Origin of the sequence: Aquabacterium sp. OR-4 (genome assembly GCF_025290835.2) — a bacterium.
Classification (GTDB): Bacteria; Pseudomonadota; Gammaproteobacteria; order Burkholderiales; family Burkholderiaceae_C; genus Pseudaquabacterium.
Genome location: NZ_JAOCQD020000001.1, coordinates 1595727 through 1650778, shown reverse-complemented (window position 1 = coordinate 1650778; position 55052 = coordinate 1595727). Strand labels below are relative to the sequence as shown.

The window sequence follows — 55052 nt, the reverse complement described above, 5'->3', positions numbered from 1 at the left end:
GTGGGCTGGGCCCCGGCCGGCTTTCTGGGCGATGAGCTGCCGAGCGAGCGCTACCCCAATGTCCAGCTGCTGCAGCGTGCGCTGCACAGCATCCGCAGCGGCGACATCCTGGTGGCGCACCTGGGCATCTGGTCGCGGCGTGATCCCTGGGCGCCGGCGGTGCTCGAGCCCTTGATCGTGGGGCTCAAGGCGCGCGGCCTGTGCTTTGCCACGCTGCGCGAGCATCCGCAGTACGGCCGTGCCCCGGCAACGGCGGCGCTGCCGCAGGCGCGCTGAGATGGGCACGCCGGGCGAGCTGTTCGACGCGCTGCAGGGCTGGCTGTTCGAGCGCGCGCTGCAGCCGCTGATGTTCGAGCTGGGCCTGGGCAATGTGCTGGCCGATGGCTACCGCGCCACCGCCTGGCTGCTGGTGGGGCTGCTGCAGCTGGCGGTTCTGCTGCTGGTGTTTCGCGCGCTCGAGCGCTGGCGGCCGGTGGAGGCGGTGACCGACCGCGCCGCGGTGCGCACCGACATCGTCTACACGCTGATCCACCGCCTGGGCCTGGTGCGGGTGGCGATGTTCTTCAGCATCGATCCGCTGTGGGACTGGCTGCGCGGCCAGGCCAGCCTGCAGGGCATGGCCGGTGTCGAGCTCGACCGCCTGTGGCCCGGCCTGACCGACCAGCCGCTGCTGAGTTTCGTGCTGTACCTGCTGCTGTTCGATCTGGTCGACTACCTGTATCACCGCAGCCAGCATGCGCTGGACTGGTGGTGGCAGCTGCATGCGCTGCACCACAGCCAGCGGCAAATGACGATGTGGAGCGACAACCGCAACCACCTGCTCGACGACCTGCTGCGCGACGCGGTGTTTGTGCTGCTGGCCTTTGCGCTGGGCGTGCCGCCAGGGCAGTTCATCGCGCTGGTGGCGGTGACGCAGCTGGTGGAAAGCTTCTCGCACGCCAACGTGCGCCTGAGCTTCGGCCCGCTGCTGGGCCGGCTGATTGTGGGCCCCGATTACCACCGCCGCCACCATGCCATCGGCCTGGGCCATGAATCGGCCGGTGCCGGCACGCTGGGCGGCTGCAATTTTGCGGTGCTGTTTCCGGTGTGGGACATGCTGTTCGGCACCGCACGCTTCGACTTTGCGCTGCAGCCCACCGGCATCCGCGACCAGCTCGAGGGCCGCGACTATGGCCGCGGCTTCTGGGCCCAGCAATGGCTGGGGCTCAAGCGCCTGGCCGGCCGCGACTGACGACGCGGCGGCCGCGCAGCACAACAGCGCCGTGCGGCTGCAGGCTGCAGGCTGCAGGCTGCTGGCTGCGGCACCGGTCGGTGCCACGCCATGCCGCTGGCGCAACGCGCCGCCAAAAGACAAGGGCCACGCATGCGTGGCCCTTGTCTTTTGAGGCCGGCCTGCACGGCCGGCCGGGCCAGCGCAGCCGGAGGGCTGCGCTGGCCAGTACCGCGTTAGCGGTTCATCTTCTGCGTCGCTTTGGCCAGTTCCTTGGCGCCGGTGGACGTGGCCACGCTCACCGTGGGCTGGTTGTCCAGGTACAGCGCGGTCTGGCCGGTGGCTTCGCCGGTGCCGGTGCTGAAGTGCACCGTACCGAAGTAGCGCTGGCCGGCCGGCACGTTCCACAGGAAGGCCACCGTGCCGCTGCCGGCCGTGGCCACCGTGGCGGGCACGCTGACCTTCAGCGAGTTGGCGATGCCCTTGCCGGTGCTCACCAGCCAGCTCGACAGCGTGTAGTCGAGCTTGCTGACGGCGCGTGCGGTGCCAAAGCCGATCACGCAGAGCGAGTAGGTGCCTGCGGCCGGGGCGCGCAGGTTGACCAACTCGTTGGTGGTGCTGCCACCGCTGGAGGCCACCACCGTGCCGGCGGCGTTGCGCACCTCGAGGTCGAGGTCGTCCAGACCCTGGCCTGCCGAGTCGGCGTCAAACATCGCCACGCGCAGCCACTTGGCGCCGGCAGGCACCGTCACCTTGGCCGAGCAGTTTTCGTTGCCCACATCGACACTGCCTGCCGTGCGCGTGGCCGGCACCAGACCGTCGGTGATGGCACGCATGGCGCCGTCGTAGCCGGTACCCACGGTGAACATGCGGTTGGCACGAACACGGGTGTCTTCCAGCAGCGCCGGGGTGGCCAGGAACAGGGGCTTCAAGGTCAGCGGGCTGCGCACCGTGCTGGCACCGTCGGACCAGTCGAGATTGCCGAAGGCCCAGCTGCCGATGGCCGCCGTGGTGCGGGTGGCCGTCACCGCGAAGCTGCCTTGCGCGCCAGGGGCCAGCGTCAGCGTCGACGGTGTCACCACCGCCGAGAAGCCGGGCATGGTGGCCGTGGCGTTGAAGGTCTTCGTGGCCGTGCTGACGTTGGTGACCGTGCGGTAGAGGGTCTGCAGACCCACCACCTCAGCGGTCAACGAGGCCAGGTTCAGGTTCCACGGGGCCAGGAAGCCGACCGAGCCGCAGACGCCGCTCGCCGGATTCAGCGTGCCCGCGCCGCACAGGAAGGCCAGGTAGTCGACCAGGTTGGCGTCGTACACCAGCGGCACACCCGAGGCGCCGTTGGGGTTGGCATGGCCTGCACCGTAGCCGAAGCGGTCGTTGTCAGCCGCGCCACTGGCCAGCTTGACGCCGGTGGTGGTGGTCATCAACGCCGACTTGATGGCTGCCGGCGACCAGGTGGGGTGCGCCTGCTTGAGCAGGGCGCCCATGCCGGCGATGTGCGGGCTGGACATCGAGGTGCCCTGCAGGAAGTCGAACTCCGGGGCCGGCCAGGTGCCGCCCGCGATCTGCGCGGCATAGTGCGTGGCCAGGGGCGGCGTGTAGGCCGCCAGGATCGACACACCCGGGGCCGTGATGTCCGGCTTCAGGATGTTCGGGTTGGCCAGGCTGGGGCCACGCGACGAGAACGAAGCCATCTGCGGTGCCACCACGCCCGAGGCTTGCGCCCCGGCCGTGATGTAGCCGGTGCCGGTGCCGGTGGCCGCATAGCTGCGGATGGCCGTGCGCACGGTGTGCGACAGGTGCACGCTGGGCACGTGGTGGGCGTCGTCGTTGAGCGTGTTGCTGCTGGTGTTGATCAGCACCATGCCGGCGCCGCCGGCGGCCATGATCGCCTCGCTCTTGTTGACACGGGCGTTGGAGCCGCGATCGCAGACCACGATCTTGCCGGCCACCTTGGCCGGATCGAGGGCCGCGTCAGACCCGGCCGCAGCACCCAGCAGGGTGGCATCGGCCAGGTCGGTGGCGTTGAAGCACAAGCGCAGGGCGGCCTGCTGCGTGGGGTTCAGGTCGGCCAGGGGCTTGATGCCGGCGTTCACCGACAGCACCAGCGGCAGCGGGCCGGCTGCACTGGCCAGGCCCGAGGTCTGCAGCGAAGCGCCCGCGTAGGACGTGCCGCCCAGCACGGCATTGGCCGCGAACAGACGGTCGTGCGTGGAGGCTGCCACCGTGGTCAGCCAGGGGCTCATGTGCGCCACCGTGTTGCCGGGGCCGCTGTTGCCCGCCGAGGCGGCCACAAACACGCCGGCATCGGCCGCGAACAGGAACGCCACTTCGACCGGGTCGAGGTAGTTGGTGCGGGTGCCGCTGATCGAGTAGTTCAGCACGTCCACACCGTCGGCCACGGCCTGGTCGATGGCCGCCACGCTGTCGGTGGTGATGCAGGTGGCCAGCGCCGAACCCTCGTACAGCCAGCACACCTTGTAGGCGGCGACACGGGCGCGCGGGGCGATGCCCGAGATGTTGCCCACGGCACCACTGTTCACGGTGGCCGCCACATTGGCGTTGCCGCCAGCGGTGGAGGCGGTATGGCTGCCATGGCCGTCGGCATCGCGCGGCGATGCAAACTCGACCGGCTGTGCCACGTAGCCGGCGGCGTCGAAGCCGGTGCGGAACCAGCGTGCGCCGATCAGCTTGTTGTTGCAGGCGCTGGCGGGAAAGCCGGGCCCGGTTTCACAGGCACCTTGCCAGCGGCCGGGGCGGGTGGTGGCGATCGGGTCGTAGACCACGGTGCCGGCCTGGTGCGAGGACACCGGCTTGCCGCTGCCGTCGACCTTGTCCGAGAACGACGGGTTCTCGGGCGTGATGCCGCCGTCGATCACGCCGATGATCACGTTCTCACCGGTGACGTTCTGGCTGTACAGGCCACCCGCAGCCGAGAGGCCCAGGAAGGCCGGCGTGCGGCTGGTGTCCATGGTGAACGCCGAATCGGGCGTCACCGACAACACGGCGGCATTGGCCTGCAGCTTGGCCACCTCGGCCGCGGTGAGCTTGGCGGCAAAGCCGTTGAAGGCCACGTTGTAGCGGTGCGTGACCGGAGCGCTTCCCACGGTGGAGATCACCGTGTTGCGCTGGCTGTTCAGGTAGCCCAGATAGGCCTGCACATGCGAGGCGCGCATGTTGAGCTTCTGGCCTGCGGCGGGCCTGGTGGCGGCAAAACCGGCCACCTTGCCGTTGTAGCCGGCCACCGGCAGATCGGCCAGTTGCACGATGTAGCTCTGGCGTGCCGCCTGCTGCGCGCTGGCCGAGGCGGCCGCGAGCAACAGGGTTGACGCCCAGATCCAGGGGGTCTTGTTCATGTAGGGATGTTCCTTCTGCGTTTGTGGGCAGGGTTGGATCAGCGGGTGCTGCGGCGGCGGGTGGCCACCAGTGCACCCAGGCTCAGCGCCGCCAGCCAGATGGCCGAAGGCTCGGGGATCGACATGCTCAGGTTGTCGACCGAGAACTGCAGATCGCTGGGCAGCAGGAAGTCGGCGGCCAGGCCGGCGGCGTCGGTGATGCAGCCGCCGCCGGTGATGTAGCAGGCGCTCAGCGTGAGCGAGGTCAGGCGGGTCATGTCGGCCGCGCCCGTGTAGCTGCTGAACTCGAAGTCACCGGGCAGCACCGCGCTCTCCACCAGCTCGAGCAGTTGGCTCACGCTGCCACCGCCCAGCGTGGTGCCCGACAGCAGCAGGCCGAAGCTGTAGCCCGACAGGCTGAGCGAGGGCGAGGGCAGGAACGAGGCGTCCAGGCTGTGCAGCTGGAACCACTCGTTGACCGGCCTGATCGTGACCGAGGCACCGTTGAGCGCCTGCAGGTGGGTGCTGCTGTTGCCGGTGGCGCAGTACTCAACGCCCACGGCACACGACGAGGTGTCGATCAGTGCATCGCCGCCGGCCGGCGTGAAGCTGAATCGCTGCTCGGTGTACTGGGTGTTGGTCTGGCCCGGACCGATCAGGTCGAACGCGCCTTCAAAACCGACCGTGGCGACCGGAGCCGCAAGGGCCGCGGTGGACGCCGTGAGCGCGATGGCAGTGGCCATGGCGCGGACTTTCCAGGACTTCGGGAACATCGGGGGAGCCCTTTCTCGGGTGGATCGGCAGGTTCGCGGACTGTTGGTCCGCCGCTGCCTTGGAACGGTGAAGCGCAAGTTGCCGGGGTGTCCGGCCTGTGCAAATACTTGCTGAAACTCAGGGTAGCAATTCACGGGCCGCGCACAGGTCATCGAAAGCCCCATGCACGCCCCCCCAAGCGTGGGGGGGTGGCGGAACTTGAGCCGTGCAGGCCCGACTGCGCGCCGCGTGCTGGCCGGCTGGGCCGGGCCATCCAGCCGGCGCAAGCCGGGGCGGCGCGTGGCGTTCAGGGCTGCGCGTCGATCACCGCGCGCACCAGGCGTGCACCCGGTGCGGCGAGCGCCGGCAGGCGGTCGATGCGGCCGCGTTCCACCGCATCGAGCACCCACTCGTGGATGCCGCCGACGATGGCCACCGCCTGCTCGGCGCCCAGTGCGGGCCCGGCGATGGCCACAATGAAATCGGCAAAGCGCTGGGTGCTGCGGCGCCGCGCCGCCAGGCCGGCCGGGCCGAGGGCCATGATGTCGACAAACAGCGTGGTCAGCAGTGCCGGGTTGCCGGCCAGGTGGGCCAGGTAGGCGCCGAGCGCCTGCTCGACCTGGGTGTGCCAGTCACGCCGCGCGTCGAGGGCCTGACGCAGCACCTGCAAGGAGTTGAGGCTGGCCAGCTCGTACAGCGCGATGAAGCAGGCGGGCTTGTCGCTGAAGTGCTCGTAAAAGCTGCGCTTGGAGACGCGCGCCTCGGCCGCCAGATCAGCAATCGTCACCGCGGCATAGCCCTTGGCGGCCACGCTGTGGGCCATGGCTTCGAGCAGTCGCTCGCGGTGATCGGTGAGCACATCGGCCATCGCGGGCGATGATGCCATGCACCCCGATGGGGAGAGGCGCGCGCCACCCTGGGGAACACCCCTGGCACCGGTTTGGTACGCATTGGTACCATGACCGCCATGCCACCGCCTGCGAAAGCCCCGCCATGACCGATCTGCCCGTGCGCCGCCTGCTGGTCGATCTGCAGTCGCCCTTTGATCGCCACTGGAACGGCGGAGACGCCTTCCGCAGCGCGTTCTTCAATGCGCTGTCGATGAGCTTTCCGTTTGGCGAGCAGTTCTTCATCGACTCGGTGCGCGCCGGCCTGGCGGCCTTGCCCGCCGAGCAGCGGCACGGCTTCGAGGCCGAGGTGCGCGGCTTCATCGGCCAGGAGGCCACGCACCGCCGCCTGCATGGCCTGTATAACGATCAATTGGAGCGGCAGGGGCTGAAGAACCACTGGGAGCCGCGCTCGCGCCGCCGCATGCGGGCGCTGGACGGCAAGGATCTGCGCCTGCACCTGGCGGTGACCGCAGCGGCCGAGCACTTCACCGCCATCCTGGCCGAGTACCTGCTGGCCAACGACGCGGCACTGGCCGGCGCCGACGAGCGCCTGGCGCTGCTGTGGCGCTGGCACTCCAGCGAGGAGAGTGAGCACCGCAGCACCGCCTTCGACCTCTACCGCGCACTGGGCGGCAACGAGAAGTGGCGGCTGCGCATCTTTCGCGTGGTGTCGTTCAACTTCGTCTGCGACGCGCTGCGCCAGACGCTCAACAACCTCTGGCACGACGGCAGCTGGAAGCGGCCCGCGACCTGGGTGTCGGGCTGGCGGCTGCTGTTCGGCCGCGCTGGCCTGGTGCGCGAGATGGCCGGCCCCTGGCGCCAGTACCTGCGCGCCGACTTCCACCCCTTGGCGCACGGCGGCCAGGCCGGCAGCGCCTGGCTGCGCGACAACGCCGGGCGTTTCAGCGTGGTGGGCTCGGCGCGCTGAGCGCGGGCCGGTGCCGGTGCATCAGCCGCGCGGTGCGGCGGCCGGGCGGCTGCGGTAGAACTGGATCGGCGCAGCCTGCTGGCTCGCGGCCTGCAGTTGCGCGGTGGCTTCGCGCAGCACATGCGGCTGCATGCGGCCCACCACATGCATCTCGCAGGGCTTGCAGTCGAAGCGCAGCTCGAGCGTGTCGTTGCCATGCTTGAGCACCAGCGCCTCGGCGCGGATCGTGCCCTGCACGCCGGTCACGCCCTTGGCCTGCTTGGGGCACAGGCTGAGGCTGTAGCGCACGCAGTGCTTGGTGATCATCAGGCTGGCGTCGCCCAGCACCTGGTGGCTTTCGTAGGCGGCCTCGATCACCTGCACGCCATGGCGGGCGTAGAAGTCGCGTGCCTTGTGGTTGTACACATTGGCCAGGTAGCTGATCGAGTCGTCGGGGTAGGGCGCCGGCGGCTGCACGGCCCGGGCGCGCGGCAGTGGCTGCCAGGCGGCGGTGCGCGCCGCTTCGAGCGCGGCCACGGCGTCGCGCCGCAGCGCATTGAGCGCACCCACCGGCACGAACCAGGGCGCGCTGAGCGCCAGCTCGACCTGGCGCGCGCCAAAGATGGTGGTGCCCAGCTTGCCCAGCGCCTCGCGCAGCGTGGCGTCGGCACGCGCGGCGTCGCGCGCCGGCTGCAGGGCCACGGCCACCTCGGCCTGGCCCATGTGGCCATCGGCATCGGTCAGGGTCAGCAGCAGGCCGTCGGGCAGCTCATCGAGGCGCAGGTCGACCTCGATGCGGCGCTCGGCGGTCTTGCTGTCGAGCGTGCGGTCCCAGGCCATGTCGCGGTTGCGAAACAGCGCCGTGCCGCGCTTCAGGTCCTTCAGGCTGGCCACCGGCTCGTTGGGCATCACGCGCCAGCGGCGCTGGCGTTCGTCGAGTGCGCGGGCGGTGTTGGCCTGCACGCCGTTGAGCTCGCCCTGCAGGTCCCACCAGGTCAGGCCATCGCCGTTGGCCAGCGAGGTGACGCCCTCGGCCAGCGCCACGTCCAGATGCTCGGGGCCGGTGGCGATCACCTCGCCCAGCGGCAGGCCGGCGTATTTGGGGGTGTCGAAGGCGCCGATGTCGTCCTTGCGGCCGCTGACGAAGTAGTCGGTGGTGCCGCGGTTGAAGTTGCGCTCTGGCTCGGGCGTGAAGAACAGCGTGGTGCGGCCGCTGGAGGCCGGCCGCAGGCCGCGCTCGCCTTCGCCTTCGAGCACGGCATCGAGCAGCTGGCGGTAGTGGGCGGTGACGTTCTTGACGTAGCCCAGGTCCTTGTAGCGGCCCTCGATCTTGAAGCTGCGGATGCCGGCCCTGACCAGCGCGCGCAGGTTGGCGCTCTGGTCGTTGTCCTTCAGGCTCAGCACATGCTTGTCGTGCGCAATGATGTGGCCGGCCGCGTCGGTCACGGTATAGGGCTGGCGGCATTCCTGGCTGCAGCTGCCGCGGTTGGCGCTGCGCCCGGTGAGCGCATGGCTGATGAAGCACAGGCCCGAATAGGCCACGCACAGCGCGCCGTGCACGAAGAACTCAAGCACCGCGCGGTCCACCTGGGCGCGGATGGCCTGGATCTGCGCCAGCGTGAGCTCGCGCGCCAGCACCATCTGGCTGAAGCCGGCGTCTTGCAGAAAGCGCGCCTTCTCGGGCGTGCGGATGTCGGTCTGCGTGCTGGCATGCAGCTGCAGCGGTGGCAGGTCGAGCTCGAGCAGGCCCATGTCCTGCACGATCAGCGCATCGGCGCCGGCGCCATGCAGCTGCCACACCATGCGGCGGGCGTCTTCCAGCTCGTCGTCGCGCAGGATGGTGTTGAGCGTGACGAAGATGCGCGCGCCAAAGCGGTGCGCATGGCGCGCCAGGCGCTCGATGTCGGCCACGCTGTTGCCGGCCTTCTCGCGCGCGCCGAAGCTGGGGCCGCCGATGTACACGGCATCGGCGCCATGGTCGATGGCGGCAATGCCGATGTCGGCATCACGCGCCGGGGCCAGCAGCTCCAGTTCGCGCAGGCGGTCGTGCATGGCAGACGCAGGCCGCGATCAGGCCTGGGCCTGGGCCAGCAGGCGTGCCGAGGCGGCGTCGAAGCTGGCCTTCAGCTCGGCATAGCTGTGGTGCACCGGGAACTGCGGAAACTGCAGCGTGATGCTCTCGGGCGGGTGGATGAAGAAGCCCGCGTCGGCGGCGCCCAGCATGCCGGTGTCGTTGTAGCTGTCGCCGGCGGCCATGACCTGGAAGTTCAGGCCCTTGAGCGCATTGACGGCATGCGCCTTCTGGTTGGGCTGGCGCAGCGTGTAGTCGGCGACAAAGCCCTCGGCGTCGATCACCAGCTTGTGGCAAAAGAGCGTGGGCCGGCCGAGCTGGCGCATCATCGGATCGGCGAACTCGTAGAAGGTGTCCGACAGGATGATGACCTGGAAGCGGCTGCGCAGGTCGTCGAGAAACGCCTTGGCACCCTCCATCGGCGCCATGCCGCCGATCACCGCCTGGATGTCGGCCAGCTTCAGGCCATGCTGGCGCAGCAGGCCGAGGCGGTAGCGCATCAGCTTGTCGTAGTCGGGTTCCTCACGCGTGGTGCGGCGGAATTCGGCGATGCCGGTGCGTTCGGCGAACGCGATCCAGATCTCGGGGATCAGCACACCTTCGAGATCGAGGCAGACGACTTGCATTTCGGGGGCTCCTGGCGAACCCGGCAGTCTAGCGGATCAGCCCGGCGCGGCGCCCTGGCGCGCAAGGGGCAGGGGCCCTGGCGCTCAGCCCCGGCGGCGGCGCACCGCGGCAGCCAGCAGCGCCAGGCCGGCGGCCATCAGCGCCCAGCGGCCGGGCTCGGGCACCACGCCGCTGAACTCGACCAGGTAGCCGTTGCGCTGCAAGGCGTTGCCCGGGCCGCCGTGGTCGTTCCACAGGCCCACCTGGTTGGCGTAGTTGGTCTGCAGGTAGTTCTCGCCGCCGCAGCAGTTGTTGGGCTCGTTGGCGTTCCAGTTGCTGTAGGTCAGGGCCTGGCCGGCCTCGGGCCCGCTGCGCCAGACCCACTGGCCTTCGACGCCGGCGTCGGTGGCGCCCAGCCAGGCCAGCTGACCCTGGGCCACGGTGACCGACGCGAACTGGTTCTCGGCGGCCGAGGTGATGGTGGCCAGGTAGCCGCTCAGGCCCAGATAGGACTCGCTGGCCGCCAGGCTGTAGGCCAGTTCGGCCAGCACCGGCTCGGGGACAAACTCGTACCAGTGGCCGTTGCCGCCCGAGGCCACGGTCCACTGCGTGGGCACGGCCTGGGCCGCGGTGGCCAGCGCGCTGGCGGCGAGAAGAATCGACAAGCTGCGGCGCATGTGGCCTCCACCGGTGGGTGCGGCCGAAGGCAGCCCGACCGCTGCGCCGCACAGTAGGCGAGGGCGGGGGGCCTCACATCCCCATGGCCGCGGGGGTCAGGCGGCTGATTCGATACAGACTGCAACACCGGACAGCACCGCATTGCCCGACAGCGGATCGGTCAGCCGCGCATCCAGCACCGCATTGAGATTGACGCCCGGGCGCTCGGCGGCCACGCGCAGCCGGGTGCCGGGCAGGCTGTGGCCCCAGCCATGCGGCAGGCAGGCCACGCCGGGCGGCAGGCTGTCGGTGATCTGCACCGGCGCCTGGATGCGCTGGCCGTCGCGGGTGATCGCGGCGATGGCGCCGTCGCCCAGGCCCAGGCGCTGTGCATCGGCCGGGTGCAGTTGCAGGGTGCAGCGCTCGGGGCCCTTGGCCAGCGTGGGCAGGTTGTGCATCCAGCTGTTGTTGCTGCGCACCTCGCGCCGGCCGATGATCAGCATGTCGGCGCGCGGCTCGCCCAGCGCAGCCCAGGCGCGCGGCAGGTCGGCCACCAGCATCGGCGGCGCCAGCTCGACCTTGCCGCTGGGCGTGCGCAGCATTTCGGGCAGGCGCGGCTGCAGCGGGCCGAGGTCGATGCCGCCCGGCTGCGCGGCCACCTGGGCCAGGCTCAGGCCGCCGCCCTGCGCATCGGGATGCTCGCCGCGGCGACTGGTGCCGAAGCCGTCGCCATACGGGCCGCTGCGCAGGGCCAGGTCGACCAGGCGCTCAGGGCCTTGCCAGGGTTGCAGCGCGGCCAGCACGGCGGCGGTGTCGTCGGTGCCGCTGCGGCGCAGGTCGTCGGCCAGCAGCTCGTCGTCGAGCGCCAGCACATCGGCCGCCGCGCCGCGGCCCTTCAGGATGGCGATCAGGCGCAGCAGGTTCTGCCACTCGGGCGGCTGGCCGGGGGCGGGCGTGAGCACCGGTGCGCTGTAGCGCGCGGTGTTGCGCCAGCTCAGCTGCGGGAAGGGCACGTCGTAGTGGCCTTCCTCCAGCGGCGACAGGCCGGGCAGGATCACGTCGGCGTGGCGCGCGGTCTCGTTGCAGTAGATGTCGAGGCTGACCATGAACTCGAGCTGATCCAGCGCCTGCGCCAGGCGCGCGCCGCCGGGCGCCGAGAGCACCGGGTTGGCGCTCATCACGATGGCCGCGCGCACCTGGCCCGCGCCGGGCGTGAGGATCTCGTCGGCCAGCTGCACCAGCGGCAGCTCGCCAAACACCTCGGGCGCGCCACTCACCCGGGCCCGGTGGCGTCCGGTGGCCACGCCGCGGCCGATGCCCGGCTTGCCCTGGGTGTTGGCGGCAAAGCCCGCGGCCTTGGCCCACAGCTGGCCGCCCGGCGCATCGAGGTGGCCGGTGAGGGCATTGAGCACATCCACCAGCCACGAGGCCAGCGTGCCGAAGGTCTGGGTGCAGCTGCCGATGCGGCTGTACACCACCGCGCGCGGCGTGGCCGCCAGATCACGCGCCAGCTGGCGGATGCCGGCCGCGCCGATGCCGCAGTGCGCGGCCACCGCCTCGGGCGTGAACGCCTGCACCGCCGTGCGCACGTCCTCCACGCCGTTCAGCCAGGGCGCCGCGCTGCCAAGCCGGACCAGGCCTTCGTCGAACAGCGTGTGCACCAGGGCCGCCAGCAGCTGCGCATCGGCGCCCGGGCGGATGGCCAGGTGCTGGTCGGCGATGGCGGCGGTTTCGGTGCGCCGCGGGTCGATCACCACCAGGCGGCCGCCGCGTGCCTGCAGCGCACGGGCCTTGGCGCGGAAATCGGGCACCGTCCACATGCTGCCGTTGCTGGCCAGCGGGTTGGCGCCGATCACCACCAGCAGCTCGGTGCGCGCGATGTCGGGCAGGCCCACGCTCAGCCAGTGGCCGTACATCAGGCCGCTGGCCAGCTGGCGCGGCATCTGGTCGAGCGTGCTGGCGGAGTAGACGTTCTTCGAGCCGGCGGCGCGGCCCAGGCGCGCAAAGTACAGCAGCAGGCCCATCTTGTGCGCCGACGGGTTGCCGGCCACCAGGGCCAGCGCGTCGCGGCCGTGTTCGGCCAGGATGGGCGGCAGCCGGGCCTCGATCAGCGCGAAGGCTTCCTGCCAGCTGGCGGGCTCGAGCGGGCTGCTGCGGCCACTGCGGCGGATCAGCGGCTGGCGCAGGCGGTCGGGGTCGTCGTGCAGGTCCTTGATGGCCACGCCCTTGGGGCACAGATAGCCGTCGCTGAGCGTGTCGCCGGCCCAGCCGCGCACCTGCAGCACCTGCTGGCCCTGGGTGCTGACCTCGAGGCCGCAGCAGGCCTCGCACAGCGGGCAGATGCGGTAGTGGCGCGCGGCCGGGGCGGTGTCGGTGCGGGGGGCGTCGTTGGGTGTGGACATGGCGTCTCCTGTGGCGCGGTTTATCGCTGCCCGCACGGGGCAGCGTCCGTCACCCGGGAGACGTTACGCCGATTCGGTGCGGGCGGCGATGACCTGGCAGGTCAGCGGGCCGGTGCGCCAGGTGCACGGCTGGCGCTGCGGCCGAACCTCACGTCGCCCTGCGGCCGAATGTCACGTCGCCCTGCGGCCGACCGTCAAGTCGCCCTGCGGCCGAGTGCCCGCAGCTTGGCCTTCCAGCGTGTCACGCCCTTGTCGCCCAGCTTGTCGACCATGCCGATCAGGGTTTCGTGCACCGGCGCGATGCCCACGAAGCCAAGCACGTTGCGCTCGAGCGAGCGCAGGCTGTGGGCGCGGAAGTAGAAGCGGTACAGCAGCGCCGGCATGCCCATGGTGACCACCACGCGGGCCGAGCGGCCGGTCAGGCCCTTGGCGGCAAACGGGTTGTCGGCCTCGCGCTTGAACGCAAAGCCGGGCCGCGCCACCTGCTCCAGAAAGGCCTTCACCAGCGCCGGCATGTCGCCCAGCCACAGCGGAAAGAAGAACACCAGGTGCTCGGCCTGCGCAATCGCCTGCTGGGCGGGCAGCAGCGCCGGCGGCAGCTCGCCGTGCATCCAGTCGGCCTGGTTGCGCAGCAGCGGAAAGTCGAGCGTGGCCAGGGTCACCGTGTCGACCGTGTGACCACTTTCGCGGGCGCCCTCGGCATAGGCGCCGGCGAGTGCATGGCACAGGTGCTGGTCGGAGGTGTCAGGGTGACCCTGCAGGATCAGGATGCGTTTGACTTCTTGCATGCCCCCATCCTGCGCGCCGCGTGTTGCCGGCGGGTTGCGCTGCGGCAAACGGCAGGATGCTGGGCGCGGCTCAGTCGCCCTGGGCCAGCACCGCCTGCACCTTGCGGCCGCGCCCGGCGCGCGAGACGTTCAGCGTCACCGAGTCGCCCGGCTGGCGCCGCTCGAGCAGGGTCAGCAGGTCGTCGAGGCTGGCCACCGGCTCGTCATTGACCGCGACGATGATGTCGCCGGCCACAACGCTGCCGTCGCGCCCACGGCTGAAGGGCTGCAGGCCGGCGCGTGCCGCCGGGCCGCCCGGCGTGACCTGCACCAGGGCCACGCCGTCGGGCAGGCGCAGCGCACGCTGGATGGCCTCGCTGGCCGCGCCGATGCCCAGCGTGGGCCGGGTGATGCGGCCGTCGCGGATCAGCCTTGGCACCACGCGGTTGACCTCGTCGACCGGAATCGCGAAGCCGATGCCGGCGCTGGCGCCCGAGGGGCTGGCGATCTGCGTGTTGACGCCGATCAGCCGGCCGGCCGAATCGAGCAGCGGGCCGCCCGAGTTGCCGGGATTGATGGCGGCATCGGTCTGGATCACGCCGCGGATGCTGCGGTTGTTGAAGCTCTCGATCTCGCGGTTGAGCGCGCTGACGATGCCGGTGGTCAGCGTCTGGTCGAGGCCGAAGGGGTTGCCGATGGCAAACACCTTCTGGCCCACCAGCAGGTCGCGGCTGCTGCCGATCGGGATGGCCGGCAGCCTGGCCGCCGCCGCGTCGATCTTCAGCACCGCCAGGTCGCGGTCGGGAAAGGCGCCCACCAGCTGGGCGCGGTGGGTGCTCTGGTCGGCCAGGGTCACGGTGGCCGCGCTGGCGCCCTGGATGACATGGAAGTTGGTGACGATGTGGCCGGCCGCGTCCCACACGAAGCCGGTGCCGGTGCCGCGCGGTGCCTGGCCCACGGCGCGGTTGAAGAAGTCGCGCTGCACCTCCAGCGTGGTGATGTGCACCACCGAGGGCGACAGGCGCCGGAACAGCTCGATCTGCTGCAGCTCGTCGGCGGCCAGCGGGCCGCGCGGGGTGACGGCGCGCGGTCCCGGATCGCCGCGCTGCGCCTGCAGCGTGGGTGCGGCCAGGGTCAGCAGCAGGGCCAGCGTGGCCTGGCGCCGGCTGCGCAGTGCGGGCCAGGGGCTGGCGGCCCGGGTCATCGTTGACACCGGGGCGGCGGGGGCAAGCTGGGTGGCGGGGGCGGGGGCGCGTCGGGCAGCAGGGCGGTTCGTGGTCGCGGGGCGGATCGGGATGGTGCCGATGATAGGCAAGCCGGGCCGGCTATCCTCGGCGCATGACCGCCAGCGCCCATCCGCCCCGCCGCAGTGCCGAAGAGCAGGCCATCGTCGACCGCGAGCTGACCGAACTGGTCGAGCAGCGCATCACCTTCAACCAGGTGCTGGGCCTCAAGGTGCAGCAGCTGCGCCCCGATCTGGTGATGCGCTTCGAGATGCGGCCCGACCTGGTGGGCCACTACCACTACGGCCGGCTGCACGGCGGCGTGATCTCGGCGGTGCTCGACGCGCTGGGCGGTGGTGCGCTGATGGTGGCGATGAGCGAGAAGCTGGCGCACGAAAGTGCCGAGCAGGTGATGCACCGTTTTCTGAAACTGGGCACCATCGACCTGCGCGTGGATTTTCTGCGCCCCGGCCTGGGGCGCTTTTTTGTGGCCACCGCCGAGATCACGCGGCTGGGCGGCCGGGTGGGCTCGACCCAGATGCGCCTGCACAGCGACGAGGGCGTGCTGGTGGCCACCGCCGCCGCGGCCTACATCGTGAGCTGAGCCACACCCACCGCGCGGCGGTGGCCGCCCGCCTCGCGGGCGGCTCAAGTTCGGCGGCGCAGCGCCGACATGACAGGGCATGAGCTGTCCCGTCCAACGCCTGCGCCCCGCTGGCGCCATGCCGCCATGCGCGCGCTGATTCACCCGCTGCTGCTGGGCGCCACCGGTCAGGCCTGCGGCCTGGCGGCCGTGGGCGTGGCCCTGCATGGTGCGGCCTGGCCACCGGCGCTGTTGTACGGCGGCTTTGGTGCGGCCGCCGGCCTGGCCTGCACGCTGCTGCAATGGGCCCACCACCGGCTGCCGGTGCACGAGGCGCTGCCCGACGACGGCCCCGGCGAGGCGCCGGCCGCGGTGCTGGCACGCGCCATGCTCGCCCAGATCGCCCGCACACGGCCGCCGGCCGCCGCGGCGCCGGCGCCGGCCAGCCCGGCCGCCGCGGCCCCGCCGCCGGCTGACGCACCGGCCACGGCGCGGGCCGAACCCAGCACGTTCGGCGCCTGAGCGCCGCCGTCAGCCCCCTGCAGCGAAGGCGACTGTCGATGATCGAAGTGAAGATGGGCCGCAATCTCACACGCGATGGCGTGGAGGGTGTGCGCTGGGTGCTGGTTGACCCGCTGGAGTCGCTGCCGGGCGAGCGGGCCGCTGCCGGCAGCGGCGCCGCGGTGGCTGCCGCTGGCAGCCGGCCGGTGGCGCCGGCCGGCGCCGGCACGCTGAGCGCCGAGATGCGCGCCGCATTGCTGACCGCGCCGCTGGCGGCGCCCGAGGCCGCAACCATCGACCTGCGCGGCGCCATGTCGCGCCAGATGTGGATGCTGGCGGGGCTCAAGACCCTGGTGGTGGTGGTGGCGCTGGGCGCCGCCATGGCCACCGCTTGGCAGGTGATCGGGCCGCCGCGCCTGGCCGGTGGCGGCAGCGGCGTCGCACCGTCGGGGGCGGCCACGCCGCCGGCGACACCGCTGCGGCCGGTGGCCTCTGCACCCACGATCACCGTGCTGCACCGGGAGCCGGCACGATGAGCGCGCCGCTGCCCTGGCATGACGAGGCCGAGCTGCTCGGCGTGCAGGTGCGTGTGCACTTCTTTGATCCGGCCGAGGTGGATGCGCGCAGCGATGCCGTGGCCCGCCTGCTGCCGGTGCTGGTGGCCGACGGCCGGCCGGCGCTGGCGCCGCTGCCGCTGGTGGCGCCGGGCCAGCGGCCGACCTGCCGCGCCGGGGGCCTGGTGGCCCAGCCCGATGCGCTGTGGCGCCATGGCGACGGCCTGCTGTGCCTGACCCACCACGCTGCCGACCGCAGCGGCGACGGCGGCAACGACGCCCGCCGCCTCGACCCCGTGCACTGGCGCAGCCAGCTGCGCATGGACCTGCTGCTGCAGGCCGTGGCCACCGCCATGGCCGTGGCCGGCCAGCACCAGCTGCCCACGCTGGCGCTGTGGCGCGGCAGCAATGTGCTGGCGCAGTTCGACCCCGGCTCGGCCGTGCTTGAGTGCATGGCCAGCCTGGTGGGCGCGGCGCGGCTCTACTGGAACGCGCCGGGCGGCGTCACGCCGGCTCAGCTGGCCAGCTTTTGCGAGCCGCGCTTGCGTGCATTGCCGGGCCTGGCCGAGCATGCGCCCATGCCGCTGCGCGCCTGAGCGTCATCACCCGCGCGCAGCGCCCAGCCCTCGGTGGCGGCCTGCGCATCCAGCCAGCGGCCGCCGCCCACCATCAGCCCGCGCTGGGCTGCGCGCTGCAGCAGGCGCTCGCAGTCGGCCGCGGTCAGGCGCAGGGCCAGGCGCTGCCAGCGGCGCTGCACCAGCGGGTCGGTCCAGCTGTCCTCGAGGGCGCGGCGCAGGTCGGCCGGGCCGGCGCCGGCCCCGGCGGCCAGGCGGCGCGCCAGCATCGTGTGCATGAAGATCTGGAAGGCCTGGCGCGTCTCGTGGCCGGGCATCAGCGCCGACAGCTCGAGCAGCCGGCGCGCATAGCCGCCGTGGGTGAACTGCAGCGTCAGCATCAGTTGCAGGCCCTGCACCGGATTGACCAGGCGCACCCGGTTGGGCGGCAGCACCACCAGCGGCAGGCTGGCCGCCTGGCCGTGGGGCAGCGGCGTGGCAAAGCTGGCCAGCAGCGCCAGGCGCAGCCAGGTGGCGGCGTCAAAGCCGCGCAGCGCGCTGCACTCGCCGGCCGCCAGGCGCTGGGCCTGGGCCCACAGCGCGTCGAATTCCAGCGTGCCGCGGGCTTCGGCCAACTCGGCGTCCAGCACCGCCAGATTGCCGCCGGCATAGGCCGCGGCCGGGTTCAGGCGGCTGATCCGGCCCTGGCCGGTGGGGGTGCCCGGGGCGTCCGGCGCCGGGCCGCTGGCCAGCAGGGGGCGCAGCGGGCGGCGGCTGGCCGGGCACTGCGCCGTGTCGAGCCGGGCCAGGAAGCCGGGCGTGAGCTGCACCGCCTCGAAGGCCTGGCCCTGCTGCCAGGCGCGCAGCCGCAGGGCCAGCCACAGGCGCTGTGCCGGGCGCGCCGGCAGCGTGCGCTGCCCGGCCACGGCCTGCGCGGCCAGCCAGCCCTGGCGCAGCGGGCTGCCCACCGGCAGCAGGTCCAGCGGCGGGGTCAGGCCGTGGCGGGCGTGGTCCCAGCCGAGCGCAAAGCCGGGCTCCTCGCGGCGCTCGGCCAGCGTGGGTGCGGCCGCATCGTGGCGGCCATCGGCCGTGGCGGCCGCGTCGGCGCCGTGCGGTGCCGCCGCCGGCCCGGGGGCGACGAAGGACAGGGCGGCGCTGCGTGCCGCGGCGGTGATGGCGGCCAGGGCATTGAACGGCAGCAGGGTCTGGATCATCGTGAACGCTCCGCAGGGTGGCGCCGGGAACGCCCCGGCCGTGTTCACAGTGTCGGCAGCCGGTGGCTCAAAGCATGAGCCAGTGAGCCCCCGCGATCACGGCCGTGCCGCGGTTTGCACTGGCTCATGTGCTGAGCCACCAGCGTGGCAGACTCGGCGGCCCGGCGTTTCGCCGCCAGCCGCCAGCCGCCGCGCCACTGCCCATGACCAAGACCGCACGCCTGTACAAGATCGAGCGCCTGATCCGCCAGCGCCAGCATGTCAGCTTTGCCGGCCTGCTGGCCGAGCTGGAGGTGTCGCCGGCCACGCTCAAGCGCGATCTGGAGTACCTGCGCGACCAGCTCGGCGCGCCGATCACCTACGACCGCGAGCTCAACGCCTACCGCTTCGAGGCCACCGGCGGCGGCAGCGCGCTGGCGCGCAGCACGGCGCGCCACGAACTGCCCGGCCTGTGGTTCAGCGAGCGCGAGCTGTATGCGCTGCTGATGGCGCACCAGCTGATCTCGGGCCTCGACAGCCAGGGCCTGCTCAGCCGCCATCTGCAGCCGCTGCTCGACCGCATCCACGAGCTGCTGGGCCCGGGCGGCGAGAACGACAGCAAGGCCTTGATGAAGCGGGTGAAGATCATCGGCGCGCTGCGCCGGCCGGTGGATGCCACCTGCTTCGAGCGGGTGGGCGAGGCGCTGATCCGGCGCCAGCGCATCGCCATGCGCTACCTCACCCGCACGCGCGGCGAGGTCAGCCAGCGCGAGGTCTCGCCGCAGCGCCTGGTGCACTACAAGAACACCTGGTACCTCGATGCCTGGTGCCACCAGCGCGAGCGCCTGCTGCGTTTTGCGCTGGACGCGGTGCAGGAGGCCACGCTGACCGACACCCGTGCCAAGGACGTGGCCATGCGCCAGGTGCAGGCCGAGATGGACACCGGCTACGGCATCTACGCCGGCGGCACGCGCCAGCTGGCGGTGCTGCGCTTCTCGGCCCAGGCGGCGCCCTGGACCAGCCACGAGGAGTGGCACCCCGAGCAGCAGGGTCGCTGGCTGGCCGACGGCAGCTGGGAGCTGACGCTGCCCTACGCCGACGAGACCGAGCTGGTGATGGACATCCTGCGCCAGGGCGAGCAGGTGCAGGTGATGGCGCCCGACAGCCTGCGCGCGGCGGTGCGGCGGCGGCTGGCGGCCGCTGCGGCGCTGTACGTCGGGGCCTGAGAGGGTGTCCCCGAAATGAGAGGCACCCGCGTGAGGCCCCAGAATGGCCTCGATCTAGGCGCAAAGCGCAGGCGTGTTGGACACCCGGCGAGCTTTGCAACGACGAGCGAGGCCATTCTGGGGCCTCACCCTGAGGGCCGGGGTACCCGAGGGCGCTGGCGTAGGCGCGCCGTGCAGCCCGGGCTGGTGGCCCGGGCCAGCGGCGCAACGCCCGCCAGCGCCCTCGGCCACCCCGGCGCGGGTGCCTCTCATTTCGGGGACACCCTCTGAGCCTCAGGCCGGCGGTGGCGCTGCGCGCAGCAGGGCCACGCTGGCCATGCCCAGCAGGGTCATCAGCACGCTGCCGGCCAGGTGCAGCGCGGCGGTGGCCAGGGCCCAGCCGGTGCGGCCGGCGCTCAGATTGGCCACCACCTCGGCCGAGAAGGTTGAAAACGTGGTCAGCCCGCCCAGAAAACCGGTGATCACGAACAGCCGCCAGGCTGGTGGCAGCGCCGGGTGCTGGGCAAAGAAGGCCACCGCCACGCCCACCAGGTAGCCGCCCAGCAGGTTGGCGATCAGCGTGCCCGGCGGCAGCGTGGGCAGCAGCGCATTGAAGGCATTGGCCAGGCCCCAGCGCACGATGGCGCCCAGCGAGGCGCCGGCGGCAATGGCGGCAAGAGCGTGCAGCAGGGCGGGCATGCGGCGATGGTAGCGGCGCGGGGCGTGGTGAAGGCCAGGATGGCGGCCGAAGGCGGCTGCGGGGCGGCGGCCCGGGCAGCGCAGGCCGGCGCGGCGCTGCGGCGGGTCAGCCGGCGGCAGCGCAGCCCGGCATGAAGGCCACGCGCACCGGCTGCAGCGTGACATGGGCGATGCCGAAGCGCGCCTGCAGCTGCTGCGTGGCGTGCTGCAGGAAGGCATCGTCGGCGCCGCCCTCGGGCATCACCAGGTGGGCGGTGAGGGCAGTCTCGGTGGTGCCCATGGCCCACACATGCAGGTCGTGCACCGCGGCCACACCGGGCTGGGCGCGCAGCAGGGCCTGCACCTGGGCCAGGTCGATGTGCTCGGGCACGCCGTCGAACAGCAGGTGCAGCGAGCGGCGCAGCAGGCCCCAGCTGCTGGCCAGGATCAGCACCGCGATCAGCAGGCTGGTGATGGCGTCCAGCCGCACCCAGCCGAACCACAGTGCCGCCAGGCCGCTGGCCACCACGCCGGCCGACACCAGCGCATCACCGGCCATGTGCAGGAAGGCGCCGCGGATGTTGAGGTCGTGCGCGCTGCCGCGCATGAACAGCAGCGCCGTGACGCCGTTGACCACGATGCCGATGGCCGCCACCCACACCACCGGCCAGCCCGGCACCGGCACGGGCGCGGCCAGGCGCTGGGCCGCCTCCCAGCCGAGCGCGCCCATGGCCACCAGCAGCAGCAGGCCGTTGGCCACCGCGGCCACGATGCCGGCGCGCTTCCAGCCATAGGTGTGGCGCAGGTCGGGCGACATGCGCCCGGCCGCGGCGCCGGCCCAGGCCAGCACCAGGCCGGCCACGTCGCTGAGGTTGTGGCCGGCATCGGCCAGCAGGGCCAGCGAGTCGACCCGCCAGCCGACCAGCGCCTCGACCAGCACGAAGCCCAGGTTCAGCGCAATGCCGATGGCGAAGGCGCGGCTGAAGTCGGTGGGCACCGGGTGGTGGTGGCCGTGATGGCCGTGGTGGCCGTGGTGGCCGTGGTGGCCATGACCGTGGCTGTGATCGTGATCGTGATCGTGATCGTGATCGTGATCGTGATCGTGCCGCGCGGCGGCCGGGGCGTGGTGCTGATCGGAACCCATGCGGCGATTGTGGAGCGGGCCGCGGCCTCAAGCCGGCGCCGCCGCGGCCGAAGACCCACCAGGGCAGTCGGCCATGCCGACGGCCCCGGCCACCCCGGCCACCCCGTCCGCCTTCGCCCACACGCCCCGCGCGCCGCCCCGATGCCCTCGAACCTGCCGATCCGCCGTCTCCTGTCGAGCCTGCTGCTGTGTGGCGGGCTGGCCGGGTGGCCGGGCGCGCAGGCCTCCGACCTGGTGCGGGTGCAGGAGATCGCCGAATGCCGCGCCGGCGAGATCGGCACCTGGGGCGATGGCCGCGACCGCCCGGCGGTCGACACCCAGCTGCGCGTGATGTACGACCACGATGGCGCGCCACCCTGGTTTGACGAGGCCCAGGTGCTGGGCACGCTGCGCCGCGCCGCCGATGCCTGGGCCGCTTGCGGCATTCCGGCCACGGTCTGGCCGCGTGCGCCCGGCGCCGAGGTGCCCGCCGGCGTGGTGCTGGTGAGCTGGGACGACCGCCTGGCGCGCGGCAACTTCGGCCTGGCCCATGTGGGCGTGCGCCGGCTGTGGCTGGGCGCGGCGGCGTTTCGCACGCTGCGCGCGCGCAATGCCGCCTACCCTGCGCACGAGACGCTGCAGATGGTGGTGGCCCACGAGATGGGCCACCTGTACGGCCTGATGGACCATTCGCGCCGCTGCGTGGACGTGATGTCGTACTACGACAACGGCCGCGGCGAGCGCTGCCACGCCCGCGACGGCAACGACCGCGGCTGGCGCGGCGACTACCGCGCGCTGCTGCCCACGGCCTGCGACATCCAGCGCTGCCGCGCCGCCAATGCCGCGCCGCTGACCGCGGCGCGCTGAGCCATCGGCCGGAGGTCCCAGGTCAGGGCACCTCGCGCCCGGCCGCGGCGGACCACAGCTGGTACCACTGCTGCGCATCGAGCGTGATCGACAGCGCGGCCATGGCCTCGCGCGCCACCTCGATGCGGCGCGAGCCCAGGATGGGCAGCGGCTGGCTCGGGTGGCGGCGCAGCCAGGCGGTGATCAGCGTGATGGGGGCCACGCCCAGTTCGGCGGCCAGGGCCTCGACCGTGGCACGCACCCGCTGCGCGCGCTCGTCCTGGCCGGTGAACACGCGGCCCCCGGCCAGCGGCGACCAGATCATCGGCCGCAGGCCCAGGTCGACGCACTGGTCCAGCGTGCCGTCGTGCAGCGGGTCGAGGTGCAGCGGCGAGCACTCGATCTGCGTGGTGGCCAGCGCGATGCGCCGGTGCAGCGGTGCCAGCTGGCTGGGGCTGAAGTTCGAGACGCCAAAGCTGCGCACCTTGCCCTCGCGGCGCAGGGCCTCGAAGGTCTGGGCCAGTTCGTCGGGGTCCATCAGGCAGTCGGGGCGGTGGATCAGCAGCAGGTCCAGGTGATCGGTACGCAGGTTGCGCAGCGATTGCTCGACCGAGGCGCGCACATGCGCGGCCGAGGTGTCGTAGTGCTTCACCGTGTGGCCGGGCCGCGCCGGGCTCACCAGCTTGATGCCGCACTTGCTGATCAGCTGGATGCGCTGGCGCAGCGCCGGCTGCAGCGCCAGCGCCTCGCCGAACAGGCTTTCCACCGAGTAGCCGCCGTAGATGTCGGCATGGTCGAAGCTGCTGACGCCGATGTCGAGGTTGCCCTCGATCCAGGCCAGGCGCTGCTGCGGTGTCCAGCCCCATTCGGACAGGCGCCAGGCGCCGGCAACGATGGGGCTCAGGCCGGCGGGGTTGTGCATGTGGGCCACGGGATGCTTCGCGGTTGGTGGAAGGAAGGGGCGGGAAGGCCGCGGGCAGGTCGGCGCGGTGCGGCGCTACAGCAGCCGCTCGGGCACCAGCAGCGACTGCAGCCACAGCTTCAGGCGCAGCCAGGCACTGTCGCCGGGCTCGTCGGTGGTGCTGGCCAGGCCCGGCGCTGGCGCGGCGGCCCGGCTGGCTGCGGTGGCTGCAGCGGAAGCAGCGGAAGCAGCGGATGCCGTGGATGCGGCCGGGAGGGCAGGGACGGCGGCCGACGAGGCCTGCCACTGCAGCGTCTGGCCATCGCCGGCCAGGGTGACGCGGTAGGTGGCGGTGCTCACCGGCGGGCCGCCGCGCGGGTCTTGCATCAGGCGCTGCAGCTCGGCGGCCAGCGGCGGGCTCTCGATCACCACGCCCAGCTCGGTGTTGCCCACGGCCGAGCGCGCGTCGAGGTTGACCGAGCCCACCAGCACGCGCAGCCCGTCGATGATGGCCACCTTGGCATGCAGGCGCGGCACCGAGCGCCCGAACTGGCCGAACTGCGGGCTGCGCTGCACCAGCGCCGGGCCGATCTCGTGCAGCTCGACGCCCATCTTCAGCAGCGTGTGCCGGCGCAGCGCATAGCGGGCATGCACCAGCGGCTCGTCGGTGGAGGCCAGCGAATTGGTCACCACCACCAGGTGGATGCCGTGGCGCCGGGCCTCGCGCATGTGGTCCAGCGCCCGCTGGTCGGGCACGAAGTAGGGCGACACGATGGCCACGTAGCGGCGCGCGGTGGCCATGGCGCGCAGCAGGCCGGCCATGGCCTCGCTGGGCTGCTTGCCGGGCTGGGCGATGGCCGCCTTCTCGGGGGGATCGGCGTGCACCTGGGCCTCGGCCCACAGCAGCTCGAGCCGCCCGGCCTGCAGCTGCGCACCCACCGGGCCGCGGCCAAGCGGGTCTTGGGCGTAGGCGGCGCGGGGCAGGCGGGTGTCGCGCACCGCGGCGTCGAAGGTGGCGCGGGTGGCGGCGTCGCTGGCGGCATCGGACGGCGCGCCCAGCACCTGGTGCAGCGGCCAGGCCTGCTGGCTGTTCCAGTAGCGGTCGAACACGGCCGAGAGGGTGGGCACCACGGCCCCGGCGGCCAGCAGGTCCATGTCGATGAAGTTGGCCTCGTCGTTGCCCATGTAGTACTCGTCGGCCACGTTGCGGCCGCCGAACAGCGCCAGCGCACCATCGGCCACGAACAGCTTGTTGTGCATGCGGTGGTTGTTCAGCTCGAAGTCGCCCGGCGACACCAGCAGCCGCCACAGCGGCGGGCCCCAGCGCAGCGCCAGCGGGTTGAACAGCCGCACCTCGACGCCCGGGTAGCTGGCCAGGCCGGCCAGCAGGTCGTCGACCTCGGCGGCATAAAAGTCGTCGATCAGCAGGCGCACCCGCACGCCGCGCAGCGCGGCGTCGCGCAGCGCGCGCAGCAGGCCGCGGCCGGCGTGGTCGCGGTGCAGGTGGTAGATCTGCAGGTCGAGCGTGTGCGTGGCCTGCTGCATCAGCGCCAGGCGCGCCTCGAACGCGAACTCGCCCGAGGGCAGGGGCCGAAAGCCTGAACTGGCCGCCGAATCAGCCGCCGACGCGGCGCCGGCCGGCCGGCTGGCCGCCACGATGCGGCCCAGCGGCGTGGCGGCCGCCTGCTCGGCCGTGGGCGCCTGCGTGGCCGGCACGGCCTGGCGCGGCAGCAGGCTGGCGCAGCCGCCCAGCAGCGTCAGCATCGCCAGCAGGGTGAGCAGCAGGATGAACAGCCGCAGCCGCCGGCCGCACCCGCGGGCAACTGCCGGCATGACGGCCGCGCGGTGGGCAAGGGAGGCGGTCATGGCGGCAGGCAGGCGTGCGGGTGGGCGTGCGGGTGGGCGGGTGGCCGGCGGCGCGCCCATGGTCGGGCGCGGGCCTCAGCTCCTGAACTGCATCGCATGCAGCCGCGCATACAGGCCGCCGGCGGCCAGCAGCGTGGCATGCGGGCCCTGCTCGACCACGCGGCCGGCCTCCATCACCACGATGCGGTCGGCATGCTCGATGGTCGACAGGCGGTGGGCGATGATCAGCGTGGTGCGCCCGCGCATCAGCGTCTCGAGGCCGGCCTGCACCGCGCGTTCGCTCTCGGTGTCGAGCGCCGAGGTGGCTTCGTCGAGGATCAGGATCGGCGCGTCCTTGTACAGCGCGCGGGCGATCGCCAGGCGCTGGCGCTGGCCGCCGGAGAGCTGGTTGCCGTTGTGGCCGATCAGCGCATCCACGCCCTGCGGCAGGGTCTGCACAAAGTCCCACAGCCAGGCGCCCTTGAGCGCCGATTCGACCCGGTCGGGATCGGGGTGCGGATCGCCCAGCGCCACGTTGTAGGTGACGCTGGCGTTGAACAGCACCACGTCCTGGCTGACCAGCGCGAACTGCCGGCGCAGGCCGGCGATGTCCCAGTCGGCCAGCGGCACGCCGTCGAGCCGCACCGTGCCCGAGCTGGGCTCGACAAAACGCGGCAGCAGGTTGGCCAGCGTGCTCTTGCCGGCGCCCGAGGGGCCGACCAGGGCCACCGTCTCGCCGGCGCCGATCTGCAGCGACAGGCCGTCCAGCGCCGGGTGCTGGTCGTCGCGGTAGCGCAGCGTCACGTCGCGCAGACCGATCTCGCCCTCGGCGCGGTGCACGCGGTGGTTGCCGCCGGTCTCGGCCGGGGCCTTGTCCAGCAGCTCGAGGCCGCGCTCCACCGAGGCCAGGCCGCGGGTGATGGGCGCCATCACGTCGGACAGGTGCTTGACCGGCGCCACCAGCATCAGCATCGCGGTGATGAAGGACACGAAGCCGCCCACCGTGGTGCCGGAGGAATTGCTCTGCCACAGCGCCACGGTGATCACCGCCGACAGCGCCAGCGCGGTGAAGATCTGGGTCAGCGGCGTCATCGCCCCGCTGGCGGCCACGATCTTCAGCATCACCCGGCGCAGCGTCAGCGCATGGGTGTCGAAGCGCCGCGCCTGCGTGGGCTCGGCGCCGTGCAGGCGCACGATGCGCCAGGCCAGCACGTTTTCCTCGACCACGTAGCCGAGCGCGTCGGTGGCCTCCTGGCCTTCGCGGGTGAGGCGGTGCAGGCGGCGGCCGGTGCTGCGCATCACCCAGGCCACGGCCGGAAACAGCACGCCGACAAACAGCGTGAGCTTCCAGTTCAGCCACACCAGGTACATCAGCAGCGCGGTGAGGGTCAGCGAATCCTTCAGCAGCGTGAGCACCGAGCTCACCAGCTGCTGCGCACCGCCCTGAACCTCGTAGACCAGGGTGTTGGTGAGGCTGGACGCCGACTGCTGCGTGAACATGCCCGGCTGGGCGTTCAGGATGCGCAGGAACAGCGCCTCGCGCAGCGCCTGCACGCCGCGGTGCGCCGCCCACGACAGCGCGTACTGGGCCACGAAGCCGGCGATGCCGCGCAGCGCGAAGATGCCCACGATGGCCACCGGAATGGCCCACAGCGGCAGCTTGCCGCCGGAGAAGCCCTCGTCGAGCAGGGGCTTCATCAGCTCGGGGATCAGCGGCTCGGTGGCGGCGCCGATCAGCGAGCCGATCACGGCCACCAGCACGCCCAGCCGGCCTTCGCGGAAATAGGGCGCGATGCGCGCAAAGCGCTGCAGCAGGGTGCGGGTGGGAGGTGTGGGCGCTGAGGATGACGACATGGGTTGAAACCGGCCGGCGGGGGCCGGGAGGCGCGATTATCCTGCCGGTGCGTGAACGGATTGGCTTGTCACGGAGACTGTATGGAAATACAGTATTCACGTGAACCTGACCCTGCCCCTGTTCGACCCGTCCGATCTTCCAGCCGCTGCGGCCGCACGGCCCGGTGCGGCCGTGGCCGGACCGCTGCCGGTGGTGCCGGTGGACGTGGCGGTGCCGGTGGACGTGGCGGTGCAGGCCGGTGCGCCGCGGTCTGCCACCCGCCGGCGCACCGGCCGGCAGGGGGCCGGCGTGTTGGGCGAAGTTGCCGAAGTTACCGTTGCAGGTGCGGCCGAGGCAGGCGCGGGCGCTGCTTGGGCGGCTGGGGCCGATCCCGTTGATGCCGTTGATGCGGCTGATGCGGCTGATGCGGCTGACGCCGCCGGCGCAAGGCGGGCTGGCGATCCGGCCGACGACGACGGCGTTGACGCCCTGGGCCCGTGCCCGGCCGATCTGCCCGATCCGCTGCGCGGCGTGCTGGCCGATCCGGCCGCCCTGCATCCGGCGCTGTGGCGCGCCAGCCAGGTGGGGGGCGGGCGGCGGCCGGTCACGGCCAGCGGCTTTGCCGCGCTGGACGCCCAGCTGCCCGGCCAGGGCTGGCCGCATGGCGAGCTCACCGAGCTGCTGCTGGCCGGGCCCGGCATGGGCGAGCTGCGGCTGCTGGCGCCGGCGCTGGCGGGCATCGGCGGTGCGGCCGCGGGCGGGGCGGTGGGCCACCCCCCGGCGCCGCCCGCGGCAAGTGCCGCGGCCGCCTTGGCCGGAGGGCCGCGCTGCATCATGCTGTTCGAGCCACCGGCCACGCTGTCGGCCTGGGCGCTGGCCCAGCAGGGGCTCGACCACCGCCACTGGCTGGTGGTGCGTTCGCGCAGCGGCCCGCGTGCCGGGCAGCGCACGCCGCGCACGCCCAGCGGGCTGTCGCCGCTGCTGCCCTGCGCCGATCTGCTGTGGGCGCTGGAGCAGGCCCTGCGCAGCGGCCAGGTGGGCGCGGTGCTGGCCTGGCTGCCCGCCGGGCTGCGCACCGATGCATTGCGCCGGCTGCAGCTGGCGGCGCAGGCGCACGACGGGCCGGTGTTCCTGTTTCGCGAAGCCCAGGCCCAGGCCCGCCACCGGCCCAGCCCCGCGCCACTGCGCCTGCTGCTGCAGCCGGCCGGGGTGGACGGCCTGTCGCTGCGCCTGCTCAAGCGCCGCGGCCCGCCGCTGGCCGAGCCGCTGCGGCTGCGCCTGCCCTCGGTGCTGACGCCGCACCAGCAGGCCCGCGCGCTGGCGCAGCAGGCGGTGCAGGGGGCGGTGCAGGGGGCGGTGCGCCTGGCCGAAGCCTGCGCCGGCCCCGGCGGCGCGCAGCGCACGGGCCGGTCCGGCAACGCCGGCCTGGCCCACGCCGAAGGTCTGGCCCACGCCGAAGGCCTGGCCCATGCCGCGGGCCGCGCCGCCCGGCCCGGCCCGCCGGCCGCGCGCCCCGGGCCGGGCTGAGACGGCGGCCTGGCTGCCGCGCCTTCGCTGCCGCATCCCCACCCGCATCCGCACCCGCATCCCCACCCGCATTCGCACACTGCATCCGTCATGTTGTGGGTGGCCCTGCATCTGCCGGCCCTGTCACTCGAATCGTGGCAGGCCTTGACGCCGTCGCGCGGCGCCCAGGCGCTGCTGAGCGCGGCGCCGCCGCCGCTGCGCATCACCCAGGTCGACGCCCAGGCCCTGGCGCAGGGCGTATTGCCGGGCATGACCCGGGCCACCGCGCTGGCGCTGCTGCCCGAGCTGCAGCTGGGCCAGGCCGATGCCCGGCGCGACGCCGAGGCGCTGCGGGCGGTGGCGCATGTGGCGCTGGCCTTCAGCCCGTCGGTGAGCTGGGCCACGCCGGCCGACTGGCGCCCCGGCGCCGACGAAGCCGCTGCCGCGCCGCCGCGGCCGGCGGCCTGCGCGGCGCTGGTGGGCGTGCGGCTCGAGGTGCAGTCCTGCCTGCGCTACCACGGCGGCCTGGCATCCCTGCTGGCACGGCTGCGTGCGCAGCTGGCGCCGCTGGGCCACCAGGTGCGCATCGCCACCGCGCCCACCGCCCTGGGCGCCGCGCTGCTGGCCGCCTGGCGCGACGACCTGGCGCAAGGCCCGCACAGCACCCAGCCCCAGGCTCTGCAGCCGCTGCTCGATGCCCTGCCGCTGCCGCTGCTGGTGCCCGATGCGGTGGCGGCCGAGGCCCTGCACGCGGTGGGGCTGCGCCGCGTCGGTGATCTGGCCGGTCTGCCGCGCGACGGTCTGGCGCGGCGCTTCGGCCCGGCGCTGCTGCGCGATCTGGACCAGGCCCGCGGCCAGGCCCCCGATGCCCACACCTGGCTTACGCTGCCGGCGCAGTTCAGCAGCCGGCTCGAGCTGTTCAGCCGCGCCGACACCGCGGCCCAGGTGCTGCATGGTGCCGGCGTGCTGCTGGCCCGGCTGGTGGCCTGGCTGCAGGCCCGGCAGGTGCGCGCCGCGCGCTTTGTGCTGGTGATGCACCACGAGCCGCGCCACCGCCGCCATGAGCGCCAGGCCGGCGAGCCGCCGGCCGACCGCACCGAGCTCGAGATCGCGCCGGCCCAGCCCTCGGCCGATGCCCGCCACCTGGCGGTGCTGCTGGCCGAGCGCCTGGGCCGGCTGCCGCTGCCCGCCCCGGCGCTCGAGTTGAGCCTGCAGTGCGCCCACAGCGTGGCCGGCAGCGTGCCCAATGGCGAGCTGTTTGCCAGCCCGGGCAGCCAGCGCGAGGGCCTGGCGCAGCTGGTCGAGCGCCTGCAGGCGCGCCTGGGCCGGGCCCAGGTGCAGCGCCCGGTGGCCCAGGCCGACCGCCGGCCCGAGCGCGGCACCGCCTGGCTGCCGGCCGACGCGGCGCGCCTGCACCTGGCCGACGCCGCCGACAGCGCGCAGGCCGATGCCGCCAGCGCCCGCCTGGCCCTGCCGCCGCAGCCGCTGTGGCTGCTGCCCGCGCCGGTGCCGCTGCTGCTGCGCGCCCAGCAGCCGCTGCACCAGGGCCGACCGCTGCAACTGCTGGCCGGCCCCGAGCGGCTGGAAACCGGCTGGTGGGATGCCGGCCTGGCGCTGCGCGACTACTTCATTGCCCGCGACACGGCCGGCGCACTGCTGTGGATCTACCGCAGCCGCAGCCCGGGCCGGCGCCCGGGTGGCCCATCAGCGGCCCCGGCCGATGCCGCCCACCGCGCCGATCAAGCGCCTGCGGCCGGCCCGGCCGGCCCCGGTGGTGCTGCCCAGGCCGCGGCCGACGAGGCCTGGTTTCTGCACGGCCTGTTTGCCTGACCGCCATCCCGGCCCGTCGCAGGGCGCAGGGCGCAGCCGCCGCCGGGATGCCCAGCCGCGCGGCGCACATGCCGCACGGGGTGTCCAGCCGCGCGGCGCGCACGCCGCACGGGGTGCTCAGCCGCGCGCGGCCGGATCGCCCAGCGCCAGCTTCAGGCCCAGCGCCACAAACAGCGCGCCCACGCCGCGGTTCACCCACAGCCCGGCGCGGGCCGCGCCCGGGCGCTGCGCCAGCCGCGCGCGCAGCGTGGCCACCGTCCAGGCCAGGCCCAGGTTGACCAGCGTGCCGTTGAGCACGAACACCGCGCCCAGCGCCACGAAGGCCGCCGCCTTGTGCGGCGCATCGGCCGCGATGAACTGCGGCACGAAGGCCAGAAAGAACAAGGCCACCTTGGGATTCAGCGCATTGGTCAGAAAGCCCTGGGCGAACACCGTGCGAAAGGCCGGCGGCGGCGCGCCGGCCGCGGCCGCTGTGGGCGCTAAGGTGGCCACGTGGCCATCGGGCAAGGCCGGCAATGCCGGCGCGGCTGGCGCGGTGGATGAAGCGGCCGCGGTGGACGAGGCCGGCAACGGCGACGAGGCCGGCGCCGCCCGCGTGCGCAGCATCGCCACGCCCAGCCACACCAGGTAGGCCGCGCCCACCCAGCGCAGCAGCGTGAAGGCGGTGGCCGATCCGGCCAGCAGGGCCGACAGGCCCAGCGCCGCCGCCGCGATGTGCACGCCACAGCCGGCGCCCACGCCCAGCGCCGCAGCGGCACCGGCGCGCCAGCCCTGGCTGGCGGCGCGGCTGGCGATCAGGGCCATGTCGGCGCCGGGGGTGATGTTGAGCAGCAGGCCGGCGGCGATGAACAGCGGCCAGTCGTGGATTCCGTCGAGCATGCCGGCCAGTGTGCCTCAGCGCACCGGGCCACCGGACACGCCAGCGATACCGGCGACACCAGCGACACCAGCGACACCGGTCGCATCGGGCGCATCGGGCGCATCGACTGCACCTGCTGCACCTGCTGCACTGGCCACTCCCGCCAGCCCGGGCCGCTAGCCTCAGCCTCTCAGCCTCTCAGCCTCTCAGCCCCTCAGGCCCAGCCGGCCAGGCCCGCCAGCGCGCCGCCGCCGATCAGCCACAGCGGCCCGATGCGCGTGCGCCAGGCGATCAGCGCGCTGGCCGCCACCAGCGCCAGGGCGCCCGGCCGTGGCCACAGCGGTGCGGCCAGCACCGCACCGGTGGACAGCAGCAGGCCCACGGTGAGCGGTGCCAGGCCCGCGGTGAACGCCCGCACTGCCAGCGATTGCGCGTTGCGCCGGCCATAGCGCCCGGCGGCCAGCGCCAGCAGCGACGAGGGCAGCAGCAGCCCGCTCATCGCCGCCAGCATGCCGGCCGCGCCGGCCGTGCTCCAGCCCACCAGGGCCACGAACAGCAGGTTGGGGCCGGGGGCGGCCTGGGCGATGGCCACGGCATCGGTGAACTGGCCATCGCTGAGCCAGCCGCGCTCGGCCACCAGCCAGCGCTGCATGTCGGGCGCCGCGGCCATGGCGCCGCCCACCGACAGCAGCGACAGCAGCATGAAGTGGCCCCACAGCGCCAGCAGATCAGCGGCGCCCAGGCGGCCGCCGCCCAGCAGTGCCGCCAGATCGAACCAGGCGGTCGAGGCCTGCGCCGCCACGACCGGCCCGCTGCTCATGGGCCGGCCCCGCGGCGGCGCAGCGCCAGCGCGGCCGCGGCCATCGACAGCCCGCCCAGGCCCAGCACCACCGCGGCCAGCGGCCAGCGCAGGCCACCCACCAGCAGCAGGGTCAGCGCGGCCAGCGCCAGGGCAGGCAGACGGCCCAGCGGATGGCTGTCGAGCGTGCGGGCCAGCTTCAGCGCGGTGGCGATCACCAGGCCGGCGGCCACCGCGCCCATGCCGCGCAGCGCGCCGGCCAGCCAGGGCAGGTGCTGCCAGTGCCGGTAGGCGGCGCCGGCGGCCAGCACGATCAGCGTGGGCAGCAGCAGCAGGCCGCCGGCCGCGCTGAGCGCGCCGCGCCAGCCAAACCAGCGGTCGCCGGCGATCAGCGCCAGGTTCACGATGTTGGGCCCGGGCAGCACCTGGCCGGCGGCCAGCAGCTCGGCAAACTCGGCCGGCGTGAGCCAGCGCATGCGCTCCACCAGCTCGCGGTGGGCCACCGGCAGCACGCCGCCAAAGCCCTGCATCGCCAGCCGCGTGAACACCCAGAACAGCTGGCTGCAAGAGCCGGGGCGGGTGGTGGCCTCGTTCGCCGCTGCCGCCGCACCCGCCACGCCGGCCGCACTGGTCGCACCGGTCGCACCGGCCACCCCGGCGCTGCCTTCGCCCGCGCGGCGCGCCGGCTCAGCCATGCGTGCCGGGCTGGCGCGCCAGCGCGCGTGCGGCCCACAGGCTGGTGGCCAGGGCTGCCAGCATCCAGCCCAGGCCGGCCCAGTGCAATTGCGCCCAGCCCTGGCCGGCGCCCTGTCCGGCGGCGCCGGCCAGCATCGCGCCACCGGTGGCCGCGCCCAGGGCCTGACCGGCGTACAGCGCCGAGCTGTTGAGCGCCACCAGCGCCGGCGCCAGGGCCGGCGCGGCGATCGACAGCCGCGCCTGCTGCGCCGAGTTGCTCGAGAAGCAGCCCAGCGCCCACGGCGCGCACACCGCCATCATCAGCGGCACGCTCAGCGCCAGCGGCCACAGCAGCATCGACAAGGCGATTGCCGCCAGCATCAGCGCCACCAGGCGCGAGGCGCCGTGGCGGTCGATGCGCCGCGACACCCACACATTGCCCAGCACGCCCACCGCGCCAAACCAGAAGAACAGCCCGCTCACCGCGGCCGGGCTGGCGCCCAGCACCTGGCGGTAATAAGGCGCCAGATACGCGAACAGCGTGAACTGCCCCGAGGCACTGAGCAGCGTGACCGCCACCGTGGCCAGCAGGGCCGGGTTGGTGGCCACCTGGGCCCAGCCGGCCCGCGACATGGCCGCCGGCCGCACGCCGTCGGGCAGCGCGCGCCACACCGCCAGGGCGGCCACACAGGCCAGCAGCGCCACGCCGCAAAAGGCCGCGCGCCAGCCCCAGACCTCGCCGATCCAGGCCGCCAGCGGCATGCCCAGCACCGAGGCCAGGCTCCAGCCCAGAAACACGTAGGTGATCGCGCGGCCGCGCTCGGCCGGCGGCGCCATCACCGCAATCGCCGCGGCGGCCTGCGGTGAAAACACCGCCGCCGCCAGCACCGCCAGCGCGCGCACCGGCAGCAATGCCGCAAAGCCGGGCATCAGTGCGCACAGCACATGGCCCAGCGCATACACCAGCAGCGAGCAGGTCAGCAGCCGCCGGCGGTCGAAGCCGGCCACCACCGCGGCGGCCAGCGGCGCACCGAGGGCCAGCGCCACCGCCGCCACGCTGATCAGCTGACCGGCCACCGGCACGCTGACCTGCAGATCGCGCGCCAGGTCGTTGAGCGTGCCGGCGGTGACCATCACGCCGCAGCCGATGGCGAAGTTGCCGAACAGCAGCGCCTGGCGCGAGCGGCCCAGCCAGCGGGCCTGCGCCGGGGTCTGGCCGGAGCCCGTGTCGGCGCCGGCCGGCGTGCTCACCGGATCACCTTCAGCGCATCGGGGTTGACGATGTTGCTGGGCGTGTTGCGGATGAAGTTGACGATGTTGCGGAACGCGGCTTCGAAGTACAGCTCGTAGCTGTCTTGCTCCACATAGCCGATGTGCGGCGTGCAGATGGCGTTTTCCAGGCGCAGCAGCGGGTGGCCCTGCAGGATGGGCTCGCTCTCGAACACGTCCACCGCGGCCAGGCCGGGGCGGCCCTTGTTGAGCGCCGAGACCAGCGCGTTGTCTTCCACCAGCTCGGCGCGCGAGGTGTTGACGAACAGCGCCGTGGGCTTCATGCGCGCCAGGTGCTCCAGGCGCACGATGCCGCGGGTGTCGTCGCGCAGGCGCAGGTGCACGCTGAGCACGTCGCAGTTTTCGAAGAAGCCTTCGCAGCTGTCGGCGGCCTGGTAGCCATCGGCCACGGCGCGCTCGCGCGACGCCTGGCTGCCCCACACCACCACCTGCATGCCGAAGGCGCGGCCGTAGCCGGCCAGCAGCATGCCGATCTTGCCGTAGCCCCAGATGCCCAGGGTCTTGCCGCGCAACACCATGCCGATGCCGAAGTTGGGCGGCATCGAGGCCGACTTGAGCCCGCTTTGCTGCCAGGCGCCGTGCTTGAGGTTGCCCACGTACTGCGGCAACCGGCGCATCGCGGCCATGATCAGCGCCCAGGTCAGCTCGGCCGGCGCCACCGGCGAGCCCACGCCCTCGGCCACGGCAATGCCCAGCCGGGTGCAGGTGTCCACGTCGATGTGGCTGCCCACCTTGCCGGTCTGGGCGATCAGGCGCAGCCGCGGCAGTTTTTCGAGCAGGGCGCGCGGAAAGCTGGTGCGCTCGCGGATCAGCACCAGCACCTCGGCATCGCGCAGGCGCACCGACAGCTGACCGATGCCCTTGACGGTGTTGGTGAACACCTTGGCGTTGAACGGCTCCAGCAGCGAGGCGCAGCGCAGCTTGCGCACGGCGTCCTGATAGTCATCGAGGATGATGATATTCAACGGTGTTTCTCTTTTTGCATCAACGACTTGGAGAGTGTTGTGCACATCTCACCTGCACAACGTTCGCTAAGTATTGTGCCCGCTTCGGCAAGGCCATGTCGCGGCGGCTAGCATGGCCGGCCCGTTGATCCACGACCTGCAGCAGGAGACCCACCCATGAGCCCGATCACCCTCTATTCGGCCAGCGTGCCGCTGTTCCAGAAGCAGCTGGGCGCCATGCTCGACTGGCTTGAAAAGGCCGAAGCCCATGCGCGCGAGCGCCAGTTCGAGCCCGACAACTATCTGCAGCTGCGCCTGGCGCCCGACATGCTGCCGCTGCTGGCGCAGGTGCGCATTGCCGGCGACATGGCCAAGGGTTGCGCTGCGCGCCTGGCCGGCCTGGAGCCGCCGCGCTACGAGGACGACGAGACCCGCTTCGAGCAGCTGCGCGGGCGCATCGCCAAGACGCTGGACTTCATGGCGTCGGTGCCGGCCTCGGCCATCGACGGCCAGGAGGGCCGCGAAATCGTGCTGCCGATGCGCAACCGCGAGGCGCTGCGCTTCAGCGCCGATGTCTACCTGCGCCATTGGGCGCTGCCCAACTTCTACTTCCACGCCACCACCACCTATGCGCTGCTGCGCCACGCCGGTGTGGCGCTGGGCAAGTCGGACTACCTGGCGATGGCCTAGTCAGCGCACGCCGTAGGGCAGCAGCTCGCCGGCGTTGGGAAACACGCTGTCCAGCGCGTCCTGCAGTTCGTTTTGCGCACGTTCGGTGGTGCGGCCTTCGCTGGCCAGGGCGCTGAACACCACGCCGCGCAGCAGCCACAGGTCGAGCATGGCCTGGGTTTGCCGCACCTGGTAGCGCAGCCAGTCGCCACGCGGCCCGTCCACCAGGGCGGTTGCGGCCATGAAACGCAGCTTGATGTCGACAAAGCTGCGCCGCGCGGCAATGCGGGCATGGCGGTCGTGGGGCAGCCCGGCGTCGGGCAGCAGGCCCAGGGCGGTGGGGGCCAGCGTGTCGGCCGCGTCAGGCATGAACTGACGCGGCGCCGTGGCCTGCCGTTGCAGCATTGGCATCATCCGTTGATCACCATGGCTTGGGGTGCAGTGCGCTGGGCGCGCACCGGAAAGTGCCGGTTCAGCCGCTCGATGCGGCGTTCGGCCTCGGATTGGTTCAGCGACACCGCCACCACGCCATACACCCGCGAGCGCAGGTGCCACAGCTCGCGCAGCGAGCGGGCGCGGGCGATGCGTTCGCCCAGATCCCACGGATCGTCGCCCGACAGGTCGGCCAGACTGGCAATGAATTCGCTGCGCGCCTGGGTCAGGCGGTCCACCGGCGGCGGCGCGCTGACGCGGCTGGCCCGCCAGCCCGGGCGGCGATCGAGCCAGCGGCGCAGCGTGCCACGCCAGCCCAGCGACGAGGGCCACAACTCGGGCGGACACACCTCGATGCGGGTGTTCATCAGGCTCGAACTGGGCGGCACGCGGCGGCTTACCAGGCGGTACATCCAGTCGGTCAGCGCGAATTTGGTCGAATTCATGGCGGGTACTTCGGCAGCAGATCGCGTGGTCTGAAGGCCTGCGCGCCGAGAAGCCGGCGAAGAAGGCCTGGCGCTGATTGTTCGGGGCCGGTCGCCGCGGCAGTGGCGCGAACAGCGCGGCGAAGCGCGGCCAGTTCGGCCCCGCGGCCAGGCTGCACAATCCCCGCCCATCTCCACCGGACCCTTGACACCGGGAAGGTTCACCGATGAGTGCACGCTGGTTTCGCCGCCTCCTGACCCTGCTGCTGTGGCTGCTGATCGCCGCGGCGATCGCCGGCTGGATCTACAGCCGGCGTGTGCTGCCGCAGACCGAGGGCAGCCTCAGCCTGCCCGGCCTGGGCGCCGAGCTGCGCATCGAGCGCGACGGCCACGGCATCCCCACCATCCGCGCGGCCAGCGTGCGCGACGCGATGTTCGGCCTGGGCGTGGTGCATGCCCAAGACCGGCTGTGGCAGATGGAGACCCACCGCCGCATCGGCGCCGGCCGCCTGGCCGAGGCCTTTGGCGAAGGCGCGCTCGACACCGACAAGTTCATCCGCATCCTCGGCGTGCGCCGCGCCGCGGCCGCGCAATGGGCGCAGATCGGCCCGGCCGGGCGCGAGGCGCTCACTGCCTATGCGGCGGGCGTCAATGCGGTGATCGCGCAGCTGAAGGCGCGGCCGCCCGAGTTCATGCTGCTGGGCCTGCAGCCCGAGCCCTGGACGCCGCAGGACAGCCTGTCGTGGGCCATCATGATGGCGCTCGATCTGGGCGCCAACTGGCAGGCCGAGGTGCTGCGCCTGCGCCTGGCGATGCAGCTGCCCAAGGCACGCATCGACGAGCTGATGCCGCCCTATGCCGGCGACCCGGTGCCGGCCACGCAGGACTACGCGGCTTTCTACCGCAGCCTGAAGCTCGATGCGCGCCAGGCCGGCCGCACGCCGCCGGACGCTCATGCGAACGCGCACGCGAGCACGTCGTTGAACGCCAACCCGAACGCGCACGCCGGCCTGCCCGGCCTGGGCGACGCGCAGCTGCAGCGCCTGCTGGCCCTGGCGCCCGAGAGCGAGATCGACGGCCTGGGCAGCAACAGCTGGGTGCTGGCCGGCACGCGCAGCAGCACCGGCGCGCCGCTGCTGGCCAGCGATCCGCACCTCAAGCTGTCGGCACCGGCGCTGTGGTACTTCGCGCGCATCGTCGCGCCGGGGCTCGATGTGGCGGGGGCCTCGATGCCCGGCCTGCCCAGCATCGTGATGGGCCAGAACGCGCACATCGCCTGGGGCTTCACCAACACCGGCCCCGATGTGCAGGACACCTACCTCGAACGCCTGCACGCCAGCGATCCCACGCAATACCAGACCCCCGAGGGCTGGGCGCGTTTCGAAACCCGGCAGGAGCAGATCGCCGTGCGCGGCGGGGTGCCGGTGAGCCTCACCGTGCGCAGCACCCGGCACGGCCCGGTGGTGTCTGACGCCGCGGCGGCCGGCGTGGCCGACGAGGCCCTGGGCCCCAAGGGCCGGCCTGGCTATGTGCTGGCACTGCGCTGGACCGGCCTGGACACCGACCAGGACATCGTGGCCACCTCGCTGGCGATGATGGCCGCCACCTCGGTGGAGGCCTTTGTGCAGGCCTCGTCCACCTGGGTGGCGCCGATGCAGAACATGGCCGTGGCCGACCGCGAGGGCCACATTGCGCTGGTGTCACCCGGCCGCGTGCCGCGCCGCCAGCCCGACAACGACCTGCAGGGCCTGGCCCCGGCGCCCGGCTGGGACGCGCGCTACGACTGGGCCGGCAATGTGCCGGTGGCCGAGCTGCCGCAGGTGCGCGACCCGGCCAAGGGCTATGTGGCCAATGCCAACCAGAAGATCACGCCGCCCGGCTACCCGCACTTCATCAGCCACCAGTGGGCGCTGCCGTTCCGCCACCAGCGCATCGAGCAGATGATCGACGCCAAGCCGCGGCACAGCCTGGACGACCTGGCGGTGATGCACGGCGACATCAAGTCGCTGGCCGCCGCGCGCCTGCTGCCGCGGCTGCTGCAGGCGCGCTCGAGCCACCCGCTGGCCGGCGCGGCACTGCAGGCGCTGCAGGGCTTTGACGGCACCATGGCCGCCGACAAGGCGGCACCGCTGATCTTCTGGGCCTGGAACCGCCAGCTCTCGCAGCGGGTGCTGGCCGACGAGGTGGGTGCGCCGATCTACGAGCGCATGCTGGGCCAGCGCGGCTACTTCGACGCGCTGGAAGGCGTGCTGGCCCGCGACGACGGCTGGTGGTGCGACGACAAGGCCACGCCGGCGGTGGAGGGCTGTGCCGAGCAGGTGAACGCCGCCTTCAGCGCCGCGCTGGACGAGTTGCAGGCACTGCAGGGCGCCGACGTGGCAGCCTGGCAATGGGGCCGGGCACACCAGGCGCGCAGCGAGCACCGGCCGTTCTCGCGCGTGAAGCTGCTGGCGCGCTGGTTCGAGCTGCGCCAGCCGGTGGGCGGCGACACCTACACCGTGAACGTCAGCCGCGTGGGCCTGCGTGCCGATGCCACCACCGGCGAGTTCTACCTCGACGAGCACGGCCCCAGCCTGCGTGGCCTGTACGACCTGGGCGACCGTGGCCGCTCGCGCATCGTCCACAGCACCGGGCAAAGCGGCATCCCGTGGTCGCCGCAGTACCGCAGCCTGGCCGACACCTGGCGCCAGGTGGGCTATGTGCCGCTGTTTCCGCCGGCTGGCGGCAGCGGCTGGCAGACGCTGGTGCTGCAGCCGGCCAGGTAGGCCCGCATGTGCCGCCATGTGCCGCCATGTGCCCGCGCAGCAGGTTCATTCACATTTTGTCAGGGCAGGGTGTAGTCGAAGCTGTAGCGGTGCACGCCGGCCTCGATCTGGATCTTGAACGCGCCACGCAGGCCGCTCAACTCACCGGTGCCTGAATCGGGCACCACGGTGATCGACAGCTGCTGCGCACCGGCGCTCATGCTGCCGCTGTGCTGGAACACGAAGCTGCCGCTGCGGCCATGCAGGGTGCCGCTGAAGCGCTCGATGGCCACATAGCCGGCCGAGCCCGGGGTGGCGGTCAGCGCGGTGAGCATGCGGCCGCTGCCGGTGCCGGCCAGGTCGCCGCTGAAGCGCTTGTTCAGCAGCAGCAGGCCGAGCTGGTGGCCTTCGGCGCCCTCGGGGCTGCCCTGGGGTGTCATCTGCACCTCGAAGCTGCCAGTGGCAAGGCGGGTTTCGGCCATGAGGCGGGCTCCGGTCAACAACAAGGGGCAGGCCAGCGCCAGGGCCGCCAGCGTGCGTGGGGTGAGGGCGCTGCGCGCTGGGCGCGCCGCGCGTGCAGGGCTGATCACAGGCTGCCGTAGAGCCGCTTGCGCTCGGCCGTGTAGGCCCACCACGGCGCGGGCGCCGCGCCGCGCATGAAATCGGTGGCGGCCATGAAGGTGTCGAGCACGCAGGGGTCTTGCCGCTTGCCGCTCAGCGAACACAGCGCCTGATAGAGCGAGAAGGCGTCGCGCTGGGCCAGATCGGCCGGCCGGGCAATGCCCAGCAGGCGCAGGTCGGCGGCCATGCTGGGGCCGATGTTGGGCAATTGCTCGAGCGCCAGGCACTCGGCCGCGCTGCCGGCCTTGGGCGCCCTCACCCGCGAGCGCTGGCCGTGGCGCGGGCTGCTGCGCGCTGCAGCCGCCCCGGGCTGGGAGACGAGGGCGCCAGCCATGGCTACATCAGCATGGTGTTGCGGATCAGGCCCACGGCCACGCCCTCGAGTGCAAAACCGTCGCCTTCGCCAACATGGATCACCGGGTAGTCGGGGTTCTCGGGCAGCAGTTCGATGCCCTGGCGGGTGCGGTGCAGGCGCTTGACGGTGACGTCGTCGCCCAGGCGGGCCACGACGATCTGGCCGTTCTTGGCCTCGCTGGCCTTTTGCACGGCCAGCAGGTCGCCGTCGAGGATGCCGGCGTCGCGCATGCTCATGCCGCGCACGCGCAGCAGGTAGTCGGGCTTGCGCGGGAACATCGAGGCTTCGACCACATAGCTCTGGTCAATGTGCTCCTGCGCCAGGATCGGGCTGCCGGCGGCCACGCGGCCCACCAGCGGCAGCGTGAGCTGGGCCAGGCTGGGCAAGGGCAGCGAGAATTGGCGACCGCGCGACTCGTTCACGGCGCGCAGGGTTTCAGAGCGCAGGCGGATGCCGCGCGAGGTGCCGCTGACCAGCTCGATCACGCCCTTGCGGGCCAGGGCCTGCAGATGCTCTTCAGCCGCGTTGGCCGACTTGAAGCCCAGCTCGGCGGCGATCTCGGCGCGGGTGGGCGGCGAGCCGGTGCGCTCGATCGTGCCTTGCACCAGATCGAGGATCTGCTGCTGGCGCGGGGTGAGCTTGGGGCCATCGGGCATGTAGGGCAGATCGGGCATGCGCGCTCCTGAGTTTCCATCCAGTGACTGTATTTTCATCCAGATGAGGGCCTGATGCCAAGTATTTCTCTCGCCGAACGCAGCACGCCCGCCACGGTGGTGATCCTGGGCACCGGCGGCACCATCGCCGGCACCTCGGCCCGCCCGGGCGACAACGTGGGCTACACCGCAGCGCAGCGCAGCGTGCAGGATCTGCTGGCGGCCGTGCCCGCACTGGCGGCACCCGGCGCGCCGGGCATCGAGGCCGAGCAACTGGCCCAGCTCGACAGCAAGGACATGGACCACGCCACCTGGCTGGCCTTGGCGCAGCGCGTGCAGCAGCTGCTGGCGCGGCCGGAGGTGAGCGGCGTGGTCATCACCCACGGCACCGACACGCTGGAAGAAACCGCCTGGTGGCTGCACAGCGTGCTGGCAGCGCCCAAGCCGGTGGTGCTGGTTGCCGCCATGCGCCCGGCCACCGCGCTGGCCGCCGACGGGCCGCAGAACCTGCTGGACGCGGTGACCGTGGCCGCCACGCCGGGCGTGGCCGGTGTGCTGGCGGTGCTGGCCGGCCAGGTGTTCGGCGCGACGGGGCTGCGCAAGGCCCATACCTACCGCACCCAGGCCTTCACGGCCGGCGATGGCGGGCCGATCGCCGTGCTGGAGGAGGGGCAGCTGCGCCAGTTTCGCGCCTGGCCGCAAGGCCCGGGCCGTGCGCTGGACCGCCTGCCGGCCAGGCCGCAGGACTGGCCGTGGGTGGAGATCGTCAGCAGCCACGCCGGTGCGCGCGGCGATGGCGTGCGCGCGCTGCTGGCGGCCGGCGTGCGCGGCCTGGTGGTGGCCAGCACCGGCAACGGCACGGTGCACCGCGAGCTGGAGGCGGCGCTGGCCAGCGCCCAGGCCGCCGGCGTGCCGGTGTGGCGCGCCACGCGCTGTGCCGATGGCGTGCTGATCGGCGCCGCCGCAGGCCCCGCCGCGGCGCTGTCGCCATGGCAGGCCCGGGTGGCGCTGATGCTGAGCCTGCTGGACTGAACGGTTGCCTGGGCCAGCCAGCCAGCCAGTTAGTCAGTCAGTCAGCGAGTCAGCCAGGCCGGTCAGGCCGCGGCGCGGCGCTGGCGGCGGGCCAGCGCGCCCAGCGCGGCCAGGCCGCCCACCATCAAGGCCCAGCTGCCGGGCTCGGGCACCGGCGCGGTGTAGCCGCTGATGTTGGCGGTGTAGGCGTGCAGCACCCCGGGCAGCAGGCTGTAGGCGCTGCTCAGCGTGGCTGCGCCACTGCCGTTGCTGAAGGTGCAGCCCGTGGTCAGGCCCACCGGGCACTGGATGGAGTTGGCGTTCGGGTTGCCGAGCGAGAAGTCGAACCACACGTCGAACTGCGTGCCGGTGCCGTTCTGCGTGACGCTGTAGTCGTTGTCGGTGCCGGCCAGGATCAGGTACTGGCCATTGGCCAGTTGCGGGCCGACGGCCAGGCCTTCCCACTTCTCGCCGCTCTTGCCACCCAGTGCGGCCAGGGTGTTGGCATCGAGGTCGATGACCTTGGCGCCCTTGGCCACCGTCACCACGCCGGCCGGCAGCGCATCGTTGGCGCCGGTGGGCAGTTCGATGTGGGTCACATCGGTGGCGCCGGCCAGGTCGATGGTGTAGACCGCCTTGTCGGGATCGCTCATCGAGGTGGACGGGTCGGTGCCCACGCCGCGGTTGTTGCGTTCGAGCACCATGAACTTGTCGTTGCCCAGCGCCACGATGGCCGAGATGCCCTGGCCCTGGCCATTGCGGTCGAGCTTGTAGGCGTACTGGCCCACGGCCAGGCCGGTGCTGGTGTCGTACTTGACGATGCGGGTGTAGACGCTGCGCGTCAGCGCGGTGCCGGCGGCGTTGAGCTGGCCGTCGACCACGGTGCCGTCCTGCAGCATGGCGTAGGCGTAATTGCCGTCGGGGCTGATGGCCAGGCCTTCGAGGCCGCGGTTGCCTTCGCGGCCGCTGGTCAGCGCGGTGGCGCCGGCGTTGTAGTTCACCGTGCCGCCCACCTTGGGCAGCAGGTTGGCCGGCACGGTGTAGGCCTTGACCAGCTGGCCGCTGCGGTTGAACTCGTAGACCGAGGGGCCGTACTCGTCGGAGACGAGGATGTTGCCGTTTCTGGGGTTGATGACCACGCCTTCGGGGTCGAAGGCATTGCCCAGCACGCTGCTGCTGCTGGGTGCCAGGCCGTTGAGCGCCACGCCGGCGGCGCTGCTGAACTGGATCGTCTCGACGACCTTGAAGTTGCTGATCGCGCCGTTGCTGGCGACATCGAGCGTGAAGCGCTGGATGCGGGTGTTGTAGTTCAGCGTGCCGCCGCCGGGGCCGCGGTCCGACAGGCCCCACCACTCGTTTCGGGCGCGGTCGTAGTAGAGGTCGGAGAAGAAGCCGACGCGGCGGTCAAAGCTGCTGCCGCTGCTCAGATCGGGGGTGTCGCCGGCGATGGTCAGGCCGTTGACGAAGCTGACCGTGGACACGGTCTGCGCGGCGGCGGGCGCCAGCGCGGCGCCGGCCAGGGCCAGGGCCGCGGCGGCGTGGGCGATCGGAGAAAGGGTCATGGGGGCGTCCTGCAGGTGGCGGGGTCAAGGCGTTCTTGCGCGAGCGTGTCGCGCGTGTGAACGCAAGCCCTGCACCCTAGGGGTGCCCGGTGACCGACCTGTGACAGGCCGCGACCCCATCTGCGGGGTGGCGGCCGGCCAGCGATCATGGGTGCCCCCGGTTTCTGGCGGGTGGCACCTGCTCGGCCTCAGCCCCGCCGGGCCGCCCCAAGGGGCTGAGCGCCCCCTCGGGGGCAGGAGCGCAGCGACGTGGGGGCGTCAGCTCAGGCCACGGTCAGCGTCACGTCCACATTGCCGCGGGTGGCGTTGCTGTAGGGGCACACCTCGTGGGCGGTGGCCACCAGGGCCTCGAGCTCGGCACGGTCCATGCCCGGCACCGAGATGCGCATGGCCACGCTGATGGCGAAGGCGCCGGCCTTGCCGGTCATCGGGCCGATGCCGACCTCGCTGGTGATGCTCACCTCGGCCGGCAGGCGCTTGCCCTGGCGGCCGGCCACGGCCTTCATCGCACCGATGAAGCAGGCCGAGTAGCCGGCGGCAAACAGCTGCTCGGGGTTGGTGCCGGCGCCGTCGTCGCCACCCAGGGCCTTGGGCGTGGACAGCGTGGCCTTCAGGCGGCCGTCGTTGCTTTCGATGGTGCCGGCGCGGCCGCCGGTGGCGGTGGCGGTGGCGGTGTACAGGGCGGTGTCGATGGCCATGGTGCAGATCCTTCGTGCAGGGGTTGGACAAGAAAGGCCGGGCTGGGCCAGGCTGACCGCCAGTGGCGGTGCAGCGCTGGCCTCAGGCCGCGGCGGGCGGAGAAACCTGGGGGGCGGGCGGGCGCGAGCGCTCGGGGGCCGGGCCGTGGGCTGCTGGCATGGGCTGGCCTTGCAACTGGCCATGCAATTGGCCATGCAGTTGATCGCGCAATTGCGTCAGGCGCGTGGTGAGCGTGGTGATCTCGGCCAGGTCGCAGGCCATGGCGCAGGCGATGGCCTGGGGCACGGCCACGGCCCGGGCCTGCAGCGCACGGCCCGCGGGGCTGAGCTGCAGCAGCACGCGGCGCTCGTCGGCCGCGTCGCGCAGGCGCTGCAGCAGGCCCTGGGCCTCGAGCCGCTTGAGCAGCGGCGTGAGCGTGCCCGAATCAAGCTGCAGCCGCTCGCCCAGCTGCGAGACGCCGAGGCCGTCGCCCTCCCACAGCACCAGCATCACCAGGTACTGGGGGTAGGTCAGGCCCAGCGGGTCGAGCAGGGGCTTGTAGGTCTTGGTCATGGCCAGCGAGGCCGAGTACAGCGCAAAGCACAGCTGATGGTCCAGCGCCAGCCAGGCCGCGGCGTCGGGCGTGCTGGCGTCGGGCGTACTGGTGGCCGCCGCAGCGGTGGGCTGCGTAGGGGCGGAGCGGTGGCGGCGCGACGGCATGGGCGTGAATGTAGCGGGCAATTCAATTGCACACAACCTAAATGGGCATTCAAAAGGCCGAGGCCCCGCGCTGGCGCGCAGGGGCGTCGGCCTCGGTTCGGCCTGTCTGCCGATCAGCCGCCCAGCGTGGCGTTGATGGCCTCGATCTGGCCTTGCAGCTCGAGCCAGCGCTCTTCCTGCATCGCCACCTCGGCGGCGATGTGGTTGAGGCGCCGGCCCATCTCGGCCAGGTCAGCGGCCGAGACGCCGGCGGCCGCCAGCCGGGTTTCGAGCGCGGCCTTCTCCTGGCCCAGCTTCTCGAGCCGCGCGTCGATCTGCAGCAGCTCGTTGCGCAGCGGGCGGGTCTTGTTGGCCAGCTCGCTGCGTGCCTGGGCGGCAGCCTTGCGGTCGTCGCGGCGGTTGCCGTTGTCCACCACCTTGGCGGCTGGTGCGGCAGTGGCGGCGCCCCCCTTGCCGCTGCCCTTGGGCTCGGCGCTGCCGCTCACCGTGCTGGCCAGCACCGGCCGCGGCGGCGGCGGCGGCTCCTGGCCGCGGGCCACGGCGCGGCTCACCTCGAGCAGCCATTTCTGGTAGTCGTCGAGGTCGCCGTCAAAGGGTTCCACGCCGCCGGAGGTGACCAGCCAGAACTCGTCGCACACCTCGCGCAGCAGTGCACGGTCGTGGCTCACCAGCAGCACCGTGCCTTCAAATTCATTCAGCGCGATCGACAGCGCCTCGCGGGTGCTCAGGTCGAGGTGGTTGGTGGGTTCGTCCAGCAGCAGCAGATTGGGTTTCTGCCAGACGATGGTGGCCATCACCAGGCGCGCGCGCTCGCCGCCCGACAGCGTGCCCACCTTCTGGTGAACCATGTCGCCGGTGAAGCGGAACTGGCCGAGAAAGTTGCGCAGCTCCTGCTCGCGCGCGCCCTGGCCGCCGGCGCCCAGCTCGCGGGCCAGGCGCACCATGCGCTGCAGCGGCGTGTCGTCTTCACTCAGCAGATCCAGCTCCTGCTGCGCGAAGTAGCCGATGGCCAGGCCCTTGCCCTCGGTGAGCGTGCCCTCGATCGGCTGCAGCGCATGGGCGATGGTCTTGACCAGCGTCGACTTGCCCTGGCCGTTGGCACCCAGGATGCCGATGCGCTGGCCGGCCAGCACCGTGCGGTTGATGTTGCGCACGATCACTTTTGCTGCCGCCGGAGCGACGGCCCCCTCGGCAGGCGTGTCGGCGGACTCGCCGACCGGGGGCGCCATGTAGCCGCAGACCAGGTCGCGCATGGTCAGCATCGGGTTGGGCAGGTTGCCGGGCTCGCGGAAGTTGAACTCGAACTCGCTGTCGGCCAGCACCGGCGCCAGCTTTTCCATGCGCGCCAGCGCCTTGACCCGGCTCTGCGCCTGCTTGGCCTTGCTGGCCTTGGCCTTGAAGCGGTCGATGAAGCGCTGCAGCTGGGCCATTTTCTCCTGCTGACGGCCAAAGGCCGCGGCCTGCTGCGACATGCGCTCGGCGCGCATTTCCTCGAAGGTGGTGTAGTTGCCGCCGTAGCGGGTGAGCCGGGCCTCATCCAGGTGCAGCGTGACCTTGGTGATGGCGTCGAGAAACTCGCGGTCGTGGCTGATCACGATCATCAGCCCGGCAAAGCGCTTGAGCCAGCCTTCCAGCCACACCAGCGCATCCAGGTCCAGGTGGTTGGTGGGTTCGTCGAGCAGCAGCAGGTCGGCCGGGCACATCAGGGCGCGGGCCAGCTGCAGGCGCATGCGCCAGCCGCCCGAGAAGCTGTTCACCGGCGCGTCGAGCTGCGCGATCTTGAAGCCCAGGCCCAGCAGCAGGGCCTGCGCGCGGGCGCGGGCGTCAAAGGTGCCGGCCTGCTCGAGCGCCATGTGCGCCTCGGCGATGGCATGGCCGTCGCCGCTGAGCTCGGCGGCCTCGAGCAGCTGGCGCGCCTCGAGCAGCGGGATGTCGCCATCGAGCACGAACTCGGTGGCCGGCTGCTCGGTCTCGGGCATGTGCTGGGCCACCTCGCCCAGACGCCAGGTGGGCGGGCGCTCGGCATCGCCGGCATCGGCCTGCAGGCGGCCGGCCAGCAGCGCGAACAGGCTGGACTTGCCGGCGCCATTGCGGCCGACCAGGCCCACATGCTCGCCGGGATTGAGGGTGACGCTGGCGTCTTGCAGCACCACCTTGACGCCGCGGCGCAGCGTGAGATTTTTCAACTGGATCATCGGGAACGGGTCCGCCGGGGCGGCCTCTGCGAGAAGGGGAAAAGGATCAGGTGACCTCAGCGCCGCCGGGCCGCGCCAAGGGCTGAGCGCCGCCAGGGTCACGAAGCGGCCCTTCGCAGGGCCGCGGGGGCAGGCGCGCTGCGAGGCGGGGCCTGCTCATGCCAGGTCGAGCACCACACGGGCGCTGATGCGGCCGGCGCGCATGTCGTCGAGCACGGCGTTCACCTCGGCCAGCGGGCGCTGCTGGCTGTGGCAGTGCAGCTGGCCGGCAGCGGCCATGGCCAGCGTGGCGCGGATGTCGTCGCGCGTGCCGATGCTGGAGCCGACGATGCGGAACTCGCCGCCCACCAGCTGCAGCGCGGCAAAGCTCAGCGGCTCGGGCGGCAGGCCCACCACGGCCAGCGTGCCGCCGGGGCGCAGCAGCTTGAGCGCCAGGTCGTAGGCGGCGCGCGCGGCCGAGGTCACCACCGCCACATGCGCGCCACCCAGCGCACGCACGGCCTTGGGCGTGTCGGGGGCGCGGGCATCGAGCGCATGCGCGGCGCCCAGCGCGCGGGCGCTGGCCAGCTTGTCTTCGGCCAGGTCGAGCGCAATGACCTCGGCGCCCATGGCGCGCGCGATCTGCACCGCCAGGTGGCCCAGGCCGCCCACGCCCACCACGGCCACGCGCTGGCCGGCGTGCACGCCGGCATTGCGCAGCGCGCGGTACGAGGTGACGCCGGCACAGAACAGCGGCGCGGCCTCGGCGTTGCTCAATGCCTCGGGCACCGGCAGCGCAAAAGCGGCCTTGGCGCGCATGTACTGGGCATAGCCGCCATCCACGCGCAGGCCGGTGATGCTGGTCACGCGGCACAGGTTCTCCAGCCCGTCGCGGCAGGCCTCGCACTGGCCGCAGCTCCAGTGCAGCCAGGCCACGCCCACGCGCTGGCCCAGCGCCAGCTGCTGCACATCGGCGCCGCGCTGCACCACCGTGCCCACCACCTCGTGGCCGAGGATCAGCTCGGGCTTGGTGATCGGCCTGAACGGCGGCGTGTCGCCGTCCAGGATGTGCAGATCGGAGTGGCACACGCCGCAGGCCTGCACCGCGATCAGCACCTCGTCGGCCAGGGGCACCGGCAGCGGCAGCTGGCGCAGGGCCAGCGGCTGGCCAAAGCCCTGCATCACGGCGGCGTTCATCTGGGTGGGCAGCATGGCGGGTGTGAGCTCGGTGGAATGGCGCCCAGGCCGGGCGGATGGCGGTGTGGCGGGGCCTTAGGCGCCCGCCACGGCATGCGGCGTGAGCGCGCTGCGGGTGATCAGCAGCACCTGGTCGTCGCCGGCGCTGGTGGGCAGCCACACCACCTCCAGCGACGGGAAGGCCTGCTCGAAAAACGCGCGCTCGTGGCCGATCTCGAGCACCAGCACCGCGTCGGGGTTCATGTGGGCAGGCACCTGGCGCAGCAGGGCGCGCACGAAGTCCATGCCGTCCTGGCTGCCGGCGGTGTTGCCGTCGAGGGCCATCACCGGCTCGGCGCGAAACTCGGGCGGCAGCGTGGCCATGGCCTGCGCGTTCACGTAGGGCGGGTTGCACAGGATCAGGTCATAACGCCGCGCGCCCACGGCCGCCAGGCCATCGCCCTGGTGCAGCGTGATGCGCGAGGCCAGCGCGTGGCGCGCGAGGTTGAGCGCGGCCACGGCCAGCGCATCGGCGCTCAGATCGGCGGCGTCCACCTGCACCTCGGGCCAGGCCATCGCGGCCAGCACGGCCAGGCTGCCGTTGCCGGTGCACAGGTCCAGCACCTGCTCGGTGTGCTGGCTCAGCCAGGGGTCGATGGTGCCGTCGGCGATCAGCTCGGCGATGAAGCTGCGCGGCACGATCACCCGCTCGTCCACCGTGAACGGCACGCCCTGCAGCCAGGCCTCGCCGGTGAGATAGGCCGCCGGCTTGCGGCTGGCGATGCGGCTGTCGACCAGGCCGTGCACGAGGGCCTGCTGCGCCGCGTCAACCGGCTGCTCGGCCACCTCGTCCAGCGCATCGAGCGGCAGGCCCAGGCGCCACAGCACCAGCCAGGCGGCCTCGTCGAAGGCATTGGTGGTGCCATGCCCAAACGAAACGCCCGCCGATTCGAGGCGGGCGCTCATGGCGTGGATCAGGTCGATGACGTTCATGGGCAGGGCCGGCGAACCGGCAACGGGCAGACGAAAAAGGGCAGGCCGGGCTCAGCGCAGCACCGGCGGAAACTGCACCGGCGGGCCGCCGGGCATGCCGGCCATGCGCTGGGGCTTGAAGCCCTCGGGCACGATGTCGACGACGAAGTCGTTGAACTGCGCGTCGTCGGATTCGTCGCGGCGCGGTGCGGCGCGCGAGGCCTGGGTGGTCTGGTTCTCCAGCCGCCACAGCAGGTCGGTGGTGGAGTCGGAATGGGCCAGGCCTTCGTCGCGGGTGACGGTGCCGTCGTTGATCAGGCGCGCGAGGTCTTCCTCGAAGGTGCGCGAGCCCTCGGCCAGCGAGCGCTCCATGGCCTCCTTGATGCCGGGGAAGTCGCCCTTCTCGATCAGCTCGGCCACCAGGTTGCTGTTGAGCAGCACCTCCACCGCCGGCACCCGGCCACCGCCATTGGCGCGCAGCAGGCGCTGCGACACCACGGCACGCAGGCCGGCGGCCAGATCGCCCAGCAGCACGCCGCGGGTCTCGGGCGTGTAGAACGACAGGATGCGGCCCAGCGCGTGGTAGCTGTTGTTGGCATGCATGCTGGCCACCACCAGGTGGCCCGACAGCGCATAGCTCAGCGCGCCGGTCATGGTCTCGCGGTCGCGGATCTCGCCGATCATGATGCAGTCGGGCGACTGCCGCAGCGCATTGCGCAGCGCCACCTGGATCGACTCGGTGTCGCGGCCCACCTCGCGCTGGTTGACCACGCACTTCTTGCTCTGGAACAGAAACTCGATCGGGTCTTCAATGGTGAGGATGTGGCCCGGCGCGGTGCGGTTGCGCAGCTCGAGCATCGAGGCCAGCGTGGTGCTCTTGCCCGAGCCGGTGGCCCCCACCATCAGGATCAGGCCGCGCTTTTCAAGCACCAGCTCGCCCAGGCGCGAGGGCAGATGCAGGGTTTCCAGCGGCGGGATGTCGTGCGGGATGTGGCGCACCACGCCAGCGATCGAGCCCCGCTGCTTGAACGCCGACAGGCGGAAGCTGCCCACCCGGTCGAGCGAGACGGCCAGGTTCAGCTCGCCGGTGTCGTCCAGGTCTTCCAGCTGCTGCGGCGTGAGGATCTCGGCCAGCAGCTGGCGCGGCTGCGAGGGCGTCAGCACCTGATCCGACAGCTGCAGCATCTGCCCGTGGATCTTGATCAGGATCGGCATGTTGGCCGACAGGTAGACGTCGGACGCCTGCCGCTCGGCCATCAGCCGCAGGATGCGTTCCATCCGACTGCTCATGTCAGCCCCTCGTCCGACGAGTACATCGGCCGATCCCCCGAGGGGGTGAGCCGGCTTGAGGAGCGTCCGGTGGACGCTTCGGGCCGGCGAACGGCCGGCTTGGGAGCGGCCCGGCGCTCGGCCCGCGCTGCTTCGTTTACCACCGTGTCGCTCCGTTCACCGTTGTTGGGTCAGGGCCGCAGCAGATCGTTGATCGACGTCTTGCTGCGCGTCTGCGCGTCCACACGCTTGACGATGATCGCGGCGTACATGCTGTAGTCCTGGCCGGCGGCGGTCTTCTTGGGCAGGTTGCCGCTCACCACCACGCTGCCGCTGGGCACGCGGCCGTAGCTGATCTCGCCGGTCTCGCGGTTGAAGATCGGGGTGCTCTGGCCCAGGTACACGCCCATGCCCAGCACCGAGTTCTCTTCAACGATCACGCCTTCCACCACCTCGGAGCGCGCGCCGATGAAGCAGTTGTCCTCGATGATCGTGGGGTTGGCCTGCAGCGGCTCGAGCACGCCGCCGATGCCGACGCCGCCGCTCAGGTGCACGTTCTTGCCGATCTGCGCGCACGAGCCCACGGTGGCCCAGGTGTCGACCATGGTGGCTTCGTCCACATAGGCGCCGATGTTCACGTAGCTGGGCATCAGCACCACGTTCTTGGCGATGTAGCTGCCGCGGCGGGCCACGGCCGGCGGCACCACGCGGATGCCGGTGGCCTTCATCGCGTCGTCGCTCACATGCGCGAACTTGGTGTCGACCTTGTCGAAGAAGCTCAGGTCGCCCGAGCGCATCACGTGGTTGTCGTTCAGGCGGAAGCTCAGCAGCACCGCCTTCTTGATCCACTGGTTCACCGTCCACTGGCCCACGGCCTGGCGCTCGGCCACGCGCAGGCGGCCGGCGTTGAGGTCGGCGATGACCTGTTCCACGGCCGCGCGGATCTGGGGGTCGGCGCTGGTCGGGCTGAGGCTGGCGCGGCCTTCCCAGGCCAGATCGATGAGGTTTTGCAGTTCGGTGGTCATGGCTATTTCTCGCTCAGCGCAGGCTGGTCTTGTAGATCGAGGTGAATTCGGCAATGCGGTGGGCCGCTTCCAGGCATTCGGCGGTGGTGGCCACCAGGGCCATGCGGACGCGGCCCTGGCCCGGGTTGATGCCATGGGCCGGGCGGGCCAGCAGGCTGCCCGGCAGCACCGCCACATTGTATTGAGCCAGCAGTTGCTGGCCGAAGGCGATGTCATCGCCCCCCGGGACGGCCGCCCACAGGTAGAAACCGGCATCGGGCAGGGCCACATCCAGCTGCGCGGCCAGCACCGGCGTCACCTGCGCGAACTTGGTGCGGTAGAGGTTGCGGTTGTCCACCACATGCGCCTCGTCGTTCCAGGCGGCGATGCTGGCCGCCTGCACCAGCGGGCTCATCGCGCTGCCATGGTAGGTGCGGTAGAGCAGAAACTGCTTCAGGATGGCCGCATCGCCGGCCACGAAGCCGGCCCGCAGGCCCGGCACGTTGCTGCGCTTCGAGAGGCTGGTCAGCATCACCAGCCGGCGAAAATCGGGCCGGCCCAGCGCCACGGCCGCCTGCAGGCCGCCCAGCGGTGCGTCGTCGCGGAAGTAGATCTCCGAGTAGCACTCGTCGCTGGCGATCACGAAGCCGTGGCGGTCGCTCAGCTCGAACAGCGTGCGCCACTCGTCCAGCGGCATCACCGCGCCGGTGGGGTTGCCCGGCGAGCACACGAAGACCAGGCGTGTGCGCGCCCAGGTGGCGGCGTCGATCTGGTCCCAGCGCGGCGCGAAGTTGCGCGCCGGATCGCTGTTGGCAAAGGCCGTGGCCGCGCCGCCCAGCAGGGCCGCGCCCTCGTAGATCTGGTAGAACGGGTTGGGGCAGACCACCACGGCGTCGCCCTCGGTGGGGTCGAGCACGGTCTGCGCCAGCGCAAACAGCGCCTCGCGCGTGCCGTTGACCGGCAGCACCTGGGTGGCGGGGTCCACCGCCACCGCATAGCGCCGCTGCAGCCAGCCGGCGCAGGCCTGGCGCAGGGCCGGATCGCCGGCCGTGGGCGGGTACACCGACAGGCCGGGCATCGCGCCGCGGATCGATTCTTCGATGAAGGCCGGCGTGGCATGGCGCGGCTCGCCGATGCCCAGGCTGATCGGCCGCAACGCGGGGTTCGGGCTGATGCCGGCGGTCAGCGCGCGCCAGCGCTCGAAGGGGTAGGGGTGGAGCTTGCCCAGCAGCGGGTTCATGTCAGCCCCTCGCCCGACGCGTAAGTCGGCTGGTCACCCGGCGGGAGTGAGCGTGGGAATGAATCGTCCGGTGGACGGTTCGTGCCAGCCAACGGCCGGCTGCGGAGCGACCCGGCGCTCGGCCCGCTCGCGTTGATCGACATCGTGCAATACATGGCGCGGGATTATCCGCGCCGGCCCACCGTGTCAGAGAAAGCCGATGCAACCGGGGGCGCCGCAGCGGCAGGCCAGCGTGCCCTCGTGGTGGGTTTCGCCGTAGTTCACGGTGAGCTCCTCGCCGGGCTCGATGACACGCAGGCTGTAGAACTCGATGCGGCCGTCGCGGATCTGCAGCCGCGCATTGGCCTGGCAGCTGTGGTTGGTGAAGCGCATCGGGTCGCTGCTCTTGGATGCATCGATCGCGTGGCGGGTCGACACCTCCACGATCATGATGCGCTGCTGGCCGGCGGCGCGCCGCCGTGCCTCGGCCACGCTGATGCTCTCGCCGCGGATCTCGCCGATCTTGCGGTGCGCCGGCACGGTTTCAGCGGCAAACACGCCAAAGCCGTCGATGCGGCTGCGCTTCACGTTGACCTCGTACTTCTGGTAGCTGGGGCGGATTGCCAGGGCCATGCGTGCAGTCTTTCGGGACGGGTCTCAGTTCGACTTGCGGGCCGCCTGCCAGGCCTTCAGTGCGTTCATGGTGTTGGTCACGTGGCGGTGCGGGTTCAGGCTGGTGAACTGGAACTGCACCTTGCTGTCGGGCGAAATCAGGTACGAGGTGCGGTTGGCGAAGTCGGGCTTGAGCTTGAGCACCGCGTCATAGGCCTTCATGACCTTCTGGTCGACATCGGCGCCCACCGCAAACTTGTTGCGGCACTCGGTGACCGAGAAGCGCTTGAGCGATTCGAGGTCGTCGGCCGACACGCCGATGACCGTGGCACCAAGCTGCTTGAACTGGTCGGTGGCCTCGGCAAACTGGTGCGCCTCGATCGTGCAGCCCACCGAGAACGCGGCCGGAAAGAAGTACAGCACCACCGGGCCCTGCTTCAGCGCATCGGCCAGCGAGAAGCGGAACACGTTGCCACCGAGCGCCGCGTCGAGCGTGAAATCGGGCGCCTTGTCGCCCACGTCGAGCGCCGCCTGCGCGGCCGGGCCGGCAAGGCCTAGCACGAGTGCAAAGGCGGCCGCGGTGGCAAGGGTTCGTGGCATTGCGTATCCTCGGCGCCAATGATGGACGACAGGGTTTGGACGGGAGGGCCGGTGGCGTGGCCGGCAGCGGGCAGGGGCCGTGGTGCGGCCGCAGCACATGATAGCCATGCAGGCCGGCGGCTGCTGGCATGGGTGACCGTGTTGTGCCTGTTGCTGTGGCTGGGTGGCTGCGCCAGCCTGCCGGCCGGCGTGCAGCGCGAGCCCTCGCGCGCCATCGCCGCCAGCGATGCCACGCTGCTGGGCCGCATTGCCAGCCAGTCGCAGCCCGACGATGCGCTGACCGGCGTGCGCCTGCTGCCCACCGGGCCGTTTGCGCTGGACACCCGCCTGGCCCTGGTGCGCCATGCGCAGGCCTCGCTCGATGTGCAGTACTACGTGCTGCAGAACGACGACACCGGCCGCGTGTTGCTGCGTGCGCTGCGCGACGCCGCCGAGCGTGGCGTGCGCGTGCGCCTGCTGCTCGACGACCTGTACACCGCCGAGACCGATGGCCTGCTGCTCGGCCTGGCCGGCCATGCCAATGTGCAGGTGCGGCTGTTCAACCCGTTTCCGGCCGGGCGCCAGGGCGTGCTGAGCCGCTTCATCGGCTCGGCGGGCGACTTCAGCCGGGTCAACCGGCGCATGCACAACAAGCTGTTCATCGTGGATGGCGCGATGGCCGTGCTGGGCGGGCGCAACATCGCCGACGAATACTTCATGCGCCATGCGCAGGCCAACTTCGTCGACCTGGATGCCTTTGTGGTGGGTGCCCTGCTGCCCGACCTGCAGGAGGCCTTCGACGACTACTGGAACAGCCACAACGCCTACCCGCTGCATGCCATCGTGCCGCCCGATGCCCCGGCCGAGGTGCTGCGCCAGCGTTTTGCCACCGCGGTGGCCGATGCGCCCGAGCCGCCGCCGCCACCGGCCACCGATGTGCTGGGCTACGGCCCGGTGAGCGACGAGATCGACAGCGGCCGCCTGGGCCTGGTGTGGGCCTTTGCCACCGCCTATGCCGATCCACCCGACCGCATCAAGGGCCAGGGCGCCAGCTACGGCAATGTGCCCCTCGAAGACGTGCAGTCGGTGCGCTACAGCGTGGTGGACATGATCCGCGGCGCCCGGCGCGAGGTGGTCATCACCTCGCCCTACCTGATTCCGGGCGAGCAGGGCATGGCCATGTTCGCGGCGCAGCGCGCACGCGGCGTGGGCTTCAAGCTGCTGACCAATTCGCTGGCCGCCACCGACGAGCCGCTGGTGCACCTGGGCTACCGCAAGTACCGCCCGGGCCTGCTGAAGCTGGGCGTCGACCTGTACGAGCTGAGCCCGCTGCGGGTCAAGCGCAGCAGCCGGCTGGGCTTTCTGATGCCCAGCCTGGGCCGGCTGCATGCCAAGACCGTGGTGGTGGACCGCCAGCGCGTGTTCATCGGCTCGATGAACTTCGATCCGCGCTCGGACAAGCACAACACCGAGCTGGGCATGTTCATCGACAGCCCCGAGCTGGCGCGCGAGATGCTGCGCCTGATGGACCTGGACAAGCTGCAGGCCGCCTATCGCGTGAGCCTGGCCACCGACGGCCAGGGCCTGCGCTGGCTGGCCGCCGACGACGAAGGCGAGATCAGCCTCGACAGCGAGCCCG

General features: G+C 72.1%; 51 protein-coding genes (2 of these 51 cut by a window edge). 15 read left to right on the top strand and 36 right to left on the bottom strand.

The window, feature by feature from the left end; translation table 11 throughout:
- Both N4G63_RS07020 and N4G63_RS07015 read left to right on the top strand, forming a co-directional pair.
- Positions 1-276 carry the end of a polysaccharide deacetylase family protein gene (locus N4G63_RS07020; RefSeq protein WP_260785433.1) on the top strand. 510 nt of this gene lie to the left of the window's left edge, so 276 of the gene's 786 nt are visible here — the last part of the coding sequence; its start codon lies off the left edge, out of view; it ends in the stop codon at positions 274-276.
- Position 277: 1 nt separating this feature from the next.
- Positions 278-1231, top strand: coding sequence for a sterol desaturase family protein (locus tag N4G63_RS07015; RefSeq protein ID WP_260785434.1), 954 nt, complete (start codon positions 278-280; stop codon positions 1229-1231).
- Between the two features lie 215 nt (positions 1232-1446).
- On the opposite strand, the gene N4G63_RS07010 is transcribed toward N4G63_RS07015, so the two are convergent.
- The 3 genes from N4G63_RS07010 to N4G63_RS07000 all read right to left on the bottom strand — a co-directional run bounded on the left by N4G63_RS07010 (position 1447) and on the right by N4G63_RS07000 (position 6181).
- The gene (locus tag N4G63_RS07010) at positions 1447-4563 is read right to left on the bottom strand and encodes a S8 family serine peptidase (protein WP_314599512.1); all 3117 of its coding nucleotides are present in this window, start codon (positions 4561-4563) and stop codon (positions 1447-1449) included.
- A gap of 38 nt (positions 4564-4601) precedes the next feature.
- The gene (locus tag N4G63_RS07005) at positions 4602-5285 is read right to left on the bottom strand and encodes an NF038120 family PEP-CTERM protein (protein ID WP_260785436.1); all 684 of its coding nucleotides are present in this window, start codon (positions 5283-5285) and stop codon (positions 4602-4604) included.
- Positions 5286-5602: 317 nt separating this feature from the next.
- Positions 5603-6181: a TetR/AcrR family transcriptional regulator gene (locus tag N4G63_RS07000; RefSeq protein WP_260785437.1), complete on the bottom strand. Its 579-nt coding sequence runs from the start codon at positions 6179-6181 to the stop codon at positions 5603-5605.
- A 107-nt stretch (positions 6182-6288) separates the two neighbouring features.
- Between N4G63_RS07000 and N4G63_RS06995 the strand changes: the two genes are divergently transcribed.
- Complete coding sequence (locus N4G63_RS06995) at positions 6289-7113, top strand: metal-dependent hydrolase (RefSeq protein ID WP_260785438.1); 825 nt, start codon at positions 6289-6291, stop codon at positions 7111-7113.
- 21 nt (positions 7114-7134) lie between these two features.
- Here the strand turns inward: N4G63_RS06995 and N4G63_RS06990 are convergent, their stop codons facing one another.
- The 6 genes from N4G63_RS06990 to N4G63_RS06965 all read right to left on the bottom strand — a co-directional run bounded on the left by N4G63_RS06990 (position 7135) and on the right by N4G63_RS06965 (position 14799).
- Entirely contained in the window at positions 7135-9144 is a 2010-nt protein-coding gene (locus N4G63_RS06990) for a peptidase U32 family protein (RefSeq protein ID WP_314599511.1), read from the bottom strand.
- Positions 9145-9162: 18 nt separating this feature from the next.
- Positions 9163-9789: a bifunctional phosphoserine phosphatase/homoserine phosphotransferase ThrH gene (gene thrH, locus N4G63_RS06985; protein ID WP_260785440.1), complete on the bottom strand. Its 627-nt coding sequence runs from the start codon at positions 9787-9789 to the stop codon at positions 9163-9165.
- An 84-nt stretch (positions 9790-9873) separates the two neighbouring features.
- The gene (locus N4G63_RS06980; protein ID WP_314599510.1) at positions 9874-10446 is read right to left on the bottom strand and encodes a lectin-like protein; all 573 of its coding nucleotides are present in this window, start codon (positions 10444-10446) and stop codon (positions 9874-9876) included.
- A 96-nt stretch (positions 10447-10542) separates the two neighbouring features.
- Positions 10543-12828: a molybdopterin-dependent oxidoreductase gene (locus N4G63_RS06975; RefSeq protein WP_314599509.1), complete on the bottom strand. Its 2286-nt coding sequence runs from the start codon at positions 12826-12828 to the stop codon at positions 10543-10545.
- 194 nt (positions 12829-13022) lie between these two features.
- Complete coding sequence (locus N4G63_RS06970) at positions 13023-13616, bottom strand: NAD(P)H-dependent oxidoreductase (protein WP_260785444.1); 594 nt, start codon at positions 13614-13616, stop codon at positions 13023-13025.
- A 70-nt stretch (positions 13617-13686) separates the two neighbouring features.
- Entirely contained in the window at positions 13687-14799 is a 1113-nt protein-coding gene (locus tag N4G63_RS06965) for a S1C family serine protease (RefSeq protein WP_314599508.1), read from the bottom strand.
- A gap of 134 nt (positions 14800-14933) precedes the next feature.
- Between N4G63_RS06965 and N4G63_RS06960 the strand changes: the two genes are divergently transcribed.
- The 4 genes from N4G63_RS06960 (at position 14934) to N4G63_RS06945 (ending at position 17052) form a co-directional block, all read left to right on the top strand.
- Positions 14934-15422 carry a thioesterase family protein gene (locus tag N4G63_RS06960; RefSeq protein WP_260785446.1) on the top strand — a complete coding sequence of 163 codons (489 nt, stop codon included), beginning with the start codon at positions 14934-14936 and terminating at the stop codon, positions 15420-15422.
- 126 nt (positions 15423-15548) lie between these two features.
- On the top strand, positions 15549-15923 hold the full coding sequence (locus N4G63_RS06955) for a hypothetical protein (RefSeq protein ID WP_260785447.1): 375 nt from the start codon (positions 15549-15551) through the stop codon (positions 15921-15923).
- Between the two features lie 38 nt (positions 15924-15961).
- A complete protein-coding gene (locus N4G63_RS06950) occupies positions 15962-16438 on the top strand; it encodes a hypothetical protein (protein WP_260785448.1) in 477 nt (158 codons plus the stop codon).
- Entirely contained in the window at positions 16435-17052 is a 618-nt protein-coding gene (locus tag N4G63_RS06945; protein WP_314599507.1) for a hypothetical protein, read from the top strand. The genes N4G63_RS06950 and N4G63_RS06945 overlap by 4 nt, the downstream gene beginning before the upstream one ends.
- Here N4G63_RS06945 and N4G63_RS06940 read toward each other — a convergent pair.
- Positions 16971-18224: a hypothetical protein gene (locus N4G63_RS06940; RefSeq protein ID WP_314599506.1), complete on the bottom strand. Its 1254-nt coding sequence runs from the start codon at positions 18222-18224 to the stop codon at positions 16971-16973. The two genes, N4G63_RS06945 and N4G63_RS06940, sit on opposite strands and share 82 nt — an antisense overlap.
- 203 nt (positions 18225-18427) lie before the next feature.
- On the opposite strand from N4G63_RS06940, the gene N4G63_RS06935 reads away from it, so the two are divergent.
- Positions 18428-19429, top strand: a complete 1002-nt coding sequence (locus N4G63_RS06935; protein WP_260785452.1) for a helix-turn-helix transcriptional regulator — start codon at positions 18428-18430, stop codon at positions 19427-19429.
- A gap of 273 nt (positions 19430-19702) precedes the next feature.
- On the opposite strand, the gene crcB is transcribed toward N4G63_RS06935, so the two are convergent.
- Positions 19703-20098 carry a fluoride efflux transporter CrcB gene (gene crcB / locus N4G63_RS06930; protein ID WP_260786658.1) on the bottom strand — a complete coding sequence of 132 codons (396 nt, stop codon included), beginning with the start codon at positions 20096-20098 and terminating at the stop codon, positions 19703-19705.
- A gap of 115 nt (positions 20099-20213) precedes the next feature.
- Complete coding sequence (locus tag N4G63_RS06925) at positions 20214-21230, bottom strand: cation diffusion facilitator family transporter (RefSeq protein WP_314599505.1); 1017 nt, start codon at positions 21228-21230, stop codon at positions 20214-20216.
- A gap of 141 nt (positions 21231-21371) precedes the next feature.
- On the opposite strand from N4G63_RS06925, the gene N4G63_RS06920 reads away from it, so the two are divergent.
- Entirely contained in the window at positions 21372-22076 is a 705-nt protein-coding gene (locus N4G63_RS06920) for a zinc metalloprotease (protein ID WP_314599504.1), read from the top strand.
- Positions 22077-22098: 22 nt separating this feature from the next.
- Here the strand turns inward: N4G63_RS06920 and N4G63_RS06915 are convergent, their stop codons facing one another.
- From N4G63_RS06915 to msbA, 3 genes are all read right to left on the bottom strand, one after another.
- Positions 22099-22977, bottom strand: coding sequence for an aldo/keto reductase (locus N4G63_RS06915; RefSeq protein WP_260785456.1), 879 nt, complete (start codon positions 22975-22977; stop codon positions 22099-22101).
- Positions 22978-23052: 75 nt separating this feature from the next.
- A complete protein-coding gene (locus N4G63_RS06910) occupies positions 23053-24822 on the bottom strand; it encodes a phospholipase D-like domain-containing protein (protein WP_260785457.1) in 1770 nt (589 codons plus the stop codon).
- Positions 24823-24897: 75 nt separating this feature from the next.
- The gene (gene msbA / locus N4G63_RS06905; protein ID WP_260785458.1) at positions 24898-26655 is read right to left on the bottom strand and encodes a lipid A export permease/ATP-binding protein MsbA; all 1758 of its coding nucleotides are present in this window, start codon (positions 26653-26655) and stop codon (positions 24898-24900) included.
- Between the two features lie 100 nt (positions 26656-26755).
- On the opposite strand from msbA, the gene N4G63_RS28300 reads away from it, so the two are divergent.
- Entirely contained in the window at positions 26756-28162 is a 1407-nt protein-coding gene (locus tag N4G63_RS28300) for an ImuA family protein (protein WP_443112013.1), read from the top strand.
- A 90-nt stretch (positions 28163-28252) separates the two neighbouring features.
- On the top strand, positions 28253-29971 hold the full coding sequence (locus N4G63_RS06895; protein WP_314599503.1) for a Y-family DNA polymerase: 1719 nt from the start codon (positions 28253-28255) through the stop codon (positions 29969-29971).
- A gap of 117 nt (positions 29972-30088) precedes the next feature.
- Here the strand turns inward: N4G63_RS06895 and N4G63_RS06890 are convergent, their stop codons facing one another.
- The 5 genes from N4G63_RS06890 to N4G63_RS06870 all read right to left on the bottom strand — a co-directional run bounded on the left by N4G63_RS06890 (position 30089) and on the right by N4G63_RS06870 (position 34559).
- Positions 30089-30850: a LysE family translocator gene (locus N4G63_RS06890; protein WP_314599502.1), complete on the bottom strand. Its 762-nt coding sequence runs from the start codon at positions 30848-30850 to the stop codon at positions 30089-30091.
- A gap of 194 nt (positions 30851-31044) precedes the next feature.
- Complete coding sequence (locus tag N4G63_RS06885) at positions 31045-31650, bottom strand: chromate transporter (protein WP_260785460.1); 606 nt, start codon at positions 31648-31650, stop codon at positions 31045-31047.
- Positions 31647-32324 carry a chromate transporter gene (locus tag N4G63_RS06880; protein WP_260785461.1) on the bottom strand — a complete coding sequence of 226 codons (678 nt, stop codon included), beginning with the start codon at positions 32322-32324 and terminating at the stop codon, positions 31647-31649. Before N4G63_RS06880 ends, N4G63_RS06885 begins: the two co-directional genes overlap by 4 nt.
- Positions 32317-33555 carry an MFS transporter gene (locus tag N4G63_RS06875; protein WP_314599501.1) on the bottom strand — a complete coding sequence of 413 codons (1239 nt, stop codon included), beginning with the start codon at positions 33553-33555 and terminating at the stop codon, positions 32317-32319. The genes N4G63_RS06880 and N4G63_RS06875 overlap by 8 nt, the downstream gene beginning before the upstream one ends.
- A complete protein-coding gene (locus tag N4G63_RS06870; protein WP_260785462.1) occupies positions 33552-34559 on the bottom strand; it encodes a D-2-hydroxyacid dehydrogenase family protein in 1008 nt (335 codons plus the stop codon). The genes N4G63_RS06875 and N4G63_RS06870 overlap by 4 nt, the downstream gene beginning before the upstream one ends.
- A 156-nt stretch (positions 34560-34715) precedes the next feature.
- On the opposite strand from N4G63_RS06870, the gene N4G63_RS06865 reads away from it, so the two are divergent.
- Complete coding sequence (locus N4G63_RS06865; protein ID WP_260785463.1) at positions 34716-35228, top strand: DUF1993 domain-containing protein; 513 nt, start codon at positions 34716-34718, stop codon at positions 35226-35228.
- Here the strand turns inward: N4G63_RS06865 and N4G63_RS06860 are convergent, their stop codons facing one another.
- Positions 35229-35612, bottom strand: coding sequence for a hypothetical protein (locus tag N4G63_RS06860; protein ID WP_260785464.1), 384 nt, complete (start codon positions 35610-35612; stop codon positions 35229-35231). It lies immediately after the preceding gene.
- A 5-nt stretch (positions 35613-35617) separates the two neighbouring features.
- Positions 35618-36085 carry a hypothetical protein gene (locus tag N4G63_RS06855; protein WP_260785465.1) on the bottom strand — a complete coding sequence of 156 codons (468 nt, stop codon included), beginning with the start codon at positions 36083-36085 and terminating at the stop codon, positions 35618-35620.
- Between the two features lie 206 nt (positions 36086-36291).
- Here N4G63_RS06855 and N4G63_RS06850 point away from each other — a divergent pair, with 206 nt between their 5' ends.
- A complete protein-coding gene (locus N4G63_RS06850) occupies positions 36292-38829 on the top strand; it encodes a penicillin acylase family protein (protein ID WP_260785466.1) in 2538 nt (845 codons plus the stop codon).
- A gap of 59 nt (positions 38830-38888) precedes the next feature.
- On the opposite strand, the gene N4G63_RS06845 is transcribed toward N4G63_RS06850, so the two are convergent.
- The 3 genes from N4G63_RS06845 to lexA form a co-directional block, all read right to left on the bottom strand.
- Complete coding sequence (locus N4G63_RS06845; RefSeq protein WP_260785467.1) at positions 38889-39290, bottom strand: DUF3224 domain-containing protein; 402 nt, start codon at positions 39288-39290, stop codon at positions 38889-38891.
- Positions 39291-39394: 104 nt separating this feature from the next.
- Positions 39395-39763: a helix-hairpin-helix domain-containing protein gene (locus N4G63_RS06840; RefSeq protein ID WP_260785468.1), complete on the bottom strand. Its 369-nt coding sequence runs from the start codon at positions 39761-39763 to the stop codon at positions 39395-39397.
- Between the two features lie 2 nt (positions 39764-39765).
- Complete coding sequence (gene lexA / locus N4G63_RS06835) at positions 39766-40440, bottom strand: transcriptional repressor LexA (RefSeq protein WP_260786660.1); 675 nt, start codon at positions 40438-40440, stop codon at positions 39766-39768.
- Between the two features lie 72 nt (positions 40441-40512).
- On the opposite strand from lexA, the gene N4G63_RS06830 reads away from it, so the two are divergent.
- Positions 40513-41469, top strand: a complete 957-nt coding sequence (locus N4G63_RS06830; RefSeq protein ID WP_260785469.1) for an asparaginase — start codon at positions 40513-40515, stop codon at positions 41467-41469.
- Between the two features lie 62 nt (positions 41470-41531).
- On the opposite strand, the gene N4G63_RS06825 is transcribed toward N4G63_RS06830, so the two are convergent.
- The 11 genes from N4G63_RS06825 to N4G63_RS06775 form a co-directional block, all read right to left on the bottom strand.
- Complete coding sequence (locus N4G63_RS06825; protein WP_260785470.1) at positions 41532-43010, bottom strand: esterase-like activity of phytase family protein; 1479 nt, start codon at positions 43008-43010, stop codon at positions 41532-41534.
- Positions 43011-43273: 263 nt separating this feature from the next.
- A complete protein-coding gene (locus N4G63_RS06820; protein ID WP_314599500.1) occupies positions 43274-43708 on the bottom strand; it encodes an organic hydroperoxide resistance protein in 435 nt (144 codons plus the stop codon).
- An 82-nt stretch (positions 43709-43790) separates the two neighbouring features.
- A complete protein-coding gene (locus N4G63_RS06815) occupies positions 43791-44408 on the bottom strand; it encodes a MarR family winged helix-turn-helix transcriptional regulator (RefSeq protein ID WP_260785471.1) in 618 nt (205 codons plus the stop codon).
- 113 nt (positions 44409-44521) lie between these two features.
- A complete protein-coding gene (locus tag N4G63_RS06810) occupies positions 44522-46603 on the bottom strand; it encodes an ABC-F family ATP-binding cassette domain-containing protein (RefSeq protein WP_260785472.1) in 2082 nt (693 codons plus the stop codon).
- A 156-nt stretch (positions 46604-46759) separates the two neighbouring features.
- Complete coding sequence (locus N4G63_RS06805) at positions 46760-47794, bottom strand: alcohol dehydrogenase catalytic domain-containing protein (RefSeq protein ID WP_260785473.1); 1035 nt, start codon at positions 47792-47794, stop codon at positions 46760-46762.
- Between the two features lie 60 nt (positions 47795-47854).
- Positions 47855-48751, bottom strand: coding sequence for a 50S ribosomal protein L3 N(5)-glutamine methyltransferase (prmB, locus tag N4G63_RS06800; protein ID WP_260785474.1), 897 nt, complete (start codon positions 48749-48751; stop codon positions 47855-47857).
- Positions 48752-48802: 51 nt separating this feature from the next.
- Positions 48803-50020, bottom strand: a complete 1218-nt coding sequence (locus tag N4G63_RS06795) for a PilT/PilU family type 4a pilus ATPase (RefSeq protein ID WP_260785475.1) — start codon at positions 50018-50020, stop codon at positions 48803-48805.
- 170 nt (positions 50021-50190) lie between these two features.
- On the bottom strand, positions 50191-51024 hold the full coding sequence (gene dapD / locus N4G63_RS06790) for a 2,3,4,5-tetrahydropyridine-2,6-dicarboxylate N-succinyltransferase (RefSeq protein WP_260785476.1): 834 nt from the start codon (positions 51022-51024) through the stop codon (positions 50191-50193).
- 13 nt (positions 51025-51037) lie between these two features.
- Entirely contained in the window at positions 51038-52243 is a 1206-nt protein-coding gene (gene dapC, locus N4G63_RS06785; protein WP_260785477.1) for a succinyldiaminopimelate transaminase, read from the bottom strand.
- Between the two features lie 186 nt (positions 52244-52429).
- Positions 52430-52855 (bottom strand): SET domain-containing protein, encoded by a 426-nt coding sequence (locus tag N4G63_RS06780; RefSeq protein ID WP_260785478.1) that lies wholly within the window; start codon positions 52853-52855, stop codon positions 52430-52432.
- Positions 52856-52879: 24 nt separating this feature from the next.
- On the bottom strand, positions 52880-53434 hold the full coding sequence (locus N4G63_RS06775; RefSeq protein ID WP_260785479.1) for a peroxiredoxin: 555 nt from the start codon (positions 53432-53434) through the stop codon (positions 52880-52882).
- Positions 53435-53572: 138 nt separating this feature from the next.
- Here N4G63_RS06775 and N4G63_RS06770 point away from each other — a divergent pair, with 138 nt between their 5' ends.
- Positions 53573-55052: the 5' portion of a phospholipase D-like domain-containing protein gene (locus tag N4G63_RS06770; RefSeq protein WP_260785480.1), read on the top strand. It continues 68 nt past the right edge of the window; 1480 of the gene's 1548 nt are visible here — the first part of the coding sequence; the start codon lies at positions 53573-53575; its stop codon lies off the right edge, out of view.

Coding starts and splice junctions, on each gene's coding strand:
- N4G63_RS07015 (WP_260785434.1), top strand. CDS start 278: ATGGGCACGCCGGGCGAGCTGTTCGACGCGCTGCAGGGCTGGCTGTTC.
- N4G63_RS07010 (WP_314599512.1), bottom strand. CDS start 4,563: ATGAACAAGACCCCCTGGATCTGGGCGTCAACCCTGTTGCTCGCGGCC.
- N4G63_RS07005 (WP_260785436.1), bottom strand. CDS start 5,285: ATGGCCACTGCCATCGCGCTCACGGCGTCCACCGCGGCCCTTGCGGCT.
- N4G63_RS07000 (WP_260785437.1), bottom strand. CDS start 6,181: ATGGCATCATCGCCCGCGATGGCCGATGTGCTCACCGATCACCGCGAG.
- N4G63_RS06995 (WP_260785438.1), top strand. CDS start 6,289: ATGACCGATCTGCCCGTGCGCCGCCTGCTGGTCGATCTGCAGTCGCCC.
- N4G63_RS06990 (WP_314599511.1), bottom strand. CDS start 9,144: ATGCACGACCGCCTGCGCGAACTGGAGCTGCTGGCCCCGGCGCGTGAT.
- thrH (WP_260785440.1), bottom strand. CDS start 9,789: ATGCAAGTCGTCTGCCTCGATCTCGAAGGTGTGCTGATCCCCGAGATC.
- N4G63_RS06980 (WP_314599510.1), bottom strand. CDS start 10,446: ATGCGCCGCAGCTTGTCGATTCTTCTCGCCGCCAGCGCGCTGGCCACC.
- N4G63_RS06975 (WP_314599509.1), bottom strand. CDS start 12,828: ATGTCCACACCCAACGACGCCCCCCGCACCGACACCGCCCCGGCCGCG.
- N4G63_RS06970 (WP_260785444.1), bottom strand. CDS start 13,616: ATGCAAGAAGTCAAACGCATCCTGATCCTGCAGGGTCACCCTGACACC.
- N4G63_RS06965 (WP_314599508.1), bottom strand. CDS start 14,799: ATGACCCGGGCCGCCAGCCCCTGGCCCGCACTGCGCAGCCGGCGCCAG.
- N4G63_RS06960 (WP_260785446.1), top strand. CDS start 14,934: ATGACCGCCAGCGCCCATCCGCCCCGCCGCAGTGCCGAAGAGCAGGCC.
- N4G63_RS06955 (WP_260785447.1), top strand. CDS start 15,549: ATGCGCGCGCTGATTCACCCGCTGCTGCTGGGCGCCACCGGTCAGGCC.
- N4G63_RS06950 (WP_260785448.1), top strand. CDS start 15,962: ATGATCGAAGTGAAGATGGGCCGCAATCTCACACGCGATGGCGTGGAG.
- N4G63_RS06945 (WP_314599507.1), top strand. CDS start 16,435: ATGAGCGCGCCGCTGCCCTGGCATGACGAGGCCGAGCTGCTCGGCGTG.
- N4G63_RS06940 (WP_314599506.1), bottom strand. CDS start 18,224: ATGATCCAGACCCTGCTGCCGTTCAATGCCCTGGCCGCCATCACCGCC.
- N4G63_RS06935 (WP_260785452.1), top strand. CDS start 18,428: ATGACCAAGACCGCACGCCTGTACAAGATCGAGCGCCTGATCCGCCAG.
- N4G63_RS06925 (WP_314599505.1), bottom strand. CDS start 21,230: ATGGGTTCCGATCAGCACCACGCCCCGGCCGCCGCGCGGCACGATCAC.
- N4G63_RS06920 (WP_314599504.1), top strand. CDS start 21,372: ATGCCCTCGAACCTGCCGATCCGCCGTCTCCTGTCGAGCCTGCTGCTG.
- N4G63_RS06915 (WP_260785456.1), bottom strand. CDS start 22,977: ATGCACAACCCCGCCGGCCTGAGCCCCATCGTTGCCGGCGCCTGGCGC.
- N4G63_RS06910 (WP_260785457.1), bottom strand. CDS start 24,822: ATGACCGCCTCCCTTGCCCACCGCGCGGCCGTCATGCCGGCAGTTGCC.
- msbA (WP_260785458.1), bottom strand. CDS start 26,655: ATGTCGTCATCCTCAGCGCCCACACCTCCCACCCGCACCCTGCTGCAG.
- N4G63_RS06895 (WP_314599503.1), top strand. CDS start 28,253: ATGTTGTGGGTGGCCCTGCATCTGCCGGCCCTGTCACTCGAATCGTGG.
- N4G63_RS06890 (WP_314599502.1), bottom strand. CDS start 30,850: ATGCTCGACGGAATCCACGACTGGCCGCTGTTCATCGCCGCCGGCCTG.
- N4G63_RS06885 (WP_260785460.1), bottom strand. CDS start 31,650: ATGAGCAGCGGGCCGGTCGTGGCGGCGCAGGCCTCGACCGCCTGGTTC.
- N4G63_RS06880 (WP_260785461.1), bottom strand. CDS start 32,324: ATGGCTGAGCCGGCGCGCCGCGCGGGCGAAGGCAGCGCCGGGGTGGCC.
- N4G63_RS06865 (WP_260785463.1), top strand. CDS start 34,716: ATGAGCCCGATCACCCTCTATTCGGCCAGCGTGCCGCTGTTCCAGAAG.
- N4G63_RS06860 (WP_260785464.1), bottom strand. CDS start 35,612: ATGCTGCAACGGCAGGCCACGGCGCCGCGTCAGTTCATGCCTGACGCG.
- N4G63_RS06855 (WP_260785465.1), bottom strand. CDS start 36,085: ATGAATTCGACCAAATTCGCGCTGACCGACTGGATGTACCGCCTGGTA.
- N4G63_RS06850 (WP_260785466.1), top strand. CDS start 36,292: ATGAGTGCACGCTGGTTTCGCCGCCTCCTGACCCTGCTGCTGTGGCTG.
- N4G63_RS06845 (WP_260785467.1), bottom strand. CDS start 39,290: ATGGCCGAAACCCGCCTTGCCACTGGCAGCTTCGAGGTGCAGATGACA.
- N4G63_RS06840 (WP_260785468.1), bottom strand. CDS start 39,763: ATGGCTGGCGCCCTCGTCTCCCAGCCCGGGGCGGCTGCAGCGCGCAGC.
- lexA (WP_260786660.1), bottom strand. CDS start 40,440: ATGCCCGATGGCCCCAAGCTCACCCCGCGCCAGCAGCAGATCCTCGAT.
- N4G63_RS06830 (WP_260785469.1), top strand. CDS start 40,513: ATGCCAAGTATTTCTCTCGCCGAACGCAGCACGCCCGCCACGGTGGTG.
- N4G63_RS06825 (WP_260785470.1), bottom strand. CDS start 43,010: ATGACCCTTTCTCCGATCGCCCACGCCGCCGCGGCCCTGGCCCTGGCC.
- N4G63_RS06820 (WP_314599500.1), bottom strand. CDS start 43,708: ATGGCCATCGACACCGCCCTGTACACCGCCACCGCCACCGCCACCGGC.
- N4G63_RS06815 (WP_260785471.1), bottom strand. CDS start 44,408: ATGCCGTCGCGCCGCCACCGCTCCGCCCCTACGCAGCCCACCGCTGCG.
- N4G63_RS06810 (WP_260785472.1), bottom strand. CDS start 46,603: ATGATCCAGTTGAAAAATCTCACGCTGCGCCGCGGCGTCAAGGTGGTG.
- N4G63_RS06805 (WP_260785473.1), bottom strand. CDS start 47,794: ATGCTGCCCACCCAGATGAACGCCGCCGTGATGCAGGGCTTTGGCCAG.
- prmB (WP_260785474.1), bottom strand. CDS start 48,751: ATGAACGTCATCGACCTGATCCACGCCATGAGCGCCCGCCTCGAATCG.
- N4G63_RS06795 (WP_260785475.1), bottom strand. CDS start 50,020: ATGAGCAGTCGGATGGAACGCATCCTGCGGCTGATGGCCGAGCGGCAG.
- dapD (WP_260785476.1), bottom strand. CDS start 51,024: ATGACCACCGAACTGCAAAACCTCATCGATCTGGCCTGGGAAGGCCGC.
- dapC (WP_260785477.1), bottom strand. CDS start 52,243: ATGAACCCGCTGCTGGGCAAGCTCCACCCCTACCCCTTCGAGCGCTGG.
- N4G63_RS06780 (WP_260785478.1), bottom strand. CDS start 52,855: ATGGCCCTGGCAATCCGCCCCAGCTACCAGAAGTACGAGGTCAACGTG.
- N4G63_RS06775 (WP_260785479.1), bottom strand. CDS start 53,434: ATGCCACGAACCCTTGCCACCGCGGCCGCCTTTGCACTCGTGCTAGGC.